The sequence below is a fragment of the Pseudomonas sp. LBUM1662 genome (assembly GCF_059695915.1).
The window spans coordinates 57,672-112,740 of sequence record NZ_CP166793.1 but is presented as its reverse complement, the minus strand read 5'-3'; the positions used below and the strand labels follow the sequence as shown (position 1 = coordinate 112,740).

61 protein-coding genes (1 of these 61 running past the window's edge) are annotated in these 55,069 nt (G+C 59.4%); 38 read left to right on the top strand and 23 right to left on the bottom strand.

What is annotated here, in order from left to right; all coding sequences use genetic code 11:
* The first annotated feature begins 39 nt into the window (after positions 1–39).
* The 10 genes from ACA049_RS00565 to ACA049_RS00520 all read left to right on the top strand — a co-directional run bounded on the left by ACA049_RS00565 (position 40) and on the right by ACA049_RS00520 (position 8,806).
* On the top strand, positions 40–1,161 hold the full coding sequence (locus ACA049_RS00565) for a Re/Si-specific NAD(P)(+) transhydrogenase subunit alpha (protein WP_046044834.1): 1,122 nt from the start codon (positions 40–42) through the stop codon (positions 1,159–1,161).
* A 15-nt stretch (positions 1,162–1,176) separates the two neighbouring features.
* Complete coding sequence (locus ACA049_RS00560; protein WP_003187010.1) at positions 1,177–1,500, top strand: NAD(P) transhydrogenase subunit alpha part 2; 324 nt, start codon at positions 1,177–1,179, stop codon at positions 1,498–1,500.
* Positions 1,500–2,936 carry an NAD(P)(+) transhydrogenase (Re/Si-specific) subunit beta gene (locus ACA049_RS00555; protein WP_497332304.1) on the top strand — a complete coding sequence of 479 codons (1,437 nt, stop codon included), beginning with the start codon at positions 1,500–1,502 and terminating at the stop codon, positions 2,934–2,936. The genes ACA049_RS00560 and ACA049_RS00555 overlap by 1 nt, the downstream gene beginning before the upstream one ends.
* 180 nt (positions 2,937–3,116) lie before the next feature.
* Positions 3,117–4,610, top strand: a complete 1,494-nt coding sequence (gene scpC / locus ACA049_RS00550; RefSeq protein ID WP_497332302.1) for a succinyl-CoA:acetate CoA-transferase ScpC — start codon at positions 3,117–3,119, stop codon at positions 4,608–4,610.
* A 318-nt stretch (positions 4,611–4,928) separates the two neighbouring features.
* Complete coding sequence (locus ACA049_RS00545) at positions 4,929–5,144, top strand: DUF1127 domain-containing protein (protein WP_007902752.1); 216 nt, start codon at positions 4,929–4,931, stop codon at positions 5,142–5,144.
* Between the two features lie 259 nt (positions 5,145–5,403).
* Positions 5,404–5,613 carry a DUF1127 domain-containing protein gene (locus ACA049_RS00540; protein WP_497332300.1) on the top strand — a complete coding sequence of 70 codons (210 nt, stop codon included), beginning with the start codon at positions 5,404–5,406 and terminating at the stop codon, positions 5,611–5,613.
* A 144-nt stretch (positions 5,614–5,757) separates the two neighbouring features.
* Positions 5,758–6,075, top strand: a complete 318-nt coding sequence (locus ACA049_RS00535) for a DUF2388 domain-containing protein (RefSeq protein ID WP_010465729.1) — start codon at positions 5,758–5,760, stop codon at positions 6,073–6,075.
* A gap of 106 nt (positions 6,076–6,181) precedes the next feature.
* Entirely contained in the window at positions 6,182–6,499 is a 318-nt protein-coding gene (locus ACA049_RS00530) for a DUF2388 domain-containing protein (protein ID WP_497332298.1), read from the top strand.
* Positions 6,500–6,527: 28 nt separating this feature from the next.
* A complete protein-coding gene (locus tag ACA049_RS00525) occupies positions 6,528–6,848 on the top strand; it encodes a DUF2388 domain-containing protein (protein ID WP_094469762.1) in 321 nt (106 codons plus the stop codon).
* Positions 6,845–8,806: a DUF7844 domain-containing protein gene (locus ACA049_RS00520; RefSeq protein WP_497332296.1), complete on the top strand. Its 1,962-nt coding sequence runs from the start codon at positions 6,845–6,847 to the stop codon at positions 8,804–8,806. The genes ACA049_RS00525 and ACA049_RS00520 overlap by 4 nt, the downstream gene beginning before the upstream one ends.
* A 96-nt stretch (positions 8,807–8,902) precedes the next feature.
* Here the strand turns inward: ACA049_RS00520 and ACA049_RS00515 are convergent, their stop codons facing one another.
* The 3 genes from ACA049_RS00515 to trpB form a co-directional block, all read right to left on the bottom strand.
* Positions 8,903–9,358: an anti-virulence regulator CigR family protein gene (locus tag ACA049_RS00515; protein ID WP_109627146.1), complete on the bottom strand. Its 456-nt coding sequence runs from the start codon at positions 9,356–9,358 to the stop codon at positions 8,903–8,905.
* Between the two features lie 121 nt (positions 9,359–9,479).
* The gene (gene trpA, locus ACA049_RS00510) at positions 9,480–10,292 is read right to left on the bottom strand and encodes a tryptophan synthase subunit alpha (protein WP_497332294.1); all 813 of its coding nucleotides are present in this window, start codon (positions 10,290–10,292) and stop codon (positions 9,480–9,482) included.
* A complete protein-coding gene (gene trpB, locus ACA049_RS00505; protein ID WP_497332292.1) occupies positions 10,292–11,512 on the bottom strand; it encodes a tryptophan synthase subunit beta in 1,221 nt (406 codons plus the stop codon). Before trpB ends, trpA begins: the two co-directional genes overlap by 1 nt.
* 112 nt (positions 11,513–11,624) lie before the next feature.
* Here trpB and ACA049_RS00500 point away from each other — a divergent pair, with 112 nt between their 5' ends.
* Positions 11,625–12,542, top strand: coding sequence for a LysR family transcriptional regulator (locus ACA049_RS00500; RefSeq protein WP_497332290.1), 918 nt, complete (start codon positions 11,625–11,627; stop codon positions 12,540–12,542).
* Here the strand turns inward: ACA049_RS00500 and ACA049_RS00495 are convergent.
* Entirely contained in the window at positions 12,515–12,841 is a 327-nt protein-coding gene (locus tag ACA049_RS00495) for an ElaB/YgaM/YqjD family protein (protein WP_109627139.1), read from the bottom strand. The two genes, ACA049_RS00500 and ACA049_RS00495, sit on opposite strands and share 28 nt — an antisense overlap.
* A 157-nt stretch (positions 12,842–12,998) precedes the next feature.
* On the opposite strand from ACA049_RS00495, the gene ACA049_RS00490 reads away from it, so the two are divergent.
* Both ACA049_RS00490 and ACA049_RS00485 read left to right on the top strand, forming a co-directional pair.
* Positions 12,999–13,214, top strand: coding sequence for a dodecin (locus ACA049_RS00490; RefSeq protein WP_057011580.1), 216 nt, complete (start codon positions 12,999–13,001; stop codon positions 13,212–13,214).
* Positions 13,215–13,337: 123 nt separating this feature from the next.
* Entirely contained in the window at positions 13,338–13,559 is a 222-nt protein-coding gene (locus ACA049_RS00485) for a DUF1161 domain-containing protein (RefSeq protein ID WP_497332287.1), read from the top strand.
* A 68-nt stretch (positions 13,560–13,627) separates the two neighbouring features.
* Here the strand turns inward: ACA049_RS00485 and ACA049_RS00480 are convergent, their stop codons facing one another.
* Positions 13,628–14,629, bottom strand: a complete 1,002-nt coding sequence (locus ACA049_RS00480) for an LLM class flavin-dependent oxidoreductase (RefSeq protein ID WP_497332285.1) — start codon at positions 14,627–14,629, stop codon at positions 13,628–13,630.
* A 241-nt stretch (positions 14,630–14,870) separates the two neighbouring features.
* Between ACA049_RS00480 and ACA049_RS00475 the strand changes: the two genes are divergently transcribed.
* On the top strand, positions 14,871–15,302 hold the full coding sequence (locus ACA049_RS00475) for an OsmC family protein (protein WP_497332283.1): 432 nt from the start codon (positions 14,871–14,873) through the stop codon (positions 15,300–15,302).
* A 235-nt stretch (positions 15,303–15,537) separates the two neighbouring features.
* Positions 15,538–15,771, top strand: coding sequence for a DUF1161 domain-containing protein (locus ACA049_RS00470; RefSeq protein ID WP_462029437.1), 234 nt, complete (start codon positions 15,538–15,540; stop codon positions 15,769–15,771).
* 6 nt (positions 15,772–15,777) lie between these two features.
* Here the strand turns inward: ACA049_RS00470 and ACA049_RS00465 are convergent, their stop codons facing one another.
* The gene (locus ACA049_RS00465; RefSeq protein WP_497332281.1) at positions 15,778–16,200 is read right to left on the bottom strand and encodes a PA0061/PA0062 family lipoprotein; all 423 of its coding nucleotides are present in this window, start codon (positions 16,198–16,200) and stop codon (positions 15,778–15,780) included.
* Positions 16,201–16,240: 40 nt separating this feature from the next.
* On the bottom strand, positions 16,241–16,663 hold the full coding sequence (locus ACA049_RS00460) for a PA0061/PA0062 family lipoprotein (protein WP_497332279.1): 423 nt from the start codon (positions 16,661–16,663) through the stop codon (positions 16,241–16,243).
* 60 nt (positions 16,664–16,723) lie between these two features.
* Here ACA049_RS00460 and ACA049_RS00455 point away from each other — a divergent pair, with 60 nt between their 5' ends.
* Complete coding sequence (locus ACA049_RS00455) at positions 16,724–17,800, top strand: aminopeptidase (RefSeq protein WP_497332277.1); 1,077 nt, start codon at positions 16,724–16,726, stop codon at positions 17,798–17,800.
* 103 nt (positions 17,801–17,903) lie between these two features.
* Here the strand turns inward: ACA049_RS00455 and ACA049_RS00450 are convergent, their stop codons facing one another.
* The 3 genes from ACA049_RS00450 to ACA049_RS00440 form a co-directional block, all read right to left on the bottom strand.
* Complete coding sequence (locus ACA049_RS00450; RefSeq protein ID WP_497332275.1) at positions 17,904–18,362, bottom strand: REP-associated tyrosine transposase; 459 nt, start codon at positions 18,360–18,362, stop codon at positions 17,904–17,906.
* Between the two features lie 175 nt (positions 18,363–18,537).
* Positions 18,538–19,188, bottom strand: coding sequence for an HAD family hydrolase (locus ACA049_RS00445; protein ID WP_497332273.1), 651 nt, complete (start codon positions 19,186–19,188; stop codon positions 18,538–18,540).
* A gap of 26 nt (positions 19,189–19,214) precedes the next feature.
* The gene (locus tag ACA049_RS00440) at positions 19,215–19,760 is read right to left on the bottom strand and encodes a gamma carbonic anhydrase family protein (protein WP_497332271.1); all 546 of its coding nucleotides are present in this window, start codon (positions 19,758–19,760) and stop codon (positions 19,215–19,217) included.
* 62 nt (positions 19,761–19,822) lie between these two features.
* On the opposite strand from ACA049_RS00440, the gene prlC reads away from it, so the two are divergent.
* The 3 genes from prlC to ACA049_RS00425 all read left to right on the top strand — a co-directional run bounded on the left by prlC (position 19,823) and on the right by ACA049_RS00425 (position 24,341).
* Complete coding sequence (gene prlC / locus ACA049_RS00435; RefSeq protein ID WP_497332269.1) at positions 19,823–21,901, top strand: oligopeptidase A; 2,079 nt, start codon at positions 19,823–19,825, stop codon at positions 21,899–21,901.
* Positions 21,898–22,185 (top strand): YheV family putative zinc ribbon protein, encoded by a 288-nt coding sequence (locus ACA049_RS00430; protein ID WP_008152496.1) that lies wholly within the window; start codon positions 21,898–21,900, stop codon positions 22,183–22,185. Before prlC ends, ACA049_RS00430 begins: the two co-directional genes overlap by 4 nt.
* Before the next feature lie 113 nt (positions 22,186–22,298).
* Complete coding sequence (locus ACA049_RS00425) at positions 22,299–24,341, top strand: M3 family metallopeptidase (RefSeq protein WP_497332267.1); 2,043 nt, start codon at positions 22,299–22,301, stop codon at positions 24,339–24,341.
* 8 nt (positions 24,342–24,349) lie between these two features.
* Here ACA049_RS00425 and ACA049_RS00420 read toward each other — a convergent pair whose 3' ends face one another.
* Entirely contained in the window at positions 24,350–24,994 is a 645-nt protein-coding gene (locus tag ACA049_RS00420) for a phosphatase domain-containing protein (protein ID WP_497332265.1), read from the bottom strand.
* A 183-nt stretch (positions 24,995–25,177) separates the two neighbouring features.
* Here ACA049_RS00420 and ACA049_RS00415 point away from each other — a divergent pair, with 183 nt between their 5' ends.
* From ACA049_RS00415 to ACA049_RS00405, 3 genes are all read left to right on the top strand, one after another.
* On the top strand, positions 25,178–26,236 hold the full coding sequence (locus tag ACA049_RS00415; protein WP_497332263.1) for a PA0069 family radical SAM protein: 1,059 nt from the start codon (positions 25,178–25,180) through the stop codon (positions 26,234–26,236).
* 243 nt (positions 26,237–26,479) lie between these two features.
* On the top strand, positions 26,480–27,211 hold the full coding sequence (locus tag ACA049_RS00410; protein WP_497332261.1) for a carbonic anhydrase: 732 nt from the start codon (positions 26,480–26,482) through the stop codon (positions 27,209–27,211).
* 91 nt (positions 27,212–27,302) lie between these two features.
* Positions 27,303–28,829 (top strand): SulP family inorganic anion transporter, encoded by a 1,527-nt coding sequence (locus ACA049_RS00405; protein ID WP_497332259.1) that lies wholly within the window; start codon positions 27,303–27,305, stop codon positions 28,827–28,829.
* 96 nt (positions 28,830–28,925) lie between these two features.
* Here ACA049_RS00405 and ACA049_RS00400 read toward each other — a convergent pair whose 3' ends face one another.
* Positions 28,926–29,576, bottom strand: a complete 651-nt coding sequence (locus tag ACA049_RS00400; protein WP_008152480.1) for a hypothetical protein — start codon at positions 29,574–29,576, stop codon at positions 28,926–28,928.
* Between the two features lie 371 nt (positions 29,577–29,947).
* Here ACA049_RS00400 and coxB point away from each other — a divergent pair, with 371 nt between their 5' ends.
* The 4 genes from coxB (at position 29,948) to ACA049_RS00380 (ending at position 34,335) form a co-directional block, all read left to right on the top strand.
* A complete protein-coding gene (gene coxB / locus ACA049_RS00395) occupies positions 29,948–31,075 on the top strand; it encodes a cytochrome c oxidase subunit II (RefSeq protein ID WP_497332257.1) in 1,128 nt (375 codons plus the stop codon).
* A gap of 82 nt (positions 31,076–31,157) precedes the next feature.
* On the top strand, positions 31,158–32,744 hold the full coding sequence (gene ctaD / locus ACA049_RS00390) for a cytochrome c oxidase subunit I (RefSeq protein WP_497332255.1): 1,587 nt from the start codon (positions 31,158–31,160) through the stop codon (positions 32,742–32,744).
* Positions 32,745–32,870: 126 nt separating this feature from the next.
* The gene (locus ACA049_RS00385) at positions 32,871–33,422 is read left to right on the top strand and encodes a cytochrome c oxidase assembly protein (RefSeq protein ID WP_497332253.1); all 552 of its coding nucleotides are present in this window, start codon (positions 32,871–32,873) and stop codon (positions 33,420–33,422) included.
* 25 nt (positions 33,423–33,447) lie between these two features.
* On the top strand, positions 33,448–34,335 hold the full coding sequence (locus ACA049_RS00380; protein WP_497332251.1) for a cytochrome c oxidase subunit 3: 888 nt from the start codon (positions 33,448–33,450) through the stop codon (positions 34,333–34,335).
* A gap of 4 nt (positions 34,336–34,339) precedes the next feature.
* On the opposite strand, the gene ACA049_RS00375 is transcribed toward ACA049_RS00380, so the two are convergent.
* Positions 34,340–34,543: a twin transmembrane helix small protein gene (locus ACA049_RS00375; RefSeq protein ID WP_094469789.1), complete on the bottom strand. Its 204-nt coding sequence runs from the start codon at positions 34,541–34,543 to the stop codon at positions 34,340–34,342.
* Positions 34,544–34,613: 70 nt separating this feature from the next.
* On the opposite strand from ACA049_RS00375, the gene ACA049_RS00370 reads away from it, so the two are divergent.
* The 5 genes from ACA049_RS00370 to ACA049_RS00350 are packed head-to-tail and all read left to right on the top strand — an operon-like array spanning position 34,614 to position 38,522.
* Positions 34,614–35,354: an SURF1 family protein gene (locus ACA049_RS00370; protein WP_497332249.1), complete on the top strand. Its 741-nt coding sequence runs from the start codon at positions 34,614–34,616 to the stop codon at positions 35,352–35,354.
* Complete coding sequence (locus ACA049_RS00365; protein WP_497332247.1) at positions 35,320–35,913, top strand: PA_0111/PP_0108 family redox-active disulfide protein; 594 nt, start codon at positions 35,320–35,322, stop codon at positions 35,911–35,913. The genes ACA049_RS00370 and ACA049_RS00365 overlap by 35 nt, the downstream gene beginning before the upstream one ends.
* 10 nt (positions 35,914–35,923) lie before the next feature.
* Complete coding sequence (locus ACA049_RS00360; protein ID WP_497332245.1) at positions 35,924–37,003, top strand: COX15/CtaA family protein; 1,080 nt, start codon at positions 35,924–35,926, stop codon at positions 37,001–37,003.
* On the top strand, positions 36,991–37,890 hold the full coding sequence (gene cyoE, locus ACA049_RS00355; protein WP_497306773.1) for a heme o synthase: 900 nt from the start codon (positions 36,991–36,993) through the stop codon (positions 37,888–37,890). The genes ACA049_RS00360 and cyoE overlap by 13 nt, the downstream gene beginning before the upstream one ends.
* Positions 37,887–38,522: an SCO family protein gene (locus ACA049_RS00350; protein WP_497332244.1), complete on the top strand. Its 636-nt coding sequence runs from the start codon at positions 37,887–37,889 to the stop codon at positions 38,520–38,522. The genes cyoE and ACA049_RS00350 overlap by 4 nt, the downstream gene beginning before the upstream one ends.
* Before the next feature lie 148 nt (positions 38,523–38,670).
* Here the strand turns inward: ACA049_RS00350 and ACA049_RS00345 are convergent, their stop codons facing one another.
* The 3 genes from ACA049_RS00345 to ACA049_RS00335 form a co-directional block, all read right to left on the bottom strand.
* Positions 38,671–39,441, bottom strand: a complete 771-nt coding sequence (locus tag ACA049_RS00345; RefSeq protein ID WP_497332242.1) for a MetQ/NlpA family ABC transporter substrate-binding protein — start codon at positions 39,439–39,441, stop codon at positions 38,671–38,673.
* A 74-nt stretch (positions 39,442–39,515) separates the two neighbouring features.
* Entirely contained in the window at positions 39,516–40,190 is a 675-nt protein-coding gene (locus tag ACA049_RS00340) for a methionine ABC transporter permease (RefSeq protein ID WP_497332240.1), read from the bottom strand.
* Positions 40,190–41,197, bottom strand: a complete 1,008-nt coding sequence (locus ACA049_RS00335; protein WP_497332238.1) for a methionine ABC transporter ATP-binding protein — start codon at positions 41,195–41,197, stop codon at positions 40,190–40,192. Before ACA049_RS00335 ends, ACA049_RS00340 begins: the two co-directional genes overlap by 1 nt.
* 260 nt (positions 41,198–41,457) lie before the next feature.
* On the opposite strand from ACA049_RS00335, the gene katE reads away from it, so the two are divergent.
* Positions 41,458–43,596: a catalase HPII gene (gene katE / locus ACA049_RS00330; RefSeq protein WP_497332236.1), complete on the top strand. Its 2,139-nt coding sequence runs from the start codon at positions 41,458–41,460 to the stop codon at positions 43,594–43,596.
* Between the two features lie 120 nt (positions 43,597–43,716).
* Here katE and ACA049_RS00325 read toward each other — a convergent pair whose 3' ends face one another.
* Genes ACA049_RS00325 through zur form a run of 4 tightly spaced genes read right to left on the bottom strand, consistent with a single transcriptional unit; the run spans position 43,717 to position 46,519 of the window.
* On the bottom strand, positions 43,717–44,433 hold the full coding sequence (locus tag ACA049_RS00325; protein WP_497332234.1) for a PA5502 family lipoprotein: 717 nt from the start codon (positions 44,431–44,433) through the stop codon (positions 43,717–43,719).
* A gap of 37 nt (positions 44,434–44,470) precedes the next feature.
* Positions 44,471–45,259, bottom strand: coding sequence for a zinc ABC transporter permease subunit ZnuB (znuB, locus tag ACA049_RS00320; RefSeq protein ID WP_017341765.1), 789 nt, complete (start codon positions 45,257–45,259; stop codon positions 44,471–44,473).
* Positions 45,252–46,037, bottom strand: coding sequence for a zinc ABC transporter ATP-binding protein ZnuC (gene znuC, locus ACA049_RS00315; RefSeq protein WP_462029415.1), 786 nt, complete (start codon positions 46,035–46,037; stop codon positions 45,252–45,254). Before znuC ends, znuB begins: the two co-directional genes overlap by 8 nt.
* Positions 46,037–46,519 carry a zinc uptake transcriptional repressor Zur gene (gene zur / locus ACA049_RS00310; RefSeq protein ID WP_438659832.1) on the bottom strand — a complete coding sequence of 161 codons (483 nt, stop codon included), beginning with the start codon at positions 46,517–46,519 and terminating at the stop codon, positions 46,037–46,039. Before zur ends, znuC begins: the two co-directional genes overlap by 1 nt.
* 66 nt (positions 46,520–46,585) lie before the next feature.
* Between zur and znuA the strand changes: the two genes are divergently transcribed.
* Positions 46,586–47,506, top strand: coding sequence for a zinc ABC transporter substrate-binding protein ZnuA (gene znuA, locus ACA049_RS00305; RefSeq protein ID WP_497332232.1), 921 nt, complete (start codon positions 46,586–46,588; stop codon positions 47,504–47,506).
* 118 nt (positions 47,507–47,624) lie between these two features.
* Here znuA and ACA049_RS00300 read toward each other — a convergent pair whose 3' ends face one another.
* Both ACA049_RS00300 and ACA049_RS00295 read right to left on the bottom strand, forming a co-directional pair.
* Positions 47,625–48,575, bottom strand: coding sequence for a homoserine kinase (locus ACA049_RS00300; RefSeq protein WP_497332230.1), 951 nt, complete (start codon positions 48,573–48,575; stop codon positions 47,625–47,627).
* A 58-nt stretch (positions 48,576–48,633) separates the two neighbouring features.
* Positions 48,634–48,924: a DUF2782 domain-containing protein gene (locus ACA049_RS00295; protein WP_438659829.1), complete on the bottom strand. Its 291-nt coding sequence runs from the start codon at positions 48,922–48,924 to the stop codon at positions 48,634–48,636.
* Positions 48,925–48,998: 74 nt separating this feature from the next.
* On the opposite strand from ACA049_RS00295, the gene polA reads away from it, so the two are divergent.
* Positions 48,999–51,770: a DNA polymerase I gene (gene polA / locus ACA049_RS00290; RefSeq protein WP_497332227.1), complete on the top strand. Its 2,772-nt coding sequence runs from the start codon at positions 48,999–49,001 to the stop codon at positions 51,768–51,770.
* Between the two features lie 287 nt (positions 51,771–52,057).
* Here the strand turns inward: polA and yihA are convergent, their stop codons facing one another.
* Complete coding sequence (gene yihA / locus ACA049_RS00285) at positions 52,058–52,702, bottom strand: ribosome biogenesis GTP-binding protein YihA/YsxC (RefSeq protein ID WP_109627074.1); 645 nt, start codon at positions 52,700–52,702, stop codon at positions 52,058–52,060.
* A gap of 191 nt (positions 52,703–52,893) precedes the next feature.
* On the opposite strand from yihA, the gene ACA049_RS00280 reads away from it, so the two are divergent.
* From ACA049_RS00280 to ACA049_RS00265, 4 genes are all read left to right on the top strand, one after another.
* Complete coding sequence (locus tag ACA049_RS00280) at positions 52,894–53,184, top strand: c-type cytochrome (protein ID WP_497332225.1); 291 nt, start codon at positions 52,894–52,896, stop codon at positions 53,182–53,184.
* A 46-nt stretch (positions 53,185–53,230) separates the two neighbouring features.
* A complete protein-coding gene (locus ACA049_RS00275) occupies positions 53,231–53,842 on the top strand; it encodes a c-type cytochrome (protein ID WP_008076257.1) in 612 nt (203 codons plus the stop codon).
* Positions 53,843–54,042: 200 nt separating this feature from the next.
* On the top strand, positions 54,043–54,684 hold the full coding sequence (locus ACA049_RS00270) for a thiol:disulfide interchange protein DsbA/DsbL (RefSeq protein ID WP_497332223.1): 642 nt from the start codon (positions 54,043–54,045) through the stop codon (positions 54,682–54,684).
* A gap of 14 nt (positions 54,685–54,698) precedes the next feature.
* Positions 54,699–55,069, top strand: partial view of an endonuclease/exonuclease/phosphatase family protein gene (locus ACA049_RS00265; protein ID WP_497332221.1) — the beginning only. The gene runs 505 nt beyond the window's last position; the window shows 371 of its 876 coding nt (coding positions 1–371); the start codon lies at positions 54,699–54,701; its stop codon lies beyond the right edge, outside the window.

Below are 55,069 nucleotides of genomic sequence, written 5' to 3'. Positions count from 1 at the left end.
GCCTGGGTTTACTCAATAAGATCACGCAGGAGATTTGACGTGCACATTGGTGTTCCTCTCGAAACCCAGACGGGTGAAACACGGGTTGCTGCAACCCCGGAAACCATCAAGAAGCTGATCGGCCAGGGTCATAAGGTCACTGTGCAAAGCGGCGCCGGCATTAACGCCAGCGTTGTCGACAGTGCCTATGAAGCGGCAGGCGCAATCATTGGCAGCGCCAACGATGCGTTTGGTGCCGAGCTGATTCTCAAGGTGGTCGCCCCCAGCGACAGCGAGCTGACGCTGATTAAAAGCGGCACCGTTGTGGTCGGCATGCTCAACCCGTTCAGCAATGAAACCATTGCCAAGCTGGCTGAGTGCGGCATTACCGCGTTCGCGCTGGAAGCGGCTCCGCGCACCTCCCGCGCCCAAAGCCTGGATGTGCTGTCCTCCCAAGCGAACATCGCCGGCTATAAAGCCGTGTTGCTGGCCGCTCACCACTACCCACGCTTCATGCCAATGCTGATGACAGCTGCGGGCACCGTGAAAGCGGCGCGCGTGCTGATTCTCGGTGCCGGTGTAGCAGGGTTGCAAGCGATCGCCACGGCGAAACGCCTGGGTGCAGTGATCGAAGCCTCCGACGTTCGTCCTGCGGTGAAGGAGCAGATCGAATCCCTCGGCGCCAAGTTCGTCGACGTGCCGTACGAGACCGATGAAGAGCGCGAATGCGCTGTCGGTGTCGGCGGTTACGCCCGGCCGATGCCCGCCAGCTGGATGCAACGTCAGGCCCTGGCCGTGCACGAACGCGCCAAGCAGGCTGACATCGTCATCACCACCGCACTGATCCCGGGCCGCAAGGCACCGACGCTGCTGAGCGCGGAAACCGTGGCGCAGATGAAGCCAGGCTCGGTGGTCATCGATCTCGCGGCAGCCCAGGGCGGCAACTGCCCGCTCACCGTGGCCGACCAGGTCGTGGTCGAGAATGGCGTGACCATTTGCGGCCCGACCAACCTGGCCGGCGCAGTGGCGGCAGACGCTTCGGCCCTGTACGCACGCAACCTGCTGGACTTCCTGAAGCTGGTCTTCAACAAAGAAGGCCAGTTCGAGATCAACCTCGAAGACGACATCGTCGCCGCGTGCCTGATGTGCCGCGACGGCCAAGTCATCCGCAAAAACGCCTAAGCAGGGATTCAGACGATGGAAGAGCTTATCTCCCCCGGTATCTACAACCTGATCATCTTCGTGCTGGCGATTTATGTCGGTTATCACGTGGTCTGGAACGTTACACCTGCACTGCACACGCCGCTGATGGCGGTGACCAACGCAATCTCGGCGATCGTCATCGTCGGCGCCATGCTCGCCGCTGCTTTGACCGTGACGCCACTGGGCAAGACCATGGGCACCCTTGCGGTGGCCCTGGCGGCGGTGAACGTGTTTGGTGGCTTCCTGGTCACCCGCAGGATGCTTGAGATGTTCAAGAAAAAAGCCCCGAAAGCCGTAAAAGAAGAGGCGCCTAAGTAATGAGCATGAACCTTGTCACGACGCTCTACTTGATCGCGTCGATCTGCTTTATCCAGGCCCTCAAAGGCTTGTCCCACCCGACAACGTCGCGGCGCGGCAACGTGTACGGCATGCTCGGGATGGCGTTGGCGATCCTCACCACCGTCGGCCTCATCTATAAGCTGGGCGCTGAGCTGGCAACCGCCGGCATCGGTTACGTCATCGTCGGTCTGCTGGTCGGCGGCACTGCCGGTTCGATCATGGCCAAGCGCGTTGAAATGACCAAGATGCCGGAACTGGTCGCCTTCATGCACAGCATGATCGGTATGGCAGCGGTGTTCATTGCGATCGCGGCTGTCGTTGAACCGCAATCGCTGGGCATCGTTAAACAGCTGGGTGATGCGATTCCTGCCGGTAACCGTCTGGAGCTGTTCCTCGGCGCCGCCATCGGTGCTATCACCTTCTCCGGTTCGGTGATCGCGTTCGGCAAGCTGTCGGGCAAGTACAAGTTCCGCCTGTTCCAGGGCGCACCGGTACAGTTCGGTGGTCAGCACAAGCTGAACCTGTTGCTGGGTCTGGCGACACTGGCGCTGGGCATCACCTTCATGCTGACCGGCAACCTCAGCGCGTTCGCGTTGATGCTGGCCCTCGCCTTCGTACTGGGCGTGCTGATCATCATCCCGATTGGCGGCGCGGACATGCCCGTGGTTGTGTCGATGCTCAACAGCTACTCCGGCTGGGCAGCGGCGGGTATCGGCTTCTCGCTGAACAACTCGATGCTGATCATTGCCGGTTCGCTGGTGGGTTCGTCCGGTGCGATCCTCTCGTACATCATGTGCAAGGCAATGAACCGCTCCTTCTTTAATGTGCTGCTCGGTGGTTTCGGCAACACGGCGGACGCGGCAGGCCCTGCGGGTTCGAAAGAAGCCCGCCCGGTGAAATCCGGTTCGGCTGACGACGCAACCTTCCTGCTGACCAACGCCGACACCGTGATCATCGTTCCGGGTTATGGCCTGGCGGTGGCACGCGCCCAACACTCACTGATGGAGCTGGCGGAGAAGCTAACCCACCGGGGAGTCAACGTGAAGTTTGCGATCCACCCGGTCGCCGGCCGGATGCCTGGGCACATGAACGTCCTGCTGGCCGAAGCCGAAGTACCTTACGAACAAGTGTTCGAGATGGATGACATCAACTCCGAGTTCGGCCAGGCCGACGTGGTGCTGGTGCTCGGCGCCAACGACGTGGTCAACCCGGCCGCCAAGAACGATCCGAAATCGCCGATTGCCGGCATGCCGATCCTGGAGGCTTATAAAGCCAAGACTGTGATCGTCAACAAGCGCTCGATGGCCAGCGGCTATGCCGGTCTGGACAACGAGCTGTTCTACCTGGACAAAACCATGATGGTCTTCGGCGACGCCAAGAAAGTCATCGAAGACATGGTCAAAGCCATCGAGTAAAACCTGCTCCAACGCAATACCCAAAACCTCAGCCTTTAGTAGGCTGGGGTTTTTTATTGCCCGCAAAAACCCGACCAAAGGCTCTAAATCAGGCCTCTGCATTCGACCATGGTAGCGGGACGGATTTTTTTCAAATCACTAGACTGCACACCTTGCTTCCGTTGCCCGAGATAACCATCCATGTACCGTGATCGTATTCGCTTGCCTTCGTTGTTGGATAAGGTGATGAGCGCCGCTGACGCTGCCGCTCTGATTCAGGACGGCATGACCGTCGGCATGAGTGGTTTCACTCGCGCCGGCGAAGCCAAAGCCGTGCCCCACGCATTGGCCGAGCGCGCCAAAATCACCCCGCTGAAAATCACTTTGATGACCGGCGCCAGCCTGGGCAACGACCTTGATAAACAGCTCACCGAAGCCGGCGTATTGTCACGACGCATGCCATTCCAGGTCGACAGCACGCTGCGCAAGGCGATTAACGCCGGCGAGGTCATGTTCATTGACCAGCATCTTTCGGAAACCGTCGAGCAACTGCGCAACCAGCAGCTCAAATTGCCGGACATCGCCGTGATTGAAGCCGTGGCGATCACCGAGCAGGGCCACATCGTGCCGACCACTTCGGTCGGCAACTCGGCCAGCTTCGCGATTTTCGCCAAACACGTGATCGTCGAGATCAACCTGGCGCACAACCCGAACCTCGAGGGTTTGCACGACATCTATATCCCGACTTACCGTCCGACCCGCACGCCGATTCCGCTGGTCAAGGTCGATGATCGCATTGGCAGCACCGCCATCCCGATTCCGCCGGAAAAGATCGTCGCGATCGTGATCACCAATCAGTCCGACTCGCCCTCCACGGTATTGCCGCCGGATGTCGACACTCAGGCCATTGCCGACCACCTGATTGATTTCTTCAAACAAGAAGTGGCCGCAGGGCGCATGACCAACAAGCTCGGTCCATTGCAGGCCGGGATCGGCACCATCGCCAACTCGGTGATGTGCGGCTTGATCGACTCGCCCTTCGAAGACCTGACCATGTACTCCGAAGTGCTGCAGGACTCGACCTTTGACCTGATCGACGCCGGCAAACTGAGTTTTGCCTCGGGCAGTTCCATCACCCTGTCGAGCCGGCGTAATGCCGACGTCTTTGGCAATCTGGAGCGCTACAAGGACAAACTGGTCCTGCGGCCGCAGGAGATCTCAAACCATCCGGAAGTGGTGCGTCGCCTAGGCATCATCGGCATCAACACGGCGCTTGAGTTCGATTTGTACGGCAACGTCAACTCCACCCATGTCTGCGGCACACGGATGATGAACGGCATCGGCGGTTCCGGGGACTTTGCGCGCAACGCGCACCTGGCAATCTTCGTCACCAAATCGATCGCCAAGGGTGGCGCGATCTCCAGCGTGGTGCCGATGGTCAGCCATGTCGACCATACCGAGCATGACGTCGACATCCTGGTGACGGAGATCGGTCTGGCCGACCTTCGCGGCCTGGCGCCACGGGAGCGGGCTCGGGTGATCATCGACAACTGTGTGCACCCGGATTACCGGCAGGCGCTGAATGACTACTTCACGGCGGCTTGCGCACTGGGCGGACACACCCCGCATATCCTGCGCGATGCTCTTAGCTGGCACATGAACCTGGAAGAAACCGGGCGAATGCTCGCAGTCTGAATCAATGAAATACAGCTGACGCAAACACAGTTGCGTCAGCTGGCATTTGCCACAGCCGATTCTGTTTAAAACTGTACTGCTGTACTGGTCATTTCCTACCGTATTTGCCTACACAATCAAGCCAAAACATCAAAATTGCACCAACATAGTGCCGACAGGTACAGTTGCCTCAATTTAGACCAGTACACCCCCTATTAACAGTTAACTGGTCCCTCACAATACAGGTGAACTGTATCTACAGAGACTAGCCAAACGAGAGGATCATTGGCATCAGTTAAACCACTACCTAATCCCGCCACAAGCGGAAGGATGTCAACCATGGAACGTACACTCAGTTCCGAACTGTTCTTCGAAGATACCGCTGCAAAAACCCAGGCTTCCATGCCTCTTCGCGTTATTGCCAACCTGATGCTGTGGCAGCGCCGCATCTCCAGCCGCCATCAACTGGCTCGTCTGGATTCGCGTCTGCTGGCTGATGCCGGGATTAGCGAAGCACAACGCTACGAAGAGCTGAGCAAGCCGTTCTGGCGCTAACTTAGCGTCGCTGGCTCTGACCCACCGGGTCCACCGCCAGCACTCCAAATTGAAAAAACAAAGCCCGTCGTGGGAAACCACGGCGGGCTTTGTCGTTTCCGCTCTTGGTCAGTGACAGTACAAAAGTAATACCCGGCAATAGGTACAGTTTAATGATTAATCAAATTGCACCAGTACAATTCCACGACAGTGTATCTGTAGGTCCAGCCTGGAAGCGCTCAACATGAAGTCCTGACTCTCCGGCAGAAGGACCGCGCCAATGGATAACGTACTGAATGTTTCAGCTCCCACCCTTCTAAAGAAGCCTCGATTCCACAGGCTTAAACGTTCACTGAATTGGTTCGCGGCCGCCCTTGAGAGAGCTCGCACCCGGCGTTTGCTGGGCCAACTCAATGAACAACAACTATCGGACCTGAGCATCAGCCACGCAGATCGGCTCAATGAATTGGATAAACCATTCTGGCGCTAGGGTCCTGCTTTAACACAAGGGACTGTTCGAACTGATAAAAGCAGGCCTAATATCAAACCAGAACGTGGCGAGTGCTGTGCGACAGGCGTCTGATCCAACAGCGACCTCAACACCTCTCAATCGGTTATCCAAAGGAGTTACACCATGTCCCGTCTTCGTCTGCTCAGCGCTGCAGCCCTGCTTGCCGTGGCTGCCAATTCCCACGCGACCAGTTTTATCGTGACCACGGATGCCGTCGTTGGCGCACTGAAGTCCAGCTCCGATGCAACTTCCGATGTCACTTCTTCCTTTCGCGATGACAAGATCGTGCGTGCAGCCCGTGACGACGCCGCCAGCTTCGTCGCCAGCGAAGGCGCCATTCGTGGTGTGAAACTGGAAAGCGCACTCGACCACATCCGTCACCAGGCGCCTCAGCTTAACGCCACCGACGCACAACTGGCCCAGGCCATCCTGACGATCTAAGCGACACAGTCACGTGGGACGCGCTTGTCGTGTCCCAATGTTTCGGCGCTGGCTCTAGCCCGGGCATTGCGCTAGCCTTTGGACTCGCTTTCAGCAATCGAGTCTCATGCGTTTTCTTTCAAAGCGGTTTATCACTTCAGTATTTCTCGCGGCCTGCTGGTCGGGCCCGACCTATGCCTACGACGCGTTCAACCTGTCGACACAGGGCATAGTCGTCACGGGTTACGCCACCAGCATGGTGACCGCCGCCCCCTTCGACCGTAAGCTGTTGATCGCGGCACACGATGACGCCGCGGCGTTCATTGCCAGTGACGGCCAACTACGCGGTGCGCAACTGGAATCCGCGCTGAATTACTTGCGCCACAGCGAGCCAAAACTTCATGCAAGCGACCTTGAACTGGCGCAGGCAATTCTCGTCCAATAGTTATCCTTTGTCCTTGCGGAGTCGTTCCATGCGTAGCCCTCTGATTGCTGTTGCCCTTGGCCTGCTTTTATTGGCCGATGTGACCCAGGCGCACACCCTGGTCGCCACCAGTAACATCATCATCAACGCCACCCAGCGCACCCTGGATTTCACGTCCGATACCACCACGTCGATCCGTGATTCGAAAATCATCCGTGAAGCCCACGACGATGCGGCCAGTTTCGTTGCCAGCGATGGCGACATCCGCGGCGCGCACCTTGAAGCGGCCATCAATACGCTGCGCACCCGTGTGCCGGAAGCCCGAGACGCCAGCGATCAGGTCCTCGCCGAAGCCATCCTCGCACTGTGAAGTCGCCCAGCGCCTGGCTGCTGGCCGGGCTGATGTTGCTACTCTGCAACACGGCCCAGGCTGGCCTGCAATTACGGCTCAAGACCGAGGGTCTGAGCCCCGAACAACAGCAAGCCAGTCAGGCGTTGCTCGATGAAGCCATGCAGGCCCTGCCGCCACGCTTCATCGAACAACTGGACCGGCGCATCGACGTCGGCTGGACCGACGACATGCCGAGCAATGCCTATGGCCAGGCATCGCTGGTATCCGAACTCGATCTGAACCGCAACTTGCTCGTCAACCTCACGAACGGCAGCGCCGCGACCAAGAAAACCTATCGCCCCCATGGCACCGTGCGCCGCGAAATGCTCGCCACGGTGGTGCATGAACTCACCCACATTTACGACCGTTCGCGCCTGTGGCCAGATGCGGAACGCACGCTGATCCAGCGCTGCACCCGGCGCAACAGCAGTTCAGGCCTGATCGGCATCCCGGATGAATGCCGCGGTCAATCCGACCGCCGCTTTACCCTGAGCGATGATCCGCGTCTGCTTGATCTGGCGGGTTGGCCGCAATACGTCGGTCGCCGCGGCGAGCGCGAACAGCACAACCGGCAAATCGCCCGCAGCCCGGACATCTACGAAACGAGCAGTCCCAAAGAGTTTGTCGCGGTCAACATGGAGTATTTCCTCCTCGACCCAAGCTACGCCTGCCGTCGCCCCGCGCTATATCGCTACTACAAAGAACATTTCGGCTGGGCGCCCGCCGCCAAAGACGCTTGCAGCAAATCCTTTGCCTTCCTCAATGCCGGCAACGACTTCGCCAAACAACCGTTGGGCCAGGTCGATCCGGAACGGGTGTACGCCGTCGACTATCTGCTGGCCGAAGCCAACCAGAACTGGGTCAGCCGTTGGGGGCACAGCATGTTGCGCCTGGTGATCTGCGCGCCGGGCCGGCCACGGGGTCCGGACTGCCGCCTCGATCTCGACCAGCACCTGGTGTTGTCCTACCGCGCCTTCGTCGGCGACGTACAGCTCTCGAGCTGGGATGGACTGGTGGGTAAATACCCGTCGCGGCTGTTTGTATTGCCACTGGCCCAAGTAATCGACGAATACACCAAGACCGAACTGCGCAGCCTGGCCTCGGTGCCGCTGAACCTGTCGCGCAACGAAATTGAAGACGTGGTGGAACACGCTGCCGAGATGCATTGGAGTTACGACGGCAACTATTATTTCCTCTCCAACAACTGCGCGGTGGAGGGCCTGAAACTGCTGCGCAGCGGCAGCAACAACGCAAAACTGGTCGGGCTCGACAGCATCATGCCCAACGGGTTGCTGGAAGTGATGAAAGGCCGCGGACTGGCGGATACCAGCGTGCTGGATGACCCACGCGAAGCGCTGCGCCTGGGTTATCGCTTCGACTCCTTCCGTGATCGTTATCAAGCGATGTTCGAAGTGCTGAAGAAGCACTTGCCGATCAAGCAGGAAAAGGTCGAAGACTGGCTGGCATTGAAAGCTGAAGATCGTCGGCAATGGTTTGAGCAAGCTGACTTGCGCACCAGTGCAGCGCTGCTGTTGCTGGAGCAGGCAAGCTTCCGTCAACAGTTGGTGTTGGCTCAGGATGAAGTGAAGCAGCGTTATCTGGGCGCTCGGGAATTGAAAAACGGCGGCATGGACAAGGCGAACGCGACTTTGCAGCAGATCCTCGCCAATAGCGGCTTCCTGAGTCGCCCGGCGGAGTTGCTCGGTACCGGCGGATATGGTTTGCCCCAACCGAATGAATGGCAGCGCCTGGAATCGGAAAGCAACCTGCGGCAGAAGCAGCTTCAAGTGCTGACCGGCGATCTGGACAAGGAGGTCAGAGCGCTGCTTGAACCGAGCCGTGCAGCGGAGATGGCGGCCAATGAAGCCAACCTGAAACAGGTTGGCGAACATTTGCGCAAATTGCATAAAGCCGCGGGTGGGCTGGAGTTGCCCTGAGAAGTAAAAGATCGCAGCCTCGTTGCACTCGACAGCTCCTACAGGGGAACGTACTCCTGGAGCTGCCGAGTTACGCCAAAGTCATTCCATCAAGTGTTACAAAACTCCTTCGAGAATCTCATAGACGATCCCGGTTCCTACGGCGATCAGCACAATGTCGCCCCCGGCACGGCGCCATTCGTAGCCTGGGTAATACGGCAAACGCCCCAGAGCGCGGTTATCCAGACGCTCACCGTAATAACCGTGAGGCAGCGGACGGCCACGCACCAGATGAATGCCAGGCGGTGGCGGTGCGCCGCGTACGAAATAGCCGTGGTTATCGTGGATAGTCTGGCGCACCGGGCCGAAATCCCGAGGCGGAGGACCGCCGCGACGGTTGTCCTGCGGGCCACGGTGGTCATCACCATGATTGTCACCACGGTTATCGTAATGGCCCTGCTGCGGGCCGCCGCGGTCGTGATCGTCGCGCTGATCGGCGCTCGCGTGCAGCAGCGGGGTGGCACTGAGCATCAGCACGCCCAGGCTGGCAATCAGACGTTTCGGCATTTTCATCAGGTCTTTCCTCACTGCACATACAGCAAAAAGGGCCTCAGAACGTAGTCCTGAAGCCCTCGGTCTTGCTGTTTAGTCTGTGCCGCGAGGCTCTAATTCCTCTGTATCAGGAACTTTACCTTCAGCTGACGCGGGCCTTACGCACACCTTCAGCCAGCGCCGAGCAAAGACTCAGAACGCCATCAATCGCCTGTTCCGGCGTGGATGCATTGGCGATGTGATCGATCAATGCCGAACCCACCACCACACCATCGGCCAGACGCGCGATGGATGCCGCTTGCTCCGGTGTACGAATGCCGAAACCGATGCTGATCGGTAGGTCCGTATGCCGACGCAGACGGGCAACTGCCTCTTCAACATGCTCCAGCGTCGCCGCGCCCGCACCGGTCACACCGGCAACCGACACGTAGTAGACGAAACCGGAGCTGCCATTCAGAACGGTCGGCAAGCGCACGTCATCGGTGGTCGGCGTGGTCAGGCGGATGAAGTCCAGGCCTGCAGCCTGAGCCGGGTCGCACAGCTCACCGTTATGCTCCGGCGGCAGGTCGACCACGATCAAGCCGTCAACCCCGGCCTCTTTGGCATCGGCAATGAAACGTGGCACGCCGTACATGTGAATCGGGTTGAAGTACCCCATCAGCACCAGCGGCGTCTCGGTATTGCCTTCACGAAACTCGCGAACCATTTGCAGGGTTTTCGCCAGATTCTGTTTGGCGCCCAGTGCGCGGATGTTCGCCAGCTGAATGGCCGGGCCGTCCGCCATCGGGTCGGTGAAGGGCATGCCCAGCTCGATCACGTCGGCGCCAGCACCGGGCAAGCCTTTGAGGATCGCCAGGGAAGTGTCGTAGCTCGGGTCGCCGGCGGTGACGAAGGTCACCAGGGCGGCGCGATTCTGTTCCTTGAGTTCGGCAAAACGGGTTTGCAGGCGGCTCATCAGTGTTTCTCCTGCTGGGACTGTTCCATATGGTGCATCACGGTTTGCATATCTTTGTCGCCGCGGCCGGACAGGTTGACCACCATCAGGTGATCTTTCGGCAGGCTCGGTGCGCGTTTGAACACTTCAGCCAAGGCATGGGCGCTTTCCAGTGCCGGAATAATCCCTTCCAGACGGCAGCATTTGTGGAACGCGTCGAGGGCTTCGTCGTCAGTTACCGAGGTGTACTGAACGCGGCCGATATCATGCAACCAGGCGTGTTCAGGGCCGATGCCCGGATAATCGAGGCCGGCGGAAATCGAGTGAGCGTCGATGATCTGGCCATCGTCGTCCTGCAACAGGAAAGTACGGTTGCCGTGCAGCACGCCCGGAACACCACCGTTCAGGCTGGCAGCGTGCTTGCCGGTTTCGATGCCGTAACCGGCGGCTTCCACACCAATGATCTCGACGCTTTTGTCATCGAGGAACGGGTGGAACAGGCCCATGGCGTTGGAGCCGCCACCGATGCACGCCACCAGGCTGTCCGGCAGGCGACCTTCCTGGGCTTGCAGTTGATCGCGTGTTTCTTTGCCGATCACAGCCTGGAAGTCGCGAACCATGGCTGGGTACGGGTGCGGACCGGCGACAGTGCCGATCAGATAGAACGTGCTGTCAACGTTGGTCACCCAGTCGCGCAGCGCTTCGTTCATCGCGTCTTTCAGGGTACCGGTGCCGGCGACAACCGGAATCACTTCGGCGCCCAGCAATTTCATGCGGAAGACATTGGCCTGCTGACGTTCGATGTCAGTGGTGCCCATGTAGATCACGCAGTCCAGGCCGAAACGTGCAGCCACGGTCGCCGTCGCCACGCCGTGCATGCCGGCGCCGGTCTCGGCGATGATGCGTTTCTTGCCCATGCGCCGCGCCAGCAGAATCTGGCCGATGCAGTTGTTGATCTTGTGCGCGCCGGTGTGGTTCAGCTCTTCGCGCTTCAGGTAAATCTTTGCGCCGCCGCAGAATTCGGTCAGGCGTTCGGCGTAATACAACGGGCTTGGACGTCCGACGTAGTCGCGCTGGAAGTAGGCCAATTCTTCTTTGAACGCCGGATCTTCCTTGGCCAATTCGTATTCACGGGCCAGGTCGAGGATCAACGGCATCAGGGTTTCGGCGACGTAACGGCCGCCGAACGAGCCAAACAGGCCGTTGGCGTCGGGGCCGTTGCGCAGATTAGTCTGGGTCATGGGTCGCTCCATCAGGATTCGTGAGATGACAATGACGGTCACTCTACCCCTGACGCCCCAGCCTGAAAACCGATAAGATCGCCACAACCTGTCAGGAAAACTCACAGATCCCATGAGCCACGACCTTCCCCCGCTGAACGCCCTTCGCGCCTTCGAAGCCACGGCACGGCTGAACAGCGTCAGTCAGGCTGCCGAACAGCTGCACGTTACTCATGGCGCAGTCAGCCGACAACTCAAGGTGCTTGAAGAACACTTGGGCGTGAGCCTGTTCATCAAGGAGGGGCGCGGCCTTAAACTCACAGATGCCGGCGTTCGTCTGCGTGATGCCAGCGGAGAAGCCTTTGAGCGTCTGCGAACGGTTTGCGCGGAGTTGACCCAAAGCACCGCCGACGCGCCGTTTGTCCTGGGTTGCTCGGGCAGTTTGTTGGCGCGCTGGTTTATTCCACGCCTGGGACGGCTGAATGCGGACCTGCCGGACCTGCGCCTGCACCTGTCGGCCGGGGAAGGCGATCTCGATCCGCGTCGGCCAGGGCTGGATGCCTTGCTGGTGTTTGCCGAACCGCCATGGCCGGCGGACATGCAAGTCTATGAATTGGCCAGCGAACGAATCGGCCCGGTGATGAGCCCACGCTTCGCCGGTTATGAAAGGCTCCAAGATGCGCCGGCCACAGCGTTATTGAACGAACCCTTGCTACACACCACGTCGCGCCCGCAAGCCTGGCCGAGTTGGGCACAGCAAAACGGCCTCGACGCCAAGGCGTTGAAGTACGGTCAGGGTTTTGAGCATTTGTATTATTTGCTGGAAGCTGCAGTGGCGGGCCTGGGAGTGGCAATTGCACCGGAACCGCTGGTCGCCGAGGATTTGAAGGCCGGTCGCCTGGTTGCACCTTGGGGATTCAGTGAAACCCCGGCGCAACTGGCGTTGTGGCTACCCAAGCGCGCCGCGGACGGGCGCGCTCGGCAGTTGGCGCAGTGGCTCAAGGCTGAACTGCGCCAGACTGATCAGTCGCCGCGTTTGAACAGCAGATAAGCCGCGAGCAGACCCAAAGCCCCCACAGCAACGCCCGCTGTAGTCCAAGGGTGTTCCTGGGCGTAGTCCCGAGTCGCGATCCCGGTTTCGCGGGTTTTGACTTTGACTTCTTCGTAGGCATCGCTGAGCAGATGACGCGAATGTTTCAGCGCGTTCTCGGCGTTGCCTTTCAACACTTTGAGTGTTTTACGCGACTCGTCCGAAGCGTCGTCTTTCAGATTTTCCAAAGATTTCAGCAGACTCTCGATCTCGGCTTCCATGCTTTGCAATGAGGCTTTACGTAAAGAGGTGTTGGCCATGGTGGCTCTCCTTCATTGATGATGAGTAGCGTGTGTTGGTTGGGACTTCATGGGTTTGAGAAAGTGCAGTAAATCTGAACTTCTGCGTTGCATTAGCCGACAGAAGTAATACGAAAAATCACTGCTAGGCTGTATTTCACACCCTGAGGAGAACGCCATGACTGACCATCACACCTATAAGAAAGTCGAGCTTGTCGGCTCGTCCACCACCAGCATCGAAGACGCCATCAACAACGCGCTGGCCGAAGCCAATAAAAGCATCAAGCACCTGGAATGGTTTGAAGTGACCGAAACCCGCGGACACATCAAGGACGGCAAGGCCGCCCACTTTCAAGTGACGCTCAAAGTCGGGTTCCGGATTGCCAGCAGCTGAGTTTGAGCTAGTCTCCTGAACTTGCGCGCTGGCCGAGTGCCATAGGGAAATGGCAAAGCGCAACATGAGTGCCTCCGGCTGATGGCTGGATGCTCCCTTTGATCCGACGAGGGAATGCGACAGATGAAGCATTTTATTTTAGCGGTAGGTTTATTGAGCCTTGCGGGAACAGCCTTTGCTGACGGCAAGTCGTGCGAAGAACTGAAAGCCGAAATCGCAGCGAAACTTGATGCCAAGGGCGTTGCCGGCTATTCACTGGAAATCCTCGATAAAGGCGCTGAGGCCGGCGGGAAAGTCGTCGGTACCTGTGAAAAGGGCACCAAGGTCATCGTCTACACGAAGTAGGCCGAATCCTGCGCAAATCAAAAAGCCGACGCAATGCGTCGGCTTTTTTGTGTGGCCACGCCTGAGCCTCAGCCCTTCATGACCTGCGCCAGCAGCTCGTACGAATGCACGCGATCTGCATGTTCGTACAGGTCGCAGGTGAAAATCAGCTCGTCTGCCTGGGTCTGCTCGACCAGCACCTCAAGCTTGGCGCGGATTTTCTGCGGGCTGCCCACCATCGCCAGGCCGAGGAAATCGCCGACGGCTTCCTTCTCGTGTGGAAGCCACAGGCCATCCATGGTTTTCACCGGTGGACGCTGCACCAGGCTTTGGCCACGCATCAACGCCAGGATGCGCTGATAGACCGATGTCGCCAGGTAATCCGCCTGTTCGTCAGTGTCAGCGGCGACCAGCGGCACGCCGAGCATCACATACGGTTTATCCAGCACCGCCGAAGGCTTGAAGTGATTGCGGTAGACGCGAATCGCCTCATGCATGAAGCGCGGTGCGAAATGGGAAGCGAAGGCGTAGGGCAAACCGCGCTCACCGGCCAGTTGAGCACTGAACAGGCTAGAGCCCAACAACCAGACCGGGACGTTGGTGCCGGTACCCGGCATCGCAATGATCCGCTGGTCCGGCGTGCGCGGGCCGAGGTAACGCATCAGCTCAGTAACGTCTTCCGGAAACTCGTCGGCGCTGCCGGAACGTTCGCGGCGCAAGGCGCGGGCGGTCATTTGATCGGAACCGGGCGCGCGGCCCAGGCCCAGATCGATCCGGCCTGGATACAGGCTTTCGAGGGTGCCGAATTGCTCCGCGATCACCAGCGGCGCGTGGTTGGGCAGCATCACACCGCCGGAGCCGACACGAATGGTCGACGTGCCACCCGCCAGGTAGCCGAGCAGTACCGAAGTGGCGGAGCTGGCGATGCCGTCCATGTTGTGGTGTTCGGCAACCCAGAAGCGGTTGTAGCCGAATTTTTCGACATGCTGCGCCAGGTCCAGCGAATTACGCAGCGACTGGGCCGCGCTGCCGTTCTCTCGCACGGGCACCAGATCAAGGGTCGAGAACTTGATATCGGACAGTCGTTTCATAAGCCTGCTTCTCCAATGGTGAGCGCAGGTTTTTCTTGCGAACGAAAACCTGCCGAATCTATAAGCGTGTTTCATGCAATGAGGGCATATACCCGAGTTTCAATAGCCAAGGGAAAAAAACCTACGAAAACGGTAGGACTAATCAGATCAGGTGAACTTTGCACCGCCGTCTATCCTCAGAACCCTAGCAACCGAAAACCACGAAGGTGCGACGTTCGCACCGGATCTTGAGGAGGCAGACATGGCTATTACGAAGAAAGCATCGGCTCATTGGGAAGGTGACCTGAAAACCGGTATCGGCTCGATCTCCACTGAAACCGGTGTGCTCAGAGAAGCGCCCTACGGCTTCAAGGCGCGCTTCGAAGGCGGTAAAGGCACCAATCCGGAAGAGCTGATCGGCGCGGCCCACGCGGGCTGTTTCTCCATGGCGTTTTCGATGATTCTGGGCGATGCCGGGCTCAAGGCTGACAGCATCGATACCAATGCTGAAGTGACTTTGGATCAGGTCGACGGTGGTTTTGCGATCACGGCGGTGAAATTGATCCTGAAGGCGAAAATCCCCGGGGCAACTCAGGCGCAGTTCGAAGAGCTGAGCAACAAGGCCAAAGAAGGCTGCCCGGTGTCCAAAGTGCTGAATGCGAAGATCAGCCTGGATGCGACGTTGGTCAACTGATCATCAGGCGCTGAATGGACTTACGCCTTCGCGAGCAAGCCCGCTCCCACCTTTGGAATGTTCAACATGTGGGAGCGGGCTTGCTCGCGAAGGCGATTTTGTATGCGACACCCTCCCAACGGCTAAACCTGCGCTTTGTGAGCGATGTCAGAACTCGCTTTGCCAAACTGTGGTCGAATAAATGACAGCAGCTGAAACGCAGTCCCCTGCGCGCTGCCTCAATGGAGCTTCAACCATGAAACGTTTTGCCTTGGCGATTATCTGTTGCGCGCTGGCCACATCGGCCCTGGCGGCACCGAAATCCTGTGAAGAACTCAAGGCCGAGATCGAGGCCAAGATCCAGGCCAATAACGTCTCGTCCTACACCCTGGAAATCGTCACCAATGACGAAGTACACGATCAGAACATGGTCGTCGGCAGCTGCGAAAACGGCAGCAAAAAAATCATCTACCAGAAAAACGACCGCTGATTCACCTCACGGGACGCAATAGGCCTGCCGATCTTCAGCGACGATCTCGCGTTTGGCGTTGAACAATCGGGCCCCGGGGGTGAACGCTATCGAGCGGCCCTCCAGCACATAGCGCTGGCCGGCTTCGAAATGATCGTAATTGACGGTCAGGTAGCACAGCCGCTCCACCGGTGAGCTCATCATGCCCATGCCGCCACCACCGGGCACTTCAAAGTCGAATCTGACCACCAGTTCATGGCTGCCGGGCGTCACCTGGAAAAAACGCCCGTCGCGCATTCGCTGTTTGTCCAGGCGCTCGGCCATCAGCAATTTATCGTTGGGAAATGGCGTCGAGAACTCGATCCAGGCCATCTGCGGGTTTACCGCCGGTAACGGACTCTGGCAGCCAGCAACCACACTTGCCGCGAGCAACAGCATCAACCTGCGCATGATGAATGTCCCAAAGAAGTTTCATTCAGCATAACGCTGATCAGCTGCGTTGGCAGCCCGCCGGTGTGCCTTGGCCAATCACTTTTCGTTGTTGGTCGTAGAGCTTTGCCCACGGCCGGAAGCCGATATTCCCCGCTTGCAGTTGATACCGCTGACCGGCGTTGAAGTCGTTGAATTTCACATTCAGCTGGCAGTCACGCCATAGCGGTTCGGCGTCGGGCCCGATGTTGGTGGGCGCAACCGGGAACTGGTAACGCACCGTCAGCTCATGACTGCCCGGATGAACTTCGAAATAACGCTTGTCGGTGGAGGCCTTGTCATCGACTTCCAGCGCTTGCAGTGCGGTGTCTTCTTGCTGTGAATCCAGCTCGATCCACGCTTGCGACGGATCATGGTGAGGCAATCCGAATCCGGCACAGCCGGTCAGCATCAATAAGCCTCCCGTCAGCATCAATTTGCGCATAGCGGAGCTCCAGTCAGGCGGGATAGTCTTGCGGGCAGACTCTCCAGGGATGATTTTATTTTGATCAGGCCGCTTCCAAGCCTTGGGTTACTTGATCGCGTTTTACGGATTTTGTTTCCGGGTGTGTTGTTTTTATTGCTCAGCGGCTGCGCCGGCGTTAGCTATTACAGCCAATTGGCCAGTGGTCAGCTGCACCTGCTACGGGCCAGGGAGCCGGTGGCCGAGGTGCTGGCCGATCCGTCTCGTGATCCGATGCTGCGTGCGCATCTGGCACAGTCGCAAAAGGCCCGGACATTCGCCAGCCAACAGCTGCATCTGCCGGATAACCAGAGCTACCGTCTTTATGCCGACATTGGCCGACCGTTCGTGGTCTGGAACGTCTTCGCCACGCCGGAATTTTCCCTGACACCGCAAAACCATTGCTTCCCCATCGCCGGTTGCGTTGCCTATCGCGGTTATTACAGCCAGGGTGCTGCTCGCGGTGAGGCTGCCTTGCAGCGTTTGCAAGGTATGGACGTATCGATTGGTGGCGTCGAGGCCTATTCGACGCTCGGCTGGTTCAACGATCCGATTCTCAGTTCAATGATGGGCTGGGGCGACGAGCGGCTGGCGACGCTGATCTTCCACGAACTCGCCCATCAGCGCTTTTATGTGAAGGACGACACCGAGTTCAACGAGTCTTTCGCCACCTTCGTCGAACAGGAAGGCACCCGGCAATGGCGCGCATCGCGCGGCCTGATGCTGGACAATGGTGCGCAGGCGCAGCAGCGTGACCAGTTCATTCAGTTGGTTCTGGACACTCGCACGCGGCTTGAAAAACTCTACGCCCTGCCACTGCCCACCCACCCGATGCGCCAACGCAAAGCGGCGGAGTTCGAACGCTTGCGAAGTGAATATCGACAACTGCGCGACAGCCGCTGGGCTGGGGATAAACGCTACGACGCGTGGATCAACGCGCCGATGAACAATGCCCGGTTGTTGCCGTTTGGGTTGTATGACCAATGGGTGCCGGCGTTTGCGACGTTGTTCAGGCAGGTGGGTGGGAATTGGGTGAAGTTTTATGCGGCCGTCGAACAGCTTGGTGCGTTGCCGGTTGGGGAGCGCAAGATGGCTTTGAAGACATTGGCGGGTACATAAAGCTTCAGTGGCTACGCGAGCCTCTTCGCGGGCAAGCCTCGCTCCTACAGGGTCTTTATTGCTTTTGTAGGAGCGAGGCTTGCCCGCGAAGGCGTTTTCAACTTCACAACCAGATCGCATCCCACAGCGGATAATCTCCGACCTTCTCGACCAAGCCAGCTCGCAACGGATTGGCGACGATGTAGCGAGCAACCGCCTGTAGATCCTCTTCCTTCCGAATGGCGCGATCGTGATAGCCATGTTGCCAAACCGGACCTTGGCGGCCTGCCGAGCGATTAAGCGTTACAGCGATGCGTGATTTGGTTCGAGCCATCAACTTGGGTAGCTGAGCATTCTGTAAATCGATCAGCCAATGGAAATGATCAGGCATGACGACCCAGGCCAGTGACGTCGCGAACCCTTCTTGCTCAGCAGCTCTCAGGGCATCTACTACCAATCGCCCACTCTTGAAGTCACGGAATAATGGTTCTCGGTTCAGAACGACCGAGGTCAGCAAGTAAATCTGTCCGGACTCCGAATATCGTCCAGTGCGCAATCGATGAGCATGTTTTAGCTCTGACATTGATGATCCTCCTTGATCGTGGCCACAGACTTTGAGCCTAGGACGATTAGAAGGGACTTAGGTGCTAACTGTTGCTCAGGATATGTCAGGGCGGGCCTCTTCGCGGGCAAGCCTCGCTCCTACGGGATCTACGTTGCTTTTGTAGGAGCGAGGCTTGCCCGCGAAGGCGTACTGATCAGCGCTGCAAAAACGCCTGATGCATCTCATCCAGCGTTTCAAAGTGATAAGCCGGCGCTTCTGCGCTCAATTCTTCCCGGCTGCCGAATCCATAACCCACTGCCGCCGCATCCAGCCCGTTGCTGCGCGCGCCGATCAGGTCGTGTTTGCGGTCGCCGATCATCAGGGTGTTGGCCGGGTCCAGGCCTTCTTCTGCGATCAAGTGGGCAATCAACTCGACTTTGTTGGTGCGCGTCCCGTCCAGTTCGCTGCCATAGATCACCTTGAAGTGCCTGGCGAAGTCGAAGTGCCGGGCGATTTCCCGGGCGAACACCCACGGCTTGGAGGTTGCGATGTACAACTGTCGCCCTTGCCCGCTGAGGGTTTCCAGCAACGGTGTGACGCCGTCGAACACACGGTTCTCGTAGAGGCCGGTGACCTTGAAGCGTTCGCGGTAGAAGTTCACCGCTTCCCAGGCCTTGGGCTCGTCGAAGTCGTAGAACTGCATGAACGCCTGCAACAACGGCGGGCCGATGAAGTGTTCGAGTTTGGTCAGGTCGGGCTCATCAATCCCCAGTTTGCTCAGGGCGAACTGGATCGAACGGGTGATGCCCTCGCGCGGGTCGGTCAAGGTGCCATCGAGGTCGAACAGTACGGTTTGGTAATGCATGTTGAATCCTGAATAAGGGCGAAGGCTCAGAGCTGGTCGTAGCCTTCAGCCAGGTGCAAATTCTTGAGCTTCACGTAGTTCGCCGCGCTGTAGGTGAAAAAGGCGCTTTCCTTGTCCGTCAGCGGGCGAATTTGTTTCACCGGGCTACCGACATAAAGGAAGCCGCTTTCCAGACGCTTGCCCGGCGGCACCAGGCTGCCGGCGCCGACAATCACATCGTCTTCGATGACCGCACCGTCCATCACGATGCTGCCCATGCCGATCAGAATCCGGTTGCCGACAGTGCAGCCATGCAGCATGACCTTGTGAGCGATGGTCACGTCGTCGCCGATCAAGCACGGAAAGCCATCGGGATTGAACGGCCCGGCATGAGTAATGTGCAGCACGCAGCCATCCTGGACACTGGTGCGCGCACCGATACGGATGCGGTGCATGTCGCCACGAATCACCGTCAGCGGCCAGACAGAGCTGTCTTCGCCGATTTCGACGTCGCCGATCACCACCGCCGAGCCGTCGACAAAGGCGCCTTTGCCCAGCAGCGGCGTGTGGTTCTGATACTTGCGAAGATTCACGATAGGGTTTCTCTCTGTTGCTGATAGCTGCGGTGAACGTCGATTGTAATTAAGATGGCCGCATGTTTCTTCCAGCCAAGGTGCCAACCGTGAGCGTGAACAACCCTCTTTTGCAGTCCTACGACCTGCCGCCGTTCTCGGCGATCCGTGCCGAACACGTGCAACCGGCCATTGACCAGATCCTGGCTGACAACCGTGCCGCCATTATCGAGATCCTCGACAGCCAGGGCAAACAACCGACCTGGGCCGGTCTTGTGCTGGCGATGGACGAACTGAACGATCGTCTGGGCGCGGCCTGGAGCCCGGTCAGCCACCTCAATGCCGTGTGCAACAGCGCTGAATTGCGCGAAGCCTACGAGTCCTGCCTGCCGGCCTTGAGCGCCTACTCCACCGAACTGGGCCAGAACCGCGCGTTGTTCGAGGCCTTCGAAGCCTTGGCGAACAGCCCGGAAGCCGCCGGTTTCGACGTGGCGCAAAAAACTATCCTGGAACATGCCCTGCGAGACTTCCGTCTGTCGGGTATTGACCTGCCGGAAGCCGAACAGAAGCGCTACGCCGAAGTGCAGAGCAAATTGTCGGAGCTGGGCAGCCGCTTCTCCAACCAGCTGCTCGACGCGACGCAAGCCTGGACCAAACACGTGACCGAAGAAGCCGCCCTCGCCGGCCTCACCGATTCGGCCAAGGCGCAAATGGCCGCCGCAGCCCAGGCCAAAGGTCTGGAAGGCTTCCTGATCACCCTGGAATTCCCGAGCTACTACGCGGTGATGACCTACGCCCAGGACCGCGCCTTGCGCGAAGAAGTCTACGCCGCCTACTGCACCCGTGCGTCGGACCAAGGCCCGAACGCCGGTCAGAACGACAACGGTCCGGTCATGGAAGAAATCCTCGACCTGCGCCAGGAACTGGCCAAGCTGCTTGGCTTCGCCAGTTTCTCGGAACTGAGCCTGGCCACCAAAATGGCCGAATCCAGCGATCAGGTGCTGGGTTTCCTGCGCGACCTGGCCAAACGCAGCAAACCGTTCGCCGCCCAGGACCTGGAACAGCTCAAGGCCTACGCCGCCGAACAAGGCTGCCCGGACCTGCAAAGCTGGGACAGCGGTTTCTACGGTGAAAAGCTTCGCGAACAACGTTACAGCGTGGCCCAGGAAGCACTGCGCGCCTACTTCCCGATCGACAAAGTGCTGGGCGGCCTGTTCGCTATCGTCCAACGCCTGTACGGCATCGAGATCGCCGAACTGAAAGGTTTCGACGCCTGGCACCCGGATGTTCGCCTGTTCGAGATCAAGGAAAACGGCCAGCACGTCGGCCGCTTCTTCTTTGACCTCTATGCTCGCGCCAACAAGCGTGGCGGTGCCTGGATGGACGGCGCCCGCGACCGTCGCCGCACCATCAGCGGCGTGCTGCAAAGCCCGGTGGCCAATCTGGTGTGCAACTTCACCCCGGCCGACAGCGGCAAACCTGCCCTGCTGACCCACGATGAAGTCACCACCCTGTTCCACGAATTCGGTCATGGCCTGCATCACCTGCTGACTCGCGTCGAGCATGCTGGCGTGTCCGGCATCAACGGCGTGGCCTGGGATGCGGTCGAGCTGCCAAGCCAGTTCATGGAAAACTGGTGCTGGGAGCCGGAAGGCCTCGCGCTGATCTCCGGTCACTACGAAACCGGTGAGCCACTGCCACAAGACCTGCTGGAAAAAATGCTCGCGGCGAAGAACTTCCAGTCCGGCCTGATGATGGTCCGTCAGCTGGAGTTCTCGCTGTTCGACTTCGACCTGCACGCCACCCATGGCGACGGCCGCAGCGTGGCGCAAGTGCTCGAAGGCGTGCGCGACGAGGTCTCGGTGATGCGTCCTCCGGCCTACAACCGCTTCCCGAACAGCTTCGCCCACATCTTCGCCGGCGGTTACGCGGCGGGTTACTACAGCTACAAGTGGGCTGAAGTGCTGTCGGCCGACGCCTTCTCGAAGTTCGAAGAAGACGGCGTGCTCAATGCCGAAACAGGTCGCGCGTTCCGCGAAGCGATCCTGGCGCGCGGCGGCTCTCAGGAACCCATGGTGCTGTTCGTCGACTTCCGTGGCCGTGCGCCATCGATTGACGCACTCTTGCGCCATAGCGGCCTGAGTGAGGACGCAGCAGCATGAGTGAGGGTCCTGTGATCACGAAAAAGCGCTTTATCGCCGGGGCGGTCTGTCCGGCATGCAGCGAGCCGGACAAATTGATGATGTGGAACGAAGACGAGGTCCCGCATCGCGAATGCGTGGCCTGCGGTTATTCGGACACGCTCAATGAACAAGGTCTGTCGGTGCCCAAGGAATTGGGCACGCGGGTCAACACCTCGGCACTGAAGGTGCCGGACGCCAAGGTTCAGGCGGTGCAGTTCTTCCCGAACCCGAAGCTCAAGAAGAAACCTGACGAACAACACTGAGTCAGCCACCACCTTCCACCCTTTGACGGGGTGGCAGGTGGTATCTATTTACCACCCTTCCCCTGCGCTTCCTCCTTAGGCTGATTCCTTCAGACCTATTCAAGGAAGACGCCATGCCTGACACCAATCCGCTGCTGCAGCACTGGGACCTGCCGCCCTGGACGGACATCCGTGCCGAGCATCTGGTGCCCGCCATCAACACCCTTATTGCCGAAAACCGCCAGGCTATTGCCGGGATTATTGCGAGCCAATCCGCGATCCCGAACTGGGACGATCTGGTACTGGACGTTGATGAAACCGATGCGCGCCTCGATGAGGTCATGGGCATCATCGAAACCCTTTCAACGGTGAAACATGAGGGCAAGACTTGGGACGTGGCCAGCGAGATTTGCAGCGATGCCGCCGCGCAGTACACCTCTGAGAAGCTGAGTAATCACGCACTGTTCCGGGCTTATCAACGGCTGGCGCAAAGCCCGGCGGCGGTGAATTACGATGAGCCGCGCAAAGCGGTTTTGAACAAGATTCTGCGCAGGTTTCGCTTGTCCGGCATCGACTTGCCCATCGAACAACAGCAGAAACTCGCACGGCTCAATCGCGACATCGGTGTGTTGCAAAGCTTGTTCCTGACCAACCTGGAACGCGCCAGCGCAGCCTGGAGCAAACGCATCGACGACGTCACGCAACTGCACGGGTTGTCCGCGTCGACCCTGGAGCGTCTCGCGCTCAATGCAACACAGGCGGGGCATGAAGGCTGGCTGATGCGTCTGGACCAGGACACCTGCACGCAAGTCATGGCCTATGCCGAAGACCGAGCCCTGCGCGAAGAATACTTTGTCGCCTACTCCACACGGGCTTCCGATCAAGGCCCGCACGACGGGCAATTCGATAATGCTCCGGTGCTGGAGCTGCTGTTGTCGCTACGTCACCAGAAAGCCAGGTTGCTTGGCTATGAGAATTTCGCGCAACTCAGCCTGGTGACGGAAATGGCCGAATCCACCGAGCAAGTCACCGGTTTCCTGCGTCGGCAAATCGTCCAGGCGACACCGAGCTTCGAGAAGGATGCACAGGAACTGAAGGCGTTTGCGCTTGAGCGCGGCATGACAGAGGTCCAGCCTTGGGATCACGAGTTTCTCGCCGAACAACTGCGCCAGCAACGTCTCGGCGAAGCGCTGAAAAATCTGCGAGCGTACTTTCCACTGGACGGGACATTGCAGCGGCTCTGCCTGTTCAGCGAACGCATGTTCGGCATCCAGATCGTCGAACAGTCAGTCTTCAGCCGCTGGCATGACAGTGTGCGCCTGTTTGAAATCAGCGAGCATGGGCTGGTGATCGGGCATATTTACCTCGACCCATTTCATCGCAATGAAGCGCCGGACTTTGCCTGGACCGCCACGCGACGTAACCGACGGATCGATGCCGAAGGTCAATTGACGCTGCCGATCGCCGTGCTTCATGGCAACTTCACGCCTGGCAATGCCGAGCATCCCTGCCTCCTCGCCCATCATGACCTGCGCGTTTTGTTCCATGAGTTCGGTCATTGCCTGCAGCACATACTGACGCGCTCGCCTCACCATCGCCTGTCAGGAATTACTCAGCTGGGACGCGATACGGCGGAGTTCACCGGGCAACTGTTCGAGCTTTGGTGCCTGTCAGGGGAGTTTCTGCTGTGGCTGGCCGCTCACCACCAGACCGGCGAGCGCCTGACCGAGGTGCGCGTCGACGCAGCGCTGGCAGCCATTCACGCCCAGACCAGTCGGCAAACCGCTGAACTGTTAATGGCCGCATTGTTCGACTTTGAATTGCATCGCAGCCAAGGTGACGGTCGCAGCGTCGCGCAAATCTTCGACGACGTGCTGCGTGAAATTCCTCATCTGCAACCGCCGCCCCCTAGTAGATTCGCCAACAGTTTCGATTACATGGTGACGGGGTACGCGGCTTCGGTTTATGCCTATAAATGGTCGGGCGTACTGGCGACCGAAGCGTTCAAACGGTTTCAGCAGGACTGGGTGTTCAACCCGCAAACCGGCAAGGCCTTTCGCGAAGCCTTTTTTTCACCCGGTGATTCGCGCTCACTGCTGGTCGCCCTGGAAGAATTCCTCGGGCGGCCGATTGCCGACACTGTCTTCGCGACTGCATCAGCCGTCGCTGCCCGTTGAACCGATGCTTATTCGACGTGGGCAGATTGGAACCAACTCTTCATCGAGCACGCCGCAAACGGGCTGGTGCTGCAATCGCCGTTGGCTAGCGCGGTACGAAGCTTGTCGGCATCGGCCTGCATCATGTAACGCACGCCGTCCTTGAAATGGGTGCTGTCACCGAAACCGCCCTGAGTCATTTCGTTCAGGGCATCTTCCTTGCTCCAGCCTTGCACCACCACCCGATACATCGCCGCCATCAGGCCGGTGCGATCCGAACCGTGCTTGCAGTGCATCAGCACCGGGCCATTGGCCTCGGCAGTCTGGATGGCACGAAGCGCTTTGAGCACTTGCGCATCATCCACATGATTGGTGCGATAGGGCAGCTGCACCTGAGCAATGCCCGGTGTGGACAACCAACTTGAATCCGACTCGGGCAGGAAACTGATAACGGTCGCGACATTGAGTTTCTTCAACAACGGTACGGCCCCACTGTCGGGCAACGCACTGCGGTACAGCGTCGGGGACATTTGATAGAGGTTGTATTGCACCTCGACCGATTGGGCCCATTCCGCCGGGCGGGGCACATCCGCTTCATCTGCGCGGGCCAGGGTCAGATTGAGCAATGCGATGATCGAAAGACACATCGCGGAGAAAAGGCGCGGTAGGAACATGCTCGAGGGTGACCCTTCGGGAATTGAGGAGAGCCTCCAGATTCACCCTTCAGCGGTCAAAGGCCTGTGAGGCCATCGTCAAAGAATCGTGAATCCACCCCTTCGCATGCAGATGCCGAACGGCACTGGTCGCCGTGCCACATCTCGAATACTGTATGCACATACAGCAAAGAGTATTGAGCCATGAGCACGCCCTTGCCACCTCGCGGCCGCGGCACCGCCACCAACCCGCACAACCGCTTCGCGACGAATCGTTCGGTCGCCGAGGATGACGGCTGGTATCAGGAAGCACCGATCACCCAAGGCACGGAAGTACGCATCGAAACGGCGAAAACCATCATCACCCGCAACAATTCGCCGGACTTGCCCTTCGATCGTTCGATCAATCCCTATCGCGGTTGCGAGCATGGTTGCATCTACTGCTATGCGCGCCCCAGCCACGCCTATTGGGACATGTCACCCGGACTGGATTTCGAAACCAAACTGATCGCCAAGACCAACGCCGCCGATGTGCTGGAAGAACAGCTGTCCAAGCGCGGCTATCAATGCGCGCCAATCAACCTGGGCTCCAACACCGATCCTTATCAGCCAATCGAGCGCGAACACAAAATCACTCGCCAGACCCTGGAAGTGCTGCTGCGTTACCGGCATCCGGTGACCATCATTACCAAGGGCTCGCTGATTCTTCGGGATCTGGACCTGCTAGCCGAACTCGCCGAGCAACGGCTGGTGGCGGTGATGATCAGCCTCACCACTCTGGACGATGAACTCAAACGCATCCTCGAACCGCGCGCCGCGGCACCCAAAGCCCGGCTGCGGGCCATCCGGGTGATGCGCGAAGCCGGGATCCCGGTGGGCGTGCTGTGTTCGCCGATGATTCCGATGATCAACGACAGCGAACTCGAAAGCCTGCTCACCGAGGCGCATGCCGCCGGCGCCCAGAGCGCGGCCTATATGATGTTGCGTCTGCCGCTGGAAGTGGCGCCGCTGTTCGAAGAATGGCTGGCCGCCCACTATCCGCAGCGCGCCGCGCATGTGTTGAGCCTGATCCGCCAGAGCCGTGGCGGTGAACTCTACGACAGTCGATTTGGCGCCCGGATGCGCGGTGAAGGGCCGTTTGCCGATCTGTTGGCGCAACGTTTTGCCAAATCCATCAAACGCCTGGGGCTCAATCGCCGCGAAGGTTTTAATCTGGATTGCGATGCCTTCTGTCCGCCGGGTCGCCAGATGTCATTGATTTGAGGACAATTGGCCTATCGTTGAGTAGTGGGAAAAGCACTCTGCCATTAGGCTGGTCACGTTTTCTGTGACCTGGAACACACGTCCTAGAGCGCTTGATTCAGTTTGAGTTAAGTTTCGACAGATACCTTGTTCATCGAGTGACTGACGGGTCGAGATGTTCGACCTGGATGTTTTTTAAACAGCCACTGGCTTCACACCGGACAAAACGGGAAAATTCCCTGAATCCGCCAAAGAGGATGAATCATGAGTGACAAGGATAAACAGCCGTTGGCTGCGTCGGCTTCAGCCCAACCCGAGGCGGAAACCGCCGATGCAGCGCTGAAGCATATCGTTGACGGCTTTTTGCATTTTCATCACGAAGTTTTTCCCCAGCAGGAAGAACTCTTCAAAAAACTCGCCACGGCCCAAAGCCCTCGAGCGATGTTCATCGCCTGCGCCGATTCGCGCATCGTTCCTGAGCTGATCACCCAAAGCTCCCCTGGCGACTTGTTCGTAACCCGCAACGTCGGCAACGTTGTGCCGCCTTATGGGCAAATGAACGGCGGTGTTTCCACGGCCATCGAATACGCGGTCCTGGCCCTCGGCGTACAGCACATCATCATTTGCGGGCACTCCGACTGTGGCGCGATGCGTGCCGTGCTCAACCCGCAAAGCCTGGAAAAAATGCCCACGGTCAAAGCCTGGCTGCGTCATGCGGAAGTGGCGAAAACCATGGTCCAGGAAAACTGCCATTGCGCTGACGAAAGCGAAAGCATGCACGTCCTCACCGAAGAGAATGTGATCGCTCAGCTTCAGCATTTGCGCACGCACCCTTCCGTGGCCTCGCGCATGGCCAACGGTCAGCTGTTTATCCATGGTTGGATCTACAACATCGAAACCAGCGAAATCAGAGCTTACGACGCCGACAAAGGGTGTTTCCTGCCGCTCGATGGCAGCCACCCGATTCCGGTGGCGACGCCCAAAGCGCGCTTCTAAATCCTCCTAAACCTCCGTGTGGTTTTAGCCGAGGCTGCTGATTGAGCAGCCCGGCATCGCCACGCCTGAAGAAAACTTCGGGAGAGTCACCATGCGTGCTGCTCAACTTAAAGCTGTTCTGCCACGGGAGCTGCTGGCGTCCGTGGTTGTGTTTCTGGTCGCCCTGCCCTTGTGCATGGGCATCGCCATCGCCTCGGGTCTGCCACCGGCCAAGGGTTTGATCACCGGGATCATCGGTGGTCTGGTGGTGGGCTGGCTTGCCGGTTCACCGCTGCAAGTCAGTGGCCCGGCGGCGGGTCTGGCGGTGTTGGTGTTCGAACTGGTGCGCCAGCATGGCATTGCCATGCTCGGGCCCATCCTGCTGCTGGCGGGTTTTCTGCAATTGATGGCCGGGCGCTTCAAGCTGGGTTGCTGGTTTCGGGTTACGGCGCCTGCGGTGGTGTACGGCATGCTCGCCGGGATTGGCGTGTTGATCGTGCTCTCACAGGTGCATGTGATGCTCGATGCCGTGCCCAAGCCCTCAGGGCTGGATAACCTCGCAGCCTTCCCGGCGGCCGTGCTCCAGGCCTTGCCCTCCCTTGGCTGGCAAGCCGGTTTGTTGGGGCTGTCGACGATTGCAGTGATGTGGCTGTGGGAGAAATTCCGCCCCCATTCCCTGCGTTTCATTCCCGGCGCGTTGCTTGGCGTAGGTCTGGCGACGGTCGCCAGCCTGATGCTCGCCTTGCAGGTCAAACGCGTGGAAGTCCCGGCCAACCTGGCGGAGGCCATCGACTGGCTGAAGCCTGCCGACTTGCTCAATCTGGCCGATCCGACCTTACTGATCGCCGCGTTCGCCGTGGCCTTCATCGCCAGTGCCGAAACGTTGCTCTCCGCGGCGGCTGTGGACCGCATGCACAGTGGCCAGCGCTCGGACTTCGATCGGGAACTGTCGGCACAAGGCGTTGGCAACATGCTCTGCGGTCTGCTGGGCGCGTTGCCGATGACCGGCGTGATCGTGCGCAGCTCGGCCAACGTGCAGGCCGGCGCCACCACGCGGATGTCGGCGATCTTCCACGGTCTGTGGCTGCTGGCTTTCGTGTTGCTGCTGTCCAGCGTGCTGCAAAGCATTCCGGTGGCGAGCCTGGCGGGCGTGTTGGTGTACACCGGTTTTAAACTGGTCGACCTCAAGGCCTTTCGCGGTCTGGGCCGTTATGGCCGGATGCCGATGTTCACTTACGCGGCGACGGCGCTGGCAATCATCTTCACCGACTTGCTGACTGGCGTGTTGATCGGCTTCGGGCTGACCCTGGCCAAACTGGCCTGGAAAGCGTCGCGGCTGAAGATCAGCCTGATCGATCTGCCGGCGGTAGGTGAGATGGAGTTACGACTGACGGGGGCCGCAACCTTTCTCAAGGTCCCGGCGCTGACCCAGGTGTTGGGGACGATTCCCGCAGGCGTGACGGTGCATGTGCCGCTCAATAACCTGAGCTACATCGATCACTCGTGTCTGGAATTGCTCGAGGAATGGGGCCGGGCCAATGCGGCCAAAGGGTCGAAGCTGGTGATTGAAGCGCGGGGGTTGAAGCGCAGGCTTGAAGGGCGATTACGTACGACCACCGGAGTCGGTTCAGCAGCGTAGAAAACTCCCTGTAGGAGCGAGGCTTGCCCGCGAAGCTTTTGGCGTACTTGAGGACGCCTTCGCGGGCAAGCCTCGCTCCTACAGGGGGATGTTGCGTTACGCTGCGGGCTGATCCAGCTCCAGCCCTACACCCAACTGTCGCGACAGGCACGGCCAGCGCTTCCATGCAGCGCCGGTGTCCGGGCTGTTGAGTTTTTCGCGGTAGGCCTCCACGGACTCCAGCGCGAAACTGTCTTCATTAAGCATCTCATCCACAGCGTGATGCACCGCCTCATCCAGTTGATTGGCGAATTCCTCGCCGATCAGTTGGTGGGCAATCAGGTTGGCAACAGTCATGTCCAAGGGGATCAGTGGCTGGCCAAAATGCTTGATGTACAGGTCATTGACCTCTTCAACCAATCGATGCGCCAGATAGGCTTCGTCCAGCAGGCTGTCCAGCCCCACATGACCGGCCATGATTGCCGGAGGCTGGAGGAAGAACTGCTCGGCGATTTTCAGCACCGGTTTGATCTGTGATTCGATGCCCGCTTCCCTGGCGACTTCATTGGCTGCGTCCAGCAGGTCTGGCACTTGCTCTATGTACGCGGCCACAAAACGCGTCATCACGCCGTTGGCGTCTACATCCGGCAATTGGATGGCGGAGTGAAGGTGTGGCAATTGAGTTTCAAGCTGACGAGTCAGCAGGCCGGTTTCGGCCTCGTGTTGTTGGGCTTTTTGGATCTGCTCGCGCAATGCGGCGGTGTTCATGAAAACTCCAGGAAACAAAGGCAATGAAATAGGGAAGACATAACTTAGCTGGCTTATGAAAAATGCTAAGACGCATTTGTCATAATTGTTTCATCCTTGAGACGCCTCCGTTATATCGATTTGCCACCACTCGTCTGCATCCTTCTCCATTCGTGACCTTGAACGCAAGTCCCAGCTGTTTCAGATCATTTACGCCATCACGTTGCGAGGTAGCAGTCGCTGTCTATACTCGGGTGGGAATGGAGTTAGCTGATGACGCCCGACTGCACACGCAGCAAGGCTCGGCGATTCAAGTTCGTAGTCTGAAAAAGCCGCTCCCTTGCCGCAGGTGAAAGCCGGCGGGATAACAAGAACGATAAGGGGAACCCGCAATGATGCGACATCCACACGTCTGGATGGGCCTCCTGTTGTGGTCGATTTTCAGTCAGGCGCAAGCCGCCTGGACTGTGAATATGGCGCCGGGAGCGACTGAAATCAGTCACGCAGTATTTGACCTGCACATGACCATTTTCTGGATCTGTGTAGTGATCGGCATCATCGTCTTCGGCGCCATGTTCTGGTCGATGATGGTCCACCGCCGCTCCACGGGGCAGGTGGCCGCAAAATTTCATGAAAGCACCACCGTCGAAATCCTCTGGACCATCGTGCCCTTCCTGATCCTGGTGGCCATGGCGGTTCCTGCGACGGCCACCCTGATCAAGATGTACGACGCCAGTGAGCCGGATATCGATATCCAGGTCACCGGCTATCAGTGGAAGTGGCACTACAAATACCTGGGCCAGGACGTCGAGTTTTTTAGCAACCTGACAACCCCCGCCGACCAGATCCACAACAAGGAAACCAAAGGCGAGCACTACTTGCTCGAGGTCGACAAGCCTTTAGTGCTGCCGATTGGCGCCAAGGTGCGTTTCCTCGTGACGTCCGCCGACGTGATCCACTCTTGGTGGGTGCCAGCCTTCGCGGTCAAGCGCGATGCGATTCCGGGGTTCGTCAACGAAGCCTGGACCCGCGTCGACAAGCCCGGCATCTACCGTGGCCAGTGTGCCGAACTGTGCGGCAAGGACCACGGCTTCATGCCGATCGTGGTCGAGGTCAAGGAAAAGGCCGACTACGAAAAATGGCTGGGCGAGCGCAAGGCCGAAGCCCTGCAGCTTAAAGAACTGACCAGCAAGGAATGGACCCTCGACGAGCTCAAGGAGCGCGGCGACAAGGTCTATCACACCACCTGCGTCGCCTGTCACCAGGCCGAAGGTCAGGGCTTGCCGCCAATGTTCCCGGCGCTCAAAGGCTCGAAAATCGCCACCGGACCGAAAGAAGGTCACCTGAGCATCGTCTACCACGGCAAGCCAGGCACTGCGATGGCGGCGTTCGGCAAGCAGCTCTCGGAAGTCGATATCGCGGCGGTCGTGACCTACGAACGTAACGCCTGGGGCAACAACAAAGGCGACATGGTCACTCCTAAAGAAGTGCTGGAGCTGAAACAGGCGGAAAGCAAATGACCCGGTCTATTGCGCAACCAAGGAACCGGTCGGGGCAGCGCGCCCCGGCCTGCCCAGCCCATCTGTTTGCAGGAGACACGCCATGAGCGCCGTCATCGATGACCATGGTCATGCCGATCACGCCCACGGTCCCGCCAAAGGCCTGATGCGCTGGGTGCTGACCACCAACCACAAGGACATCGGCACGCTGTACCTGTGGTTTGCGTTTTCCATGTTCTTGCTCGGCGGCTCGTTCGCGATGGTGATTCGCGCCGAGCTGTTCCAGCCCGGACTGCAGATCGTCCAGCCGGAATTCTTCAACCAGATGACCACCATGCACGGTCTGGTCATGGTGTTCGGTGCGGTGATGCCGGCGTTCGTCGGCCTCGCCAACTGGATGATCCCGTTGATGATCGGCGCGCCGGACATGGCCCTGCCACGGATGAACAACTTCAGCTTCTGGCTGTTGCCGGCGGCGTTCATCCTGTTGGTGTCGACTCTGTTCACCCCCGGCGGCGGACCGAACTTCGGCTGGACGTTCTACGCCCCGCTGTCGACGACTTACGCACCGGAAAGCGTGACCTTCTTCATCTTCGCCATCCACCTGATGGGGATCAGTTCGATCATGGGCGCGATCAATGTGATCGCCACCATCCTCAACCTGCGCGCCCCCGGCATGACGCTGATGAAAATGCCGCTGTTCGTCTGGACCTGGCTGATCACCGCGTTCCTGTTGATCGCGGTAATGCCGGTGCTGGCCGGGTGCGTGACGATGATGCTGATGGACATCCACTTCGGCACCAGTTTCTTCAGTGCCGCCGGTGGTGGTGATCCGGTGTTGTTCCAGCATGTGTTCTGGTTCTTCGGTCACCCCGAGGTGTACATCATGATTCTGCCGGCCTTCGGGGCCGTCAGCTCGATCATCCCGACCTTCTCGCGCAAGCCGCTGTTCGGCTACACCTCGATGGTCTATGCCACGGCGAGCATTGCGTTCCTGTCGTTCATCGTCTGGGCGCACCACATGTTCGTGGTCGGCATTCCGCTGGTGGGCGAGTTGTTCTTCATGTACGCCACGCTGCTGATCGCGGTGCCGACGGGCGTGAAGGTGTTCAACTGGGCCAGCACCATGTGGCAAGGCTCGCTGACCTTCGAGACACCGATGCTGTTCGCGGTGGCGTTCGTGATCCTGTTCTCCATCGGCGGCTTCTCCGGACTGATGCTGGCCATCGCCCCGGCGGACTTCCAGTACCAGGACACCTACTTCGTGGTCGCACATTTCCACTACGTATTGGTGCCGGGGGCGATCTTCGGGATCTTCGCCTCGGCGTATTACTGGCTGCCGAAATGGACCGGCCACATGTACGACGAAACCCTCGGCAAGCTGCACTTCTGGCTCTCGTTCATCGGCATGAACATGGCGTTCTTCCCGATGCACTTCGTGGGGCTGGCAGGCATGCCGCGACGGATTCCGGACTACAACCTGCAATTCGCCGACTTCAACATGGTGTCGTCGATCGGCGCGTTCATGTTCGGCACCACGCAGATCTTCTTCCTGTTCATCGTGATCAAAACCATTCGCGGCGGCCCGCCAGCACCGGCCAAACCGTGGGATGGCGCGGAAGGCCTGGAGTGGAGCATCCCGTCACCGGCGCCGTATCACACCTTCACCACACCGCCGGAAGTGAAATGAACACCCAACCCTATGTGGGAGCGGGCTTGCTCGCGAAGAACGATGACGCGGTCTTTCTGACGGACCGCGGCGCCTGCTTCGCGAGCAAGCCCGCTCCCACAGGTTCCTCGGCAGAGGTTAAGCACTATGGCTGACTCGATTTCGATGAAGAAGCTGGTCACCCGACTGCTGCTGGTGGTGGTGGCGATGTTTGTCTTCGGGTTTGCCCTGGTGCCGATCTACGACGTGATGTGCAAGGCGTTTGGCATCAACGGTAAAACCGCCGGGCAGTATGAAGGCGAGCAAACGGTCGACACTTCGCGGCAAGTGCGCGTGCAGTTCCTGTCGACCAACGCCGCCGACATGTCATGGGATTTCTATCCCAAGAGTGACGAGCTGACGGCCAACCCGGGGGCGGTGAACGAGATGATTTTCATCGCGCACAACCCGACTGACAAGCCGATGAGCGCGCAAGCGGTGCCGAGCATCGCGCCGAGCAATGCCGCGGCGTATTTCCACAAGACCGAATGTTTCTGCTTTACCCAGCAAGTGCTGCAGCCCGGTCAACGGATCGAGATGCCGGTACGTTTCATCGTTGACCGCGACATGCCCAAGGAAGTGAAGCACCTGACGCTGTCCTACACGCTGTTCGATATCACCGCCCGACATCCCCCGGTGGCTGTAAACACTGGCGGCTGAGCGTGCCCGATAAGGAGAACAATAAATGGCAACTCATGAACACTATTACGTACCGGCCCAGAGCAAATGGCCGATCATCGCCACCGTCGGTATGTTCGTCACCGTGTTCGGCCTGGCCACTTGGTTCAACGACCTGAAGGCTGCGCGGCCGGAATCCCACGGCCCGCTGATCTTTTTCGTCGGCGGCCTGTTGCTGGCGTACATGCTGTTCGGCTGGTTCGGCACGGTGATCAAGGAAAGTCGCGGCGGGCTGTACAGTGCACAGATGGACCGCTCGTTCCGCTGGGGCATGAGCTGGTTCATCTTCTCGGAGGTGATGTTCTTCATCGCCTTCTTCGGCGCACTGTTTTATGTGCGGCATGTGTCCGGTCCGGCGCTTGGCGGCGAAGGTGCCAAAGGCATCGCACACATGCTGTGGCCGAACTTCCAGTTCACCTGGCCACTGTTGAACAACCCCGACTCGAAACTGTTTCCACCGCCCAAGGACGTCATCAGCCCCTGGGGCTTGCCGCTGCTCAATACCGTGTTGCTGGTGAGCTCCAGCGTCACCGTGACCATCGCCCACCACGCCTTGAAAAAGGGCCATCGCGGTGCGCTGAAAATCTGGCTGGCGATCACCGTGTTGCTGGGCTGCGCGTTCCTCGGTTTTCAGGCCGAAGAATACATCCACGCCTATCACGAGCTGGGCCTGACCCTGGGTTCGGGCATCTACGGCGCAACGTTCTTCATGCTCACCGGGTTCCACGGCGCCCACGTCACCATCGGCACCATCATTTTGTTTGTGATGCTGATGCGGATCATGCGCGGGCACTTCGATAACGAGCACCAGTTCGGGTTTGAAGCGGCGAGTTGGTATTGGCACTTCGTGGACGTGGTGTGGATCGGGCTGTTCGTTTTCGTCTACGTGCTCTGAGGCTTTACCAAGGCGCTGTAGAGACCAACTGGCCGCTGAAAAAACCCCAGGCAATCAATCCGACGGTGATGGCGGCCAGGGCAACACGCACACTCAAGGCAATGACGAGGCGGTTCGAGCTGCTGTCGTCCTTGACCAGAAAAAACAGGCCGCTGAACAGGCTGACAACCGTGGCAATCAGCATCAGGACGATGGCTGCTTTGAGCATGGTGAGACTCCGGGGGAAAGGCGATGCACTTGAGTATAGCTATCGCAACCAGCGACTTTCTGGCGACGCCATGAAGCGCTTCCGGCCGGGCATCGTGCCGACCCTGGTGGTCGCTATTCTGCTGCCCATGCTGGTGTCACTCGGGTTCTGGCAATTGAGCCGGGGCGCGGAGAAAAGCGCGCTGCTGCAAAGCTACGCCGAGCGTCGGACGGCTGAACCGATGCCCAGCACCGCGCTGCAACACACTGAAGATCCGGCTTTTCGTCGGGTCCGGCTGCACGGCCAGTTCGATGCCATGCACAGCCTGCTGCTGGATAACCGCCAGCGCGACGGCAAGGTTGGCGTCGAACTGCTACAACCGTTTCAGGATCAGGCAACCGGGCTCTGGCTGCTGGTCAATCGCGGCTGGCTGCCGTGGCCGGACCGGCGCACCCCGCCTCAGTTCACGACCCCGACTCAGACCCTGAGTCTCGATGCCTGGGTCTATGTCTCCCCCGGCGCCACTTTCCAATTGCACGCCGACCCGAGCACCACCACCTGGCCCCAACTGATCACTGCCGTCGAACCGGCCAAGCTGTGGACGGCCCTCGATCGTGACGGTTTTGCCTACGAATTACGCGCAGAAACCGGACCCGCGTCCTACCAGGCCGATTGGCCGGTGGTGGCGATGGGGCCGGAAAAACATATCGCTTATGCCGTGCAGTGGTTCGCCATGTCGATCGCCCTGTTCGGCCTTTATCTCTATCTCGGCTGGCACAACGCAAAGGAGAAACACCATGGGAGCGGCCATGAATCCACCCAGCATGTCTGAGGCGAAAACGCCGGCGAGTCGGCGCAAGGGCCGGTTGCAGTTATTGCTGATCGTGCTGGGGGTGATCGGTCCGATGATCCTCGCCACCGGCATGTACAAATTGCAGTTCTGGGTGCCGGATGGCCGCAGTTATCACGGCGAGCTGATCGGCAACGGCCAGACCCGCGCCGACCTTGGCGTACAAGCGCAGGAGGATCGCTGGCAATTGCTGGTGACGGCGCCCAAGGAGTGTTCGGTGGACTGCCAGCAGCTGGTTTACCTGGCGCGGCAGATCCAGATCGGCCTCGGCCGCGAGGCCGGGCGCGCCAGTCACGCTTTGGCCGCGGCTCAACCACTAAGCAGCGATTACGACGCCAAACTGACCCGCGAATACCCGCAACTGCAACGCTACCCAATGGACCTGACCACTTTCAGTAAAACCGCAGGAGACAAGACCGCGCCACAACTGTGGATCATCGACCCCCACGGCAATCTGGTGCTGCGTTACGACCCGACGGTGAAGGGCAAGGACTTGCTCAACGACCTGCGCCACCTGCTGAAACTGTCGAACATCGGATAAGGGCATCGTCATGGCCAAACCTGGATTTCGCCTCGCGCTGTTTGCCACTTTGCTGGCACTGATTGTGGTGTTGCTCGGTGCCTACACCCGCCTGACCCACGCCGGCCTCGGCTGCCCGGACTGGCCGGGTTGCTACGGCTTTATCAGCGTGCCGAAGAGCGAAGCCCAGCTGGCCCATGCCGAATTGCACTTTCCCGATGCGCCGGTCGAAGCCCACAAAGGCTGGAACGAAATGGTCCACCGCTACTTCGCGGGCACCCTCGGGCTTTTGATCTCGGTGCTGGCCGGTCGTGCCTGGGTGCATCGCCGTCATCCGGGGCAACCGGTGAAGTTGCCGCTGTTTCTGCTGGCGGTGGTGATCGCCCAAGCGGCGTTCGGCATGTGGACGGTGACGCTCAAGCTCTGGCCGCAGGTGGTGACCGGGCATCTGCTCGGCGGTTTTGCGACCCTGAGCCTGCTGTTTTTGCTGACCTTGCGTCTGTCCGGCGTATTGCCAGCGCTGACCGTGCCCCGACGTTTGCAGCACTGGGCAACGGCCGGGTTGCTGCTGGTGATCCTGCAAATCGCCCTCGGTGGCTGGGTCAGCTCCAACTACGCGGCGGTGGCCTGCATCGACTTCCCGACCTGCCACGGGCAATGGCTGCCACCGGCTGATTTCGCCAACGGCTTTCACCTGACTCAACACATCGGCCCCAATTACCTCGGCGGGCAACTGGACAGCGATGCCCGCACGGCGATTCATCTGACTCACCGTATCGGCGCGATGCTGGTGACGCTGGTGCTGCTGGGTCTGGCCTGGCAGCTGAAAGTAGTCGGCATGACACGTCTGGCGGGGCTGGTGCTGATCGCCCTCGCCGCGCAGATCACGCTGGGCATCAGCAACGTTGTCTTTCACCTGCCGCTGCCCGTCGCCGTCGCACACAACGCCGGCGGCGCAGCGCTGTTGCTGACGATGGTGCTGGTCAATTATCACGCGCGGACCAGCCTGGTTCGGGTCAAACAGCAATCCCCTGCGCGCTGGCGGTTCAGCCCGCGCAAACACTCAGCCGGGCCCATAACAATAAAAGGAGAGATGCCATGGCGACTCTGATCGGCGAACGTCACAGTCAGGCGATCTGGCGTGACTATCTGGAGCTGACCAAGCCGAAAGTGGTGGTGCTGATGCTCATCACCTCGCTGGTCGGCATGTTCCTCGCGACCCGCGCCGGGGTGCCGTGGACGGTGCTGGTGTTCGGCAATCTGGGGATCGCCTTGTGTGCCGGTGGTGCGGCGGCGGTGAACCATGTGGTGGACCGGCGTATCGATGCGGTGATGGCGCGCACGCATAAACGTCCCTTGGCCGAAGGTCGAGTGTCTCCGGCGGCGGCGCTGACGTTTGCCTTGGTTTTGGCGGTGCTGGGGCAAGCCGTGCTGCTGGCCTTTACCAACGCGCTGACGGCCTGGCTGACCCTCGCGTCCTTGCTCGGTTATGCGGTGGTCTACACCGGCTTCCTGAAACGCGCGACACCACAGAACATCGTTATCGGTGGCCTGGCTGGCGCTGCCCCGCCGTTGCTCGGCTGGACCGCTGCCACCGGGCATATCAGCGCCGAACCACTGTTGCTGGTGCTGATCATCTTCGCCTGGACCCCGCCGCACTTCTGGGCCCTGGCCATTCACCGCAAAGAGGAATACGCCAAGGCCGACATCCCGATGCTGCCGGTGACCCATGGCGAGCATTACACCAAGGTCCACATCCTGCTTTATACCTTCGTGCTGCTGGCCGTCAGCCTGATGCCGTACGTGATCCACATGAGCGGCATGCTCTACCTGATTTGTGCCCTGGGACTGGGCGCGAGGTTTCTGCAATGGGCCGTGGTGCTGTACCGTGGCACTCGGCCGCACGCGGCGATCAACACCTTCAAGTACTCTATCTACTACTTGTTCCTGCTGTTTATCGCGCTGCTCGTAGACCACTACTTACTGTTGAACCTATGACTCGAACTCAGAAAACCGTCTTTATCCTCGTCGCCCTGATCGCGCTGGTTCTGGGCCTGACCATCAACAAAGTGCTGTCCGGCAAAGGCCAGGGCGACCCGACGGCATTGATCGACGCCGGGATCATCTTGCTGCCGCAAAGCCGTAACCTGCCGAACGTGACGATGACCGATCAGGACGGCAAACCCGTGGCAGTCAACGAGCTGAAAGACAAGTGGTCGCTGCTGTTCTTCGGCTACACCTTCTGTCCGGACATCTGCCCGACCACCCTCGCCCAACTGCGCCAGATCAAAAGCGAACTGCCGCCAGAGGCTGTGGCCAAGTTGCAGATCATCCTGGTCAGCGTCGACCCGAACCGTGACACGCCCAAGCAGCTCAAGCAGTACCTGGGTTACTTCGATCCGCAATTCCAGGGGCTGACGGCGACGTCGGTTGAAGATATTCAGAAACTGGCCAATGCGGTGAGCATTCCGTTTATTCCGGCGGATACCAGCAAGCCGAATTACACGGTTGATCACAGCGGCAACCTTGCGGTTATCGGGCCGGACGGGACACAGCGTGGGTTCATTCGCGCACCGTTGAATAACGCCAAGTTGGTGGCACAGTTACCGGTGATGCTCAGCCGCAAATAAACGACATACCCTTGTAGGAGCCAGGCTTGCCGGCGAAGGCGCCCGTGAGATCGCCTTCGCCGGCAAGCCTGGCTCCTACAGGGCTCGGTATTTCGGGCATAAAAAATGGGGCGCATTCAATGCGCCCCATTTTTGTTAAAGCGTTAAATCAGAACGCCGGCAATACCGCGCCTTTGTACTTCTCGAGAATGAAGGCTTTCACTTCCGGGCTGTGCAGGGCAGCCACCAGTTTCTTTATGTCTTCGCTGTCCTTGTCGTCCGGGCGGGCAACGAGGATGTTCACGTAAGGCGAGTCGTTGCCTTCGATGACCAGCGCGTCTTTGGACGGATCAAGCTTGGCTTCCAGCGCGTAGTTGGTGTTGATCAGCGCCAGATCGACCTGGGTCAGCACGCGAGGGATGGTCGCAGCTTCCAGTTCGCGGAATTTCAGGTCCTTGGTGTTCTCGGTGATGTCCTTGACCGTCGAGAGGATGTTGTTCGAATCCTTCAACTTGATCAGGCCGGCCTTGGCCAGCAGCAACAGCGCACGGCCGCCGTTGGTGGCGTCGTTCGGGATCACCACGTTGGCCCCGCCTGGCAGTTCGGTCAGTGCTTTGTACTTGCTGGAGTAAGCGCCCAGCGGTTCCAGGTGCACACCGGCAACGGCAATCAGGTTGGTGCCCTTGGCCTTGTTGAACTCATCGAGGTACGGCTGGTGCTGGAAGAAGTTGGCGTCCAGACGTTTTTCGGCAACCTGCACGTTCGGCTGGATGTAGTCGGTGAAGACTTTGACCTTCAGGTCCACGCCTTCTTTGGCCAGGGCCGGTTTGACGAATTCGAGGATTTCGGCGTGCGGAACCGGGGTGGCTGCGACAGTCAGGGTATCCGCGTGAGCGGAAAACGCTGCAACGGCTGCGAACGCGACGAGTAGTTTTTTCATTCAGCTAACTCCATGTGGGCGCCCGTTCGGCGCCTGCCAGCGAATGGCCGGCTCATGCATTTAATGACAAAAGCTTATTTACGTGAAAAGTGTACGACCAGCTTGTCGCCGACGGTTTGCAGCACTTGCACCAGCACCAGCAGCAACATCACGGTCACGACCATCACATCAGGCTGGAAACGCTGGTAACCGAAACGGATCGCCAGGTCGCCCAGGCCTCCCGCGCCGACCACACCCGCCATCGCCGTGTAGGACACCAGTGTAATGGCTGTCACCGTAATCGCCGCGAAGATGCCCGGGCGGGCTTCCGGCAGCAAGGCGTTGGTGATGATCTGCCGGGTCGTGGCGCCCATGGCCTGGGTGGCCTCGATGATGCCGCGATCCACTTCACGCAGAGCAGTTTCCACCAGGCGCGCGAAGAAAGGCGTAGCGCCAATCACCAGCGGCGGAATCGCACCGGCAACCCCGAGGGACGTGCCGGTGATCAGCACGGTGAACGGGATCATCACGATCAGCAGAATGATGAACGGCAGCGAACGCAGAATGTTCACCATCAGCGACAGCATCGCGTAGATGCCTTTGGCTTCCAGCAACTGACGCGGGCTGCACAGGAACAACAGCACGCCCAGCGGCAGGCCGAGCAGAACGGTGAACAACAACGAACCGAACAGCATCAGCAAGGTATCGCCGGTAGCCAGCCAGATTTCAAACCAGTCGATGTTGACGAAGAAACTTGTCAGGACTTCCATCAGCGCAGGACCTCCATGTGGACGTCAGCCGCGGTGAAGTGGGCAAACGCCGCCTCCATGTCGCCGCCAGTGACGGCCAGGGTCAGTTGCCCGTAAGGGATGTCTTTGATGCGGTCGATACGACCGGCCAGGATGCTGTAGTCCACACCCGTTTCCCGAGCGACGGTACCCAGCAACGGCGCGTAGGTCGCTTCGCCCTGGAACGTCAAACGCACGATGCGACCTGGCACGTGAGAGAAATCGTCACGCTGTTCGCTTTCGTCGATCTGTTCGTCTTCTTGCACGAAACGTTTGGTGGTCGGGTGCTTGGGATGTAGAAACACCTCGGCGACCGAACCTTGTTCGACGATCACACCCGCGTCCATGACCGCGACCTGGTCGCAGACCCGGCGGATCACGTCCATCTCGTGGGTAATCAGCACGATAGTCAGTTTCAGCTCGCGGTTGATCTCGGCCAGCAGTTGCAGGACCGACGCCGTGGTCTGCGGGTCCAGGGCGCTGGTGGCTTCGTCGCACAGCAGGATTTTCGGCTTGGTCGCCAGGGCGCGGGCAATGCCGACACGCTGCTTCTGGCCGCCGGACAACTGCGCCGGGTACTTCTTGGCGTGGTCAGACAAGCCAACACGCGCCAGCAACTCGGCGACACGCAGGTCGATCTCGCTGCGCGACAGCTCACCGGCCAGGGTCAGCGGCAGCGCGACGTTGTCGGCCACGGTCTTGGAGGCCAGCAGGTTGAAGTGCTGGAAAATCATCCCGACCTGCTGGCGGAAGCGTCGCAGGCTGTTGGCGTCGAGCGCCGTGACTTCTTCGCCGTCGACGATGATCTTGCCGCCACTGGATTCTTCCAGGCGATTGATCAGACGCAGCAGGGTACTTTTTCCCGCGCCGGAATGACCGATCAGGCCGAAAACCTGACCGTTCTCAATCGTCAGACTGGTCGGGTGCAGGGCGGGGATATCCTTACCGGCGACGCGGTAGGTTTTGTGGACGTTTTGAAACTCGATCACGTAGCGAACCTTGTGGGGCGCGTTGGAAAAGGATCAGCGGTTAGCCGGGCGCGCATTTTAGCCTGTCCGTATAGAGGTTATTAGCATTTATTCCGCATTCAACCTTCCATTTGGCAATAACGCGATCAAAGGTTAGAAAAAAGGAACGGCTGAAAACCTCGCCAGTCACTAATTAGGCAACTCGAACCGCCAGGTGCCGTGCCTGGAACATTGCTCACAAGTCCGGCTAGGACGAAATCGCAACGAGGAGTTTAAGACTGATGAGTACCAAGAAACCTGCCACACCTAAAAGCGCCCTGGCCGGGACCAATACCCTGGACCGCGGCAACACCAATACCAAGCTGGAAAGCCTGGAAAAATTCCGCTCCGACGCCACCGACCAGGCCCTGCGAACCAATCAGGGCGTAAAGATCTCGGACAACCAGAACACTTTGAAAGTCGGCGCTCGCGGCCCGTCGTTGCTGGAAGACTTCATCATGCGTGAAAAAATCACGCACTTTGACCATGAGCGGATCCCGGAGCGCATCGTTCACGCCCGCGGCACCGGCGCCCATGGCTTCTTCCAGACCTATGAGAATCACTCGGTGCTAACCAAGGCCGGTTTCCTACAGGATCCGGGTAAAAAAACACCAGTCTTCGTGCGATTTTCCACGGTGCAAGGCCCACGCGGGTCAGGCGATACCGTGCGGGACGTACGAGGTTTCGCCGTGAAGTTCTTCACCGACGAAGGCAACTTCGACCTGGTGGGCAACAACATGCCGGTGTTTTTCATCCAGGATGCGATCAAGTTTCCTGACTTCGTGCACGCGGTAAAACCGGAGCCACACAACGAGATCCCTACCGGCGGCTCGGCTCACGACACCTTCTGGGACTTCGTTTCCCTGGTGCCGGAATCCGCGCACATGGTGATCTGGGCCATGTCCGACCGGGCGATCCCGAAAAGCCTGCGCAGCATGCAAGGCTTCGGCGTGCACACCTTTCGGTTGATCAACGCCGAAGGGAAGTCGCGCTTCGTCAAATTCCATTGGCGCCCTACCGCCGGCACCTGCTCGCTGGTGTGGGATGAAGCGCAGAAGCTCGCCGGTAAAGACACCGATTACCACCGTCGAGATCTGTGGGAGTCGATCGAGATGGGCGACTACCCGGAATGGGAATTGGGCGTGCAGGTCATCGAGGAAGAAAACGAACATAATTTCGACTTCGATATCCTCGACCCGACCAAACTGATCCCGGAAGAGCTGGTACCGATCACCCCATTGGGCAAAATGACCCTCAATCGCAACCCCGACAACTTCTTCGCTGAAACCGAGCAGGTTGCGTTCTGCCCGGGCCATATCGTGCCGGGCATCGACTTCTCCAACGACCCATTGCTGCAGGGGCGTCTGTTTTCCTACACCGATACGCAGATCAGCCGACTGGGCGGGCCGAACTTTCACGAGATCCCGATCAACCGTCCCGTAGCACCGTTCCACAACGGCCAACGGGATGCGCTGCATCGCACCACCATCGACAAGGGCCGCGCGTCCTACGAGCCGAATTCCATTGATGGCGGCTGGCCGAAAGAAACGCCACCCTCCGCGCAGGACGGTGGATTCGAGAGCTACCCTGAGCGCATCGACGCCAACAAGATTCGCCAGCGCAGTGAGTCGTTCAGCGACCACTTCTCCCAGGCGCGGCTGTTTTTCCACAGCATGAGCAAGCACGAGCAGGAACACATCATCTCGGCGTACAGCTTTGAGCTGGGCAAGGTCGAGCGTGAGTTCATCCGTGCGCGTCAGGTGAATGAGATCCTGGCCAATATCGACCTGGAACTGGCCAAGCGCGTGGCGCAGAACCTCGGCTTGCCGGCGCCGAAGGCTGGCACCGTCGAAGTGCGTAAAACGTCTCTGGACCGCTCACCGGCCTTGAGCCAGGCCAACCTGCTGCCGGCGGACATCAAAACCCGGAAAGTGGCGATTCTGGCGGCCAACGGCGTCGATGGTGCTGCGATTGATGCGATGAAAAAGGCGCTGAAGGCTGAAGGCGCGCACGCCAAATTGCTCGGCCCGACCTCTGCGCCCGTGACCACGGCCGACGGCAAGACACTGCCGGTAGACGCTTCGATGGAAGGCTTGCCTTCGGTGGCGTTCGATGCGGTATTCGTGCCCGGAGGCGCGGCGTCGATCAAGGCGTTGAGCGGCGATGGCGTGGCGCTGCATTACCTGTTGGAAGCGTACAAGCACTTGAAGGCGATTGCGCTGCATGGCGAGGCGAAGCAGTTGCTGGATGTGTTGAAGCTTGAGGTGGATGCGGGGCTGATCGTCGGGGCGGATGCCAAATTGATCAAACCGTTTTTCGCGGCGATCGGGCAGCATCGGGTTTGGGATCGGGAGCCGAAGGCCAAGGCGATTCCGGCTTAAAGCTTTGTATCGATAGGGAGGACGCCTTCGCGGGCAAGCCTCGCTCCTACAAGAGTCGTGTCGTTCGCTTGTGTTACGAACGACGCGATCCTTGTAGGAGCGAGCTTGCCCGCGAAGCTTTTAAGGTTTACGCGGACTCAGGACGATCTGCGCCGGAACGTTGCGCAGGATCTGCTTCTGCAGATTCATATCAAAATTCGAATCCAGCTTTTTCACCCGTTTGGTCAGCAAGGTAGCCAACCAAGGGTAATCCTGGGTGCGCGGCGCCTGAATGCTCACGTCACATTGATAATTCACCACATCAGCGGCGATCGCATCCAGTTGGCGGCGAAGCTTGGTCATATCGGTGAGGTTCAGCGCAATCGTGGTGCTTTCAGCGGTCGGATCAATCACCTTCGCCTGCGGTTTGGCCTCGGCAGCCAATAACGCCGCTTCAGCCCGGTCCAGCTCAGCTTTACGGGCATTGACGATGGCATTGTTGACCCCACCTGTCAGCGCCGGAGCCTTTGGCATTAACGCCCGGGCCCGAGCCAGCGCCGTAGCGGCCGCATTCACATCGCCCTTTTGCAACACGATCTGGCTGCGGCGCAGATAGGCTTCAGCCAATTGCCGCTGATATTGCACAAGGGATGGGTCGTCTGGCGACTGGGCTTGCAAGGTCGCCAGTTGATCTTCGGCGGTGGCCAGCTCGCTGCTGGCCAGGTTTTGTTCCAGCTGCGCGATGGCCGTGGCCCGTTCATCGGTCGCCTCAATGGTGGCCGATGGCGTGCTTTGGCAAGCGCCCAGTAGCAGCGAAAATGCGACAAGGAGCAGATAACGGGAGGCTAACAGCTTCATTCCTGCGACTCTCTATTTGCGCAAAAAACGAGCAAGTCTACACCCCTCGACGGGGCAGGACAAAACTCAGCAGAAACAGTGCGGCGGCCGTCACAACAATCGAGGGTCCCGCCGGGGTGTCCTTGAACCACGACAGTGCCAGCCCGCCACAGACCGCGAGCATGCCCAGCAGGCTCGCGCCCAGTGCCATCTGCTCCGGTGAGCGGGCGTGACGTTGTGCCGCAGCCGCCGGGATGATCAACAGCGAAGTAATCAGCAACACACCGACGATTTTCATCGCCACAGCGATCACCACAGCGATCAGCAACATCAGGGTCAGGCGCAGCGCCGGCACCGGCAGACCTTCCACCCTGGCCAGTTCTTCATGCACCGTGATCGCCAGCAATGGCCGCCATAACGTCACCAGCAAGGCCAGAACGGCAGCGCTGCCACCGAGGATCCAGGCCAGGTCGGTCGGGCTGATCGCCAACAAGTCGCCGAACAGATACGCCATCAGGTCGATCCGTACTTCGTGCATGAAGCTTAGTACGACCAGACCCAGAGAGAGCGTGCTCGGTGCGAGAATTCCCAAAAGCGTGTCGGACGCCAGCGGCTGGCGCTGTTGCAACGTCACCAGCAGCACCGCCAACAGCAAGCAGCCGACGGTGACGGCCACGGTCGGACTGACATCCAGCAGAAAGCCCAATGCCACGCCGAGCAAGGCCGCGTGGGACAAGGTGTCGCCGAAATAGGCCATGCGCCGCCAGACCACAAACGAACCCAGCGGTCCTGCGACCAGTGCCAAAGCCAGACCTGCAAGCAGGGCGTAGAGCAGAAAATCAGCCATGCTTGCAGCTATCTCCATGGACATGGGGTTGGGCCGTCGTGGCCGCGCTGACCACCGAACCATGCAGGTCATGGGCGTGGTCGTGGTGGTGGTGATAAATCGCCAGGCTTTGTGCGTTCTTTCCGAACAGCTCGACGAAAGCCGGATCGCCGCTGACCTGTTCCGGGTGCCCGGAGCAGCAGACATGGCGATTCAGGCAAACCACCTGGTCGGTGGTGCTCATGACCAGGTGCAAATCGTGGGAGACCATCAATACGCCGCAGCCGTGACGGTCGCGCAGGCGAGTGATCAGGCTGTAGAGCTCGGCCTGGCCGGCCACATCGACGCCTTGCACTGGTTCGTCGAGCACCAGCAGTTCCGGCTCGCGCAACAAGGCGCGAGCCAGCAGCACGCGCTGCATTTCGCCACCGGAAACGCTTTGCACCGGGCTGTCGATCACTTGCTCGGCGCCGACTTCCTTGAGTGCCGCCAAGGCCCTGGCGCGGTCCACGCCCGGCACCAGGCGCAAGAATCTCAGCACTGATAGCGGCAGCGTCGGATCGACGTGAAGTTTTTGCGGCATGTAACCGACCCGCAGTTTCGGCTTGCGCCAGACGCTGCCGCTGTCCGGCTTCAACAGACCGAGCACGGCGCGCACCAGCGTGGTTTTACCCGCGCCGTTCGGGCCGATCAACGTGACGATCTGCCCAGGCTCGACGCTCAGCTCGATGTTATCCAGCACGTTTTGCCCGGCAAAGGTGACGGCAACCTGCTCGAGGCGGATCAGCGCATTGCTCATCAAGCCCCCTGGCAACCCGAACAGACGCCAACCACTTCGACCGTCTGGCTTTCGACGACGAAACCGACGTCCTTGGCGCTGCTGATGATGGCGTCGCTGATGGATTTCTGTTCAAGCTCGATGGCGGCGTGGCATTCGCGGCAAATCAGGAACTGGCCCTGGTGGGCATGCTCCGGGTGATTACAGCCGACGAAGGCGTTCAGCGAGGAGATCCGGTGGACGAGGCCGTTTTCCAGCAGGAAATCCAGCGCGCGGTACACGGTTGGCGGCGCGGCGCGGCGGCCGTCCTGCTCGCTGAGAACCGCGAGAATGTCGTACGCACCCAATGGCTTGTGGCTTTGCCACACCAGTTCCAGCACCCGCCGACGCAAGGCGGTCAGGCGCAAGCCTTGGCGTGCGCACAAGGCATCGGCCTCCGACAGAGCGCTATGCACGCAATGAGAGTGGTCATGGGGACGGCTGGCAATCGGTGTTTTAGGCATGAGCGGCGACGAGTTTTGTGAGAGACGTTATTATGTTACCCGTTCTCGCCTCTTCGAGTGGTCATCGTGTCCCGACTTTTTTCTATCTTTGTCGTATTTGTCGCAAGTTTTCTGTTCATTGGCTCAGCTCAAGCCGACGTCAAAGTCCTTACCAGTATCAAGCCGCTACAGCTGATTGCCGCTGCGGTGCAGGACGGTGTGGCGATCCCGGAAGTGCTGCTGCCACCGGGCGCTTCGCCGCATAACTATGCCTTGCGCCCGTCCGACGTACGGAAGGTGCAATCGGTGGATCTGGTTTACTGGATCGGTCCGGACATGGAAGGTTTCCTGCCCCGCGTGCTGAACGGACGTACGCTGCCGAGCGTCGCGATTCAGGATTTGCCGGGACTGAAACTGCGCCGTTTCGCCGAAGACAGCCATTCCCACGCGGAAGAGGCCGATGAGCATGATCACGACCATCGTCCCGGCAGCCTGGACGCGCATTTGTGGTTGTCGCCAGTGAACGCCCGCGTGATCGCCAGCAAAATGGCCGCAGACCTGAGTGCAGCCGATCCAGCCAATGCCGCGCGTTATCAGAGCAATCTCAAAGCATTCGATGAGCGTCTGGATGCGTTGGACCTGCGCTTGAAAGCGCGGTTGGCGGGTATCGCGGGCAAACCTTACTTTGTGTTCCACGAGGCTTTCGACTACTTCGAAGACGCTTACGGCCTGAAACACACCGGCGTATTCAGCGTTGCCGCCGAAGTGCAGCCGGGTGCTCAACATGTCGCGGCGATGCGCACGCGCTTGCAGGAAGTCGGCAAGACCTGTGTGTTCAGTGAGCCGCCGCTGCGTCCGCGCCTGGCGGAAACACTGGTCGCGGGTTTGCCGGTGAAGTTGGCAGAACTGGATGCGCTGGGTGGCTACACACCAGCGACTGCTCAGGGGTATGAGCAGGTGCTGGAGAAGTTGGGGAATGATTTGGCGGGGTGTCTGGAGTCGTTGTAACCGCGGGATCTACGGCGGCCCATTCGCGGGCAAGCCTCGCTCCTACAGGATTTGTGTCGTTCGCAAAAATTGTAAAACGACACAAATCCGGTAGGAGCGAGGCTTGCCCGCGAAGCTCTTACAGGGCGAACGGCAACGGGGTGCTGACCTTCTGCCGCTGCGCCAAGCGCAGCTGAAACTCCATCGGGTCGTGAATCAACACGTCCTGCCCGGCGAACGACTCCGCGGCGATCAACCGTGACAACCAAAACCGCACACACGCCACGCGCAGCATGGTCGGCCACAACTCGGCTTCGGCTGCCGTGAACGGGCGCAACGCCGCATAAGCCCCGAGCAACGCTCGTGCTCGCGGCCCGTCGATCAGTCCGTCGTCATCCGAACACCAGTCATTCAAGGCAATCGCCACGTCGTAGAGCATCGGCCCCGAACAGGCGTTGTAGAAATCGATCAGCCCGGTCAGGTGCGTGCCTTCGAACATCGCGTTATCGCGGAACAGATCCGCGTGGATGTTGGCCCGTGGCAACGCCAGAATTTTCGTCTTCTGCTGCGTGATTTCGTCCAGTGTCCGTTGCAGCAGATCGCTTTGCTCGGCATTCAGGTGCGACAACAACTGCGTGCCCTCCTCCAGCATCCAGTCCAGGCCGCGATCGGTTTTGCGCTTGATCATGTTGGCCTGGGTCGCCAGGTGCAGATGGCCCAGCAACTCGCCGACCTGGGCGCAATGCTGCGCATTGGCTTCCTTGATGTGCTTGCCTGCCAGGCGAGGTTGCAACAGCGCCGGTTTGCCGGCCAGCTCACGCAAAGCCACGCCGTCAGTGGTGCGGAGCGCGTATGGCACCGGCAAGTCGGCCTCGTGCAGCACATCGAGCAGTTCGATGAAGAACGGCATCTCCTGAACCGGACCGCGCTCGACCAGGGTCAGGACAAATTCGCCCTGCTCCAGGCTGATGAAGAAATTGGTGTTTTCACTACCGGCGGCAATTCCCTGGAAATCAAGCAGGCGGCCGAGCCCGTATGGGGCGAGAAAGGTTTCCAGCTCGGGCCGAGCCAGCGGGGTGAACACAGACATGTTTAAACTGCCAGTACGGGCGCCGCTGCTTGAGCCAGCGCCGATTGAAATTAAGAAACTACTTCCACTCGAAGATCTTCCACGACGGAATCAGCATATCCGGCTGATCCGAGCGGATGAAGTTTGCATCTGTCCCGTCCGCACGCACCAGGAAATACGGTGGTGCGCCCTTCGGCGTGACCTTGATCGCGTACAGGAAACCGTTTTGGCGGTATTCCTGAATGACCTTGTCCCCTTCCGTGCGAATCGTGACTTCCGGCTCCGGTGTCGGCGCATCATCCGCCGCCATGACGGACAGTGGAACGGTTGCAAACAAGCCAGCCAGCAACAGGCGATTTAGTGTGCGCATGATAACCTTGTCCCTTTGTCGTCAACGGTCCCGCTATTCTAGCGCCGGACCCGCCGAAAAGGTTGATCCTGCTCATGAGCCAAGCCCCCCTCGTCCTGGTGGACGGTTCTTCATACCTGTACCGCGCCTTTCACGCCCTGCCGCCGCTGACCACTTCCAGGGGTCTGCCGACCGGAGCAGTCAAAGGCGTGCTGAACATGCTCAAGAGTCTGCGCAAGCAGTACCCGGACAGTCCGTTTGCCGTGGTGTTCGACGCCAAGGGCGGGACGTTTCGCGATGACATGTACGCCGAATACAAGGCCAACCGTCCGAGCATGCCGGATGACATGCGCGTACAGATCGAACCGCTGCACCAGAGTGTGATCGCCCTCGGCTTCCCGCTGCTGTGCGTCGAAGGCGTCGAGGCCGATGACGTGATCGGCACCCTGGCCCGCAGCAGCGCCGCAGCGGATCGCCCGGTGGTGATCTCCACCGGCGACAAGGACATGGCGCAACTGGTCGACGGCCACATTACCTTGGTCAATACCATGACCGGTAGCGCGCTGGACGTGGAAGGCGTGAAGGAGAAATTCGGCGTCGCTCCCGAGCAGATCATCGATTACCTGGCACTGATGGGCGATTCTTCCGACAACATCCCGGGCGTTCCGGGCATTGGTCCCAAGACCGCTTCCGGCCTGCTGGTGGGCGTAAACGGTGGTTTGACCGAGCTGTATGCACAGCTCGACATCGTCCCGACCTTGCCGATTCGCGGCGCCAAGACCCTGCCGGCCAAGCTCGAAGAGCACAAGGAGATGGCATTCCTCTCCTATCAACTGGCGACCATCAAGATCGACGTGCCGCTGGACATCGGGCTCGACGACCTGCAAATGGGCCAGCCGGATCACGACAAACTCGCCGAGCTCTACACCCTGCTGGAATTCAAAAGCTGGTTCGAAGATAACCAGCGCGATGCCAAGCGCTCCGGCCAGGCAGTCAGCGCGCCGGTGGTTGAAGAAACCGCTGTCGAGACCGAACTCAAGTACACCACGATCCTGACCCAGGCCGATTTCGACCTGTGGCTGAAGAAGCTCAACGACGCCAAGCTGATTGCCTTCGACACCGAGACCACCGGCATCGATGCGCAGCAGGCGCAACTGGTCGGCCTGTCGTTTGCTGTACAGGCTAACGAAGCGGCCTACATCCCGCTGACCCATTCCTACATGGGCGTGCCGGATCAGCTCGATCGCGACACCGTGCTGCGCGCACTGAAACCGATTCTGGAAGACCCGAACAAGCTAAAGGTCGGCCAGCACGCCAAGTTCGACATGAACATCCTGGCCAACTGCGCCATTGGTGGCGATCAAAGCTGCGGCATCACCGTGCAGGGCATCGCGTTCGACACCATGCTCGAATCCTATGTGCTGGATTCCACCGCGACCCGCCACGACATGGACAGCCTGGCGCTCAAGTACCTGAATCACACCACCACCAGCTTCCAGGACATCGCCGGCAAGGGCGCCAAGCAGCTCACCTTTGACCAGATCTCACTGGAACTGGCCGGGCCTTACGCCGCCGAAGACGCCGACGTGACGCTGCGCCTGCATCAAACCTTGCAGGAAAAGCTCAATGCCATCCCGAGCCTGAGCAAAGTCCTGAACGAAATCGAAATGCCGTTGGTGCCGGTACTTGCCCGCATCGAACGCCAGGGCGCGTTGGTCGATGCCAACCTGCTGGGTATTCAAAGCGTTGAGCTGGGCGACAAAATGGTCGCGCTGGAGCGTGAGGCATTCGCCATCGCCGGTGAGGAATTCAACCTCGGCTCGCCGAAGCAATTGGGCGTGATCCTGTACGAAAAACTCGGCCTGCCGATCCTCAGCAAAACCGCCAAGGGCCAGGCGTCAACCGCCGAAGCGGTACTGGCGGAACTGGCCGAACAGGATTACCCGCTGCCCAAAGTGCTGATGCAGTACCGCTCGATGAGCAAGCTGAAGAGCACCTACACCGACCGTCTGCCGGAACAGATCAACCCGCGCACCGGGCGGATTCACACGTCATATCATCAGGCGGTCGCGGCGACCGGGCGTTTGTCGTCCAGCGATCCGAACCTGCAGAACATCCCGATCCGCACGGCCGAAGGGCGTCGGATTCGTCAGGCGTTCGTCGCGCCAAAAGGCTACAAACTGCTGGCGGCGGACTATTCGCAAATCGAACTGCGGATCATGGCGCACCTGGCCAAGGACGAAGGGTTGCTGCACGCGTTCCGCAATGACCTGGACGTGCACAAGGCCACCGCCGCTGAGGTATTCGGCGTTGAGCTGGCCGACGTCACCACCGATCAGCGTCGCAGCGCCAAGGCGATCAACTTCGGTTTGATCTACGGCATGAGCGCGTTTGGCCTGGCCAAGCAGATCGGCGTTGATCGCAAGCAATCCCAGGCGTACATCGACCGTTATTTTGCCCGCTACCCGGGTGTTCTGGAATACATGGAACGCACCCGCACCCAGGCGGCCGAGCAAGGTTTTGTCGAAACCATCTTCGGTCGTCGCCTGTACCTGCCGGAAATCAACGCGAAAAACCCGGCCCTGCGCAAAGGTGCCGAACGCACGGCGATCAACGCGCCGATGCAAGGCACGGCAGCGGACATCATCAAGAAAGCCATGGTAGCTGTGGATAACTGGCTGACCACCTCCGGCCTCGACGCCAAAGTCATCCTGCAGGTACACGATGAATTGGTGCTTGAGGTGCGCGAAGACCTGATCGACCAGGTTCGGGATGAAATTCGCGCGCACATGAGCGAAGCCGTGAAGCTGGATGTGCCGCTTTTGGTAGAGGTGGGCGTAGGCAACAACTGGGATGAGGCTCACTGAGCCGTCTGAACAGGGGCTTTTTGCTGCGGCATAGTGCCGCGGCAGAAAGGTCGAAGGGCTGTTATTTCGAAAAATGCTTGGGTTTATTCCGAATGGATTTTGAACCTCTCCGGAACTAAACCCGTGAACCGCCACTCAGAGTTACTGAATGGCTGGTGAAGCCCTTCGATGCTCCTATGTTGTGTTAAGTGTTGGCAGATATCTGGACCCCGCCCTAGCGGTCCGGAACTTGAACCCCGGAACTTCCCCCTCCCCATAAGAAGTCCGGGGTTTTTTTTGCCCGCGATTTATTGCTGGGCAACCTCGGAGCCCTTGTCCGCCAGCTCCATCCAGCCTGCCAGTACAGTGTAGGCGTCTTCCAGGCCCATGCGTTTTGGCGCCGAGAACAACTGGATGCTGATCGCATCACCCCATCCTTTGCGAATGTCTGTCTGAACCTTGAGCAGGACGTTTTTCGCCGCGCCGTAGGTCAGCTTGTCGGCTTTGGTCAGCAAAATGTGCATCGGCATGCCGCTGGCGACAGCCCAATCAAGCATCAACAGGTCGAAGTCGGTCATTGGATGACGGATGTCCATCATCAGAATCAGACCTTTCAAACTCTCGCGACCACCCAGATAAGCTTCCAGGTGACGCTGCCAGTGCAGCTTCAACGGGATAGGTACTTTCGCGTAACCGTAACCCGGGAGGTCGACCAGACGACGATCATCGTCTAGCTTGAAGAAGTTCAAGAGCTGCGTGCGACCCGGAGTTTTCGAGGTCCGCGCCAGGCTGGCGTGCGTCAAAGTGTTCAGCGCACTGGATTTACCGGCGTTGGAACGCCCGGCGAAAGCCACTTCAAAGCCTTCGTCGTCGGGACATTGGTCGACTTTGGCAGCGCTGAGCATGAAGGTGGACTGTTGGCACAGGCCGAGGATGGGGTTCTTGAGTTGCATGGGATTTCCGATGTGGGCGGCGCCGGGAATGGACGCGGCAAGCGGTGTCGTTTCCGTTTCAGTGACGCCAGTATATAATGCCGCAGATTTTGTGTGCGCTTTGTCCCAGCGTAGGATGAAGTTCACGAGAGCGATTGACCTTGATTGCGCATTAGAACGCAGAACGCTCTCAACCCTGAAAAGGTCGTTTTATGACGAAATGGCTGCTAGCTGCCGGTGTCTTGATGCCGCTTTACAGCGCTCAGGCTACACAGGATCCGGAAGCTGTGTACAACCGTGTTTGTGGTGCCTGTCATTCCGGCCAACTACCCATGGCGCCCAAAAAGGGCGATCAGGAAGCTTGGAAGCCGAGGTTGGCGAAAGGTATGGAGACGCTGGTGCAACACGTGACCCAGGGTTTCAAGGCGATGCCGCCGCGTGGTTTGTGCATGGACTGCAGTGCCGAGGATTACCAGGCCATCATCCACTGGATGAGCGAGTGATCCCGGTCCATAACTCTTTAACCCTTAGCCGTAGTTGGATTAGCTGATGAACAAATTGATCGTGAGTCTGCTGTTGACCGTGGGGATCTCCGGCATTGCCCATGCTGCAGGTGATGCAACAGCTGGCCAGGCGAAAGCCGCAGTTTGTGGCGCCTGTCATGGCCCGGATGGCAACAGCATGGCGCCTAACTTTCCGAAACTGGCAGGCCAGGGCGAGCGTTATCTGAACAAGCAGTTGCACGACATCAAGTCCGGCAAACGCACCGTTCTGGAAATGACCGGCCTGCTGACCAACCTGAGCGATCAGGACCTAGCTGATATTTCCGCCTACTTCGCCAGCCAGAAAGGCAGCGTTGGCGCCGCCGACCCGAAAGTCGTGGCTCGCGGTGAAGCATTGTTCCGTGGCGGCGACCTGGCCAAGGGCTTGCCAGCCTGCACCGGTTGCCACTCGCCTAACGGCACCGGCAACGCGGCAGCCGGCTTCCCGCACCTGGGTGGCCAGCACGCCCAGTACGTCGGCAAGCAACTGACCGACTTCAGGAAGGAAGAAGGTGGCCGGACCAACGACGGCGACACCAAGCCGATGCAGAGCATTGCCAAAAAGCTGAGCGACGAAGATATCGCCGCGGTCTCCAGCTACATTCAGGGACTGCACTAAGACCGGCGAACGGGGCGTCGCGCGGGAAGTACATCTCCTGCAACGTTAACGCTCTATTAATCCGTCGCAGCAAGTATAAAAAGGGTGGCTCAGGCCGCCCTTTTTTGTGGCCGCTGCCGTTACACTACAGAACTCAAGCCCGCCAGGACCTGTCTGAAAACAGGTCGCGCGAGGCGACCAAAATTGTCCAGGAGTAAAGCATGCGTAATCTGATCATCAGCGCCGCACTCGTCGCTGCCAGCCTGTTCGGCATGACTGCCCAAGCCGCCGAAGCACCCGCCGCCCCTTTTGTCGAACTGAGCAATCCGGTTCCGGTCGCCGTGCCTGGCAAGATCGAAGTCGTGGAGCTGTTCTGGTACGGCTGCCCGCATTGCTACGCGTTTGAGCCGGTGATCAACCCTTGGGTCGAAAAACTGCCTTCCGACGTGAACTTCGTCCGTATCCCTGCCATGTTTGGCGGCCCATGGGATGCACACGGCCAGATGTTCCTGACCCTTGAAGCCATGGGCGTCGAGAACAAGGTCCACGCTGCGGTGTTCAACGCGATTCAGAAAGAACACAAGAAGCTGGTCGACAAGAATGAAATGGCCGACTTCCTCGCGACTCAAGGCGTAGACAAGGACAAGTTCCTGGCGACTTTCGACTCCTTCGCCATCAAGGGCCAGATCAACAAAGCCAAAGAACTGGCCAAGAAATATGAAATCTCCGGCGTTCCAACCATGATCGTCAACGGCAAGTATCGCTTTGACGTGGGTTCTGCCGGCGGCGCCGAACAAGCACTGCAACTGGCCGATAAACTGGTCGACAAAGAGCGAGCGGCTAACAAGGCTGCTGCCAACTAAGCGCGGGGCCTGCCATGCGCCGCTGGGGAACTGAACGCGTCGTTGGTCTGCATGATCCGCGGATCAACGAACATCACCTGGAATCGACGGGCTTGCCCGCAGACAGCCGTCTGCGTCTGCTCAGTTTCAACATCCAGGTCGGCATCAGTACCGAGCGCTATCGGCACTACCTGACCCGGGGCTGGCAGCATCTGCTGCCACACACCGGGCGTGCCGACAATCTGCAAAAGATCGGCAACCTGTTGGGCGACTTCGATCTGGTCGCCTTGCAGGAAGCCGATGGCGGTAGCCTGCGATCAGGCTACGTCAATCAGGTTGAACACCTGGCGCAACTCGGCGCCTTCCCCTACTGGTATCAACAACTCAATCGCAATCTCGGTCGCCT

Coding starts and splice junctions, on each gene's coding strand:
- ACA049_RS00560 (WP_003187010.1), top strand. CDS start 1,177: ATGGAAGAGCTTATCTCCCCCGGTATCTACAACCTGATCATCTTCGTG.
- ACA049_RS00555 (WP_497332304.1), top strand. CDS start 1,500: ATGAGCATGAACCTTGTCACGACGCTCTACTTGATCGCGTCGATCTGC.
- scpC (WP_497332302.1), top strand. CDS start 3,117: ATGTACCGTGATCGTATTCGCTTGCCTTCGTTGTTGGATAAGGTGATG.
- ACA049_RS00545 (WP_007902752.1), top strand. CDS start 4,929: ATGGAACGTACACTCAGTTCCGAACTGTTCTTCGAAGATACCGCTGCA.
- ACA049_RS00540 (WP_497332300.1), top strand. CDS start 5,404: ATGGATAACGTACTGAATGTTTCAGCTCCCACCCTTCTAAAGAAGCCT.
- ACA049_RS00535 (WP_010465729.1), top strand. CDS start 5,758: ATGTCCCGTCTTCGTCTGCTCAGCGCTGCAGCCCTGCTTGCCGTGGCT.
- ACA049_RS00530 (WP_497332298.1), top strand. CDS start 6,182: ATGCGTTTTCTTTCAAAGCGGTTTATCACTTCAGTATTTCTCGCGGCC.
- ACA049_RS00525 (WP_094469762.1), top strand. CDS start 6,528: ATGCGTAGCCCTCTGATTGCTGTTGCCCTTGGCCTGCTTTTATTGGCC.
- ACA049_RS00515 (WP_109627146.1), bottom strand. CDS start 9,358: ATGAAAATGCCGAAACGTCTGATTGCCAGCCTGGGCGTGCTGATGCTC.
- trpA (WP_497332294.1), bottom strand. CDS start 10,292: ATGAGCCGCCTGCAAACCCGTTTTGCCGAACTCAAGGAACAGAATCGC.
- trpB (WP_497332292.1), bottom strand. CDS start 11,512: ATGACCCAGACTAATCTGCGCAACGGCCCCGACGCCAACGGCCTGTTT.
- ACA049_RS00500 (WP_497332290.1), top strand. CDS start 11,625: ATGAGCCACGACCTTCCCCCGCTGAACGCCCTTCGCGCCTTCGAAGCC.
- ACA049_RS00495 (WP_109627139.1), bottom strand. CDS start 12,841: ATGGCCAACACCTCTTTACGTAAAGCCTCATTGCAAAGCATGGAAGCC.
- ACA049_RS00490 (WP_057011580.1), top strand. CDS start 12,999: ATGACTGACCATCACACCTATAAGAAAGTCGAGCTTGTCGGCTCGTCC.
- ACA049_RS00485 (WP_497332287.1), top strand. CDS start 13,338: ATGAAGCATTTTATTTTAGCGGTAGGTTTATTGAGCCTTGCGGGAACA.
- ACA049_RS00480 (WP_497332285.1), bottom strand. CDS start 14,629: ATGAAACGACTGTCCGATATCAAGTTCTCGACCCTTGATCTGGTGCCC.
- ACA049_RS00475 (WP_497332283.1), top strand. CDS start 14,871: ATGGCTATTACGAAGAAAGCATCGGCTCATTGGGAAGGTGACCTGAAA.
- ACA049_RS00470 (WP_462029437.1), top strand. CDS start 15,538: ATGAAACGTTTTGCCTTGGCGATTATCTGTTGCGCGCTGGCCACATCG.
- ACA049_RS00465 (WP_497332281.1), bottom strand. CDS start 16,200: ATGCGCAGGTTGATGCTGTTGCTCGCGGCAAGTGTGGTTGCTGGCTGC.
- ACA049_RS00460 (WP_497332279.1), bottom strand. CDS start 16,663: ATGCGCAAATTGATGCTGACGGGAGGCTTATTGATGCTGACCGGCTGT.
- ACA049_RS00450 (WP_497332275.1), bottom strand. CDS start 18,362: ATGTCAGAGCTAAAACATGCTCATCGATTGCGCACTGGACGATATTCG.
- ACA049_RS00445 (WP_497332273.1), bottom strand. CDS start 19,188: ATGCATTACCAAACCGTACTGTTCGACCTCGATGGCACCTTGACCGAC.
- prlC (WP_497332269.1), top strand. CDS start 19,823: ATGTTTCTTCCAGCCAAGGTGCCAACCGTGAGCGTGAACAACCCTCTT.
- ACA049_RS00430 (WP_008152496.1), top strand. CDS start 21,898: ATGAGTGAGGGTCCTGTGATCACGAAAAAGCGCTTTATCGCCGGGGCG.
- ACA049_RS00425 (WP_497332267.1), top strand. CDS start 22,299: ATGCCTGACACCAATCCGCTGCTGCAGCACTGGGACCTGCCGCCCTGG.
- ACA049_RS00420 (WP_497332265.1), bottom strand. CDS start 24,994: ATGTTCCTACCGCGCCTTTTCTCCGCGATGTGTCTTTCGATCATCGCA.
- ACA049_RS00415 (WP_497332263.1), top strand. CDS start 25,178: ATGAGCACGCCCTTGCCACCTCGCGGCCGCGGCACCGCCACCAACCCG.
- ACA049_RS00410 (WP_497332261.1), top strand. CDS start 26,480: ATGAGTGACAAGGATAAACAGCCGTTGGCTGCGTCGGCTTCAGCCCAA.
- ACA049_RS00405 (WP_497332259.1), top strand. CDS start 27,303: ATGCGTGCTGCTCAACTTAAAGCTGTTCTGCCACGGGAGCTGCTGGCG.
- ACA049_RS00400 (WP_008152480.1), bottom strand. CDS start 29,576: ATGAACACCGCCGCATTGCGCGAGCAGATCCAAAAAGCCCAACAACAC.
- coxB (WP_497332257.1), top strand. CDS start 29,948: ATGATGCGACATCCACACGTCTGGATGGGCCTCCTGTTGTGGTCGATT.
- ctaD (WP_497332255.1), top strand. CDS start 31,158: ATGAGCGCCGTCATCGATGACCATGGTCATGCCGATCACGCCCACGGT.
- ACA049_RS00385 (WP_497332253.1), top strand. CDS start 32,871: ATGGCTGACTCGATTTCGATGAAGAAGCTGGTCACCCGACTGCTGCTG.
- ACA049_RS00380 (WP_497332251.1), top strand. CDS start 33,448: ATGGCAACTCATGAACACTATTACGTACCGGCCCAGAGCAAATGGCCG.
- ACA049_RS00375 (WP_094469789.1), bottom strand. CDS start 34,543: ATGCTCAAAGCAGCCATCGTCCTGATGCTGATTGCCACGGTTGTCAGC.
- ACA049_RS00370 (WP_497332249.1), top strand. CDS start 34,614: ATGAAGCGCTTCCGGCCGGGCATCGTGCCGACCCTGGTGGTCGCTATT.
- ACA049_RS00365 (WP_497332247.1), top strand. CDS start 35,320: ATGGGAGCGGCCATGAATCCACCCAGCATGTCTGAGGCGAAAACGCCG.
- ACA049_RS00360 (WP_497332245.1), top strand. CDS start 35,924: ATGGCCAAACCTGGATTTCGCCTCGCGCTGTTTGCCACTTTGCTGGCA.
- cyoE (WP_497306773.1), top strand. CDS start 36,991: ATGGCGACTCTGATCGGCGAACGTCACAGTCAGGCGATCTGGCGTGAC.
- ACA049_RS00350 (WP_497332244.1), top strand. CDS start 37,887: ATGACTCGAACTCAGAAAACCGTCTTTATCCTCGTCGCCCTGATCGCG.
- ACA049_RS00345 (WP_497332242.1), bottom strand. CDS start 39,441: ATGAAAAAACTACTCGTCGCGTTCGCAGCCGTTGCAGCGTTTTCCGCT.
- ACA049_RS00340 (WP_497332240.1), bottom strand. CDS start 40,190: ATGGAAGTCCTGACAAGTTTCTTCGTCAACATCGACTGGTTTGAAATC.
- katE (WP_497332236.1), top strand. CDS start 41,458: ATGAGTACCAAGAAACCTGCCACACCTAAAAGCGCCCTGGCCGGGACC.
- ACA049_RS00325 (WP_497332234.1), bottom strand. CDS start 44,433: ATGAAGCTGTTAGCCTCCCGTTATCTGCTCCTTGTCGCATTTTCGCTG.
- znuB (WP_017341765.1), bottom strand. CDS start 45,259: ATGGCTGATTTTCTGCTCTACGCCCTGCTTGCAGGTCTGGCTTTGGCA.
- znuC (WP_462029415.1), bottom strand. CDS start 46,037: ATGAGCAATGCGCTGATCCGCCTCGAGCAGGTTGCCGTCACCTTTGCC.
- zur (WP_438659832.1), bottom strand. CDS start 46,519: ATGCCTAAAACACCGATTGCCAGCCGTCCCCATGACCACTCTCATTGC.
- ACA049_RS00300 (WP_497332230.1), bottom strand. CDS start 48,575: ATGTCTGTGTTCACCCCGCTGGCTCGGCCCGAGCTGGAAACCTTTCTC.
- ACA049_RS00295 (WP_438659829.1), bottom strand. CDS start 48,924: ATGCGCACACTAAATCGCCTGTTGCTGGCTGGCTTGTTTGCAACCGTT.
- polA (WP_497332227.1), top strand. CDS start 48,999: ATGAGCCAAGCCCCCCTCGTCCTGGTGGACGGTTCTTCATACCTGTAC.
- yihA (WP_109627074.1), bottom strand. CDS start 52,702: ATGCAACTCAAGAACCCCATCCTCGGCCTGTGCCAACAGTCCACCTTC.
- ACA049_RS00280 (WP_497332225.1), top strand. CDS start 52,894: ATGACGAAATGGCTGCTAGCTGCCGGTGTCTTGATGCCGCTTTACAGC.
- ACA049_RS00275 (WP_008076257.1), top strand. CDS start 53,231: ATGAACAAATTGATCGTGAGTCTGCTGTTGACCGTGGGGATCTCCGGC.
- ACA049_RS00270 (WP_497332223.1), top strand. CDS start 54,043: ATGCGTAATCTGATCATCAGCGCCGCACTCGTCGCTGCCAGCCTGTTC.